Raw genomic sequence first — 57671 nt, forward strand, 5'->3', positions numbered from 1 at the left:
TGGAGAATGCGGCACTCCAGTTGCGCAGAAAGCCAAAGGTCAGAACGCCTGCGACCCCCATCGAGATGCCAATCGGAACATGCAAGACGATCATCAGCAACAATGAGCCTACACCCAGGAGGCCAATTACTTCGGGGGTCATAGCTGGTCTTCCTTGGGTTCAATACGGCGTTTGCCCGTCAGAATTTGGAATGTGACGACGAATTGCAGCGGGACGGACACCCAGACAATGATCGACGCGAGCCACCAGACGGGTCCGGTCGGGATGCGCGTGACGACCGTTGTCGAGTTATACGCGGTCTCTTGATCCGCGATGACCGACATTTGCCACGCAAGCACCGTCAGCGCGAACGCGGTGACCAGCGCCCCGAAGAAATCGAGCACTCGGGCCCCTTTCGGGCCCAAGGCACTGCCCAGAAATTCGATCGCCACATGTTTTCGAAGCATGACGCCTGTCGGGAAACATGTGGCGACGACGACGATAATGATCAGGCTGGCTACATCATGTCCCCAGACAATCGGGTGGTTGAACACTGCACGCGCGGTTACCGTCAGGATGGTAATAATCGCGATCATCAACAGCCCCAGCACCCCGATGATGGCGGTCGGTTTGCTGATCTGAATGCCCAGCCTTTGAAGCCGGTCAAGTAGTCGAGACATGATCTGCCACTCCTCGTGTCGTTGATCAGTTCTGCTGTGCGCGATGCTCGTTCAGACGCGCGATATAGGCATCCATCACGGCGTCGCCGACCGAGGCACGCGCCGCGCCTGCCAGTTCGCCGGTTGCCTCCAGCAAGGTCTCGATGGCTTCATCGCTCGCTTCGGTGATCACCTGCCCGTTCGCCGTGTATTCGGCGATGATACGGCCGCGCTCGCCGGCATAGAAATCGATCACCATCGCCTGCCAGACTTCGCCAGCCTCGGCCAAAACGGCCTGGCCTTCGGGCGACAGTTCATCATAGCTGTTGCTGTTCATCGCGACCGACATGGCCAGAACGCCCATCGGCAAGGTGTAGCTGTTGGTTGCAACCTCGCCAATGTGGAAGATGTCGAACACCGCCCAGTCGGCCAGCGATCCGTCCAAGGTACCGCGGCTGATTGCCTCGGGCGTTTCCGTGATGCTGACGGCCTGCGGAACGCCGCCGAGCGCCAGGACCGATTCCGTTTGCGTCTGACCCAGAACACGCAGGCGAAGGCCCTCGATTCCGGCGATATCATGCAGCGGGCTGGCGGTGTGGACGATGTAGGGGTCGGTGGTCCAGACTGCCAGAACCTTCAGATCGTCACCGGTTTCCAGCGTGCCATCGAGGTGCATCTGCCACGCCGCATAGCTACCCTCGTCGGCACTGCGGGCAAAGCCGGGAAGCTCGAAAATCGCGTAATGTGGGTACGCGCCGAGGTTGCGCCCCGGCACGATCACCGCCATGTCGGCAATACCCGACGAGACGATGCGGTCTTGCTGGTTGGGGTCACGGCCAAGCGTCCCACCGGCAAACACCTGGACGCTGAATTCGCCGTTGGCATGCTCGTTGATCCAGGCGGCCCAAGGCTCGACCAGACCGGTCACGAATGACGAGCTTGCGGGCAGATAGGTTGCCAGGCTCATTTCGCGCGCATCAACGAGGCTCGCCGAAAGGGCAAAGGTGCTGGCCACGAGGCCGCCGACAAAGATATTCCGGGTGTTCATATGGGATCCTCCCTCAGTTTTCCCGCCTGATTGGCGGCAGGCGAACCAGTGATTCGCCTTGTCTCCCGTCTTTTAGAATACAGTTAACGAACCAATGGTCAAAGATTTTTCTTTGCCGGAAAGCGCAGAAAATTCCGCGTAATACTTGATTAATAGCAAGTGATTGCCAGAAAGAACGTGACGCCTGCGCGCCGTGACCCGCTTTTCCACGCCCATCTTCAGTGCATCTATTGAATTAGTTAAGATGTGAACCAATCACTCAGTTGCTGACGCTGATCCTCTGACAGAGGCGTCGGCTTCCGGGTCGCGCGAACCATCAGAACCTGCGTCGAGCGCGCCCGTGAAACCCGTGTCTCACCCAGCCAGATTTCTTGTGCAAAGTCGAAACTGCTGCGCCCGATGCGAGTCACGCCCAGCCTGATCTCGACTGTGGCAGGCCAATGAAGCTCGCGGAGAAAATCAATCGCAATCGCGGCGACAACGACGTTCTGAGTCGGCTCGAGAACCAGACATTTCCCCGTGGTTTGGAACGCAACGCGGTTGCACTCCAAAAGCGTGGAATACACCGCGTTGTTGATATGGCCCTGGACGTCCTGATCCCCAAAGCGCAAGGTTTCCTGCGTGCGAAACCGGAGTTGCCCATCCGTGGCGGCGCAAACCTCAGGCATCAACGGGTACATCGCGCATGACCTTGGCGACCGCCGGGATCCGGCCCTTGAGGAACGCAAGGACGCGCGTGTTATAGTCTTCCGGGTCTTCAGCCCAGCCAAAGTGGCCGACGTGGTCCATGCACTGAAACTCGCCCTTGGCGATCTTGGTGGCCATCTTTTCCATGACCTTGGGCGGTGCCGCTGACAGGTCATGGCCACCCGCAATGCAAAGCACCGGAACCGTCATCCTTGGCAAGACATCACGGGCATCAAAGCGGGTGACGGCCTCGATCGCGGCGCGGAATGTTTCCGGCTTCATCTGCGACACGACGCGGATGACCAGATCCGTTGCCGTGTTGGTGATGCCCGGCGCGAACATCGCGCGCAGCATCTCCGGGGCAAAGTCTTCCAGGCTGCGCCCCTCGTCCAGGGGCGCGACCCGCGCCTGAACGAAGGCCTTTTGCCACTCCCCCTCGGAGCGACCAAAGGCCGCGGAGGTTGCCGACAGCACCAAGCCGTCAATCGCGTCCGGTATCATGCCATAAGTCCGGATCGCAACCATGCCGCCCATCGAATGGCCGAGGATAATGTTGGTTTGCGTGCCTTCACGCTCGATCAGCCTGACCAAGGCCTCGGACGCGGTTTCGACGGAAAAATCGTCAGGCAACGGGCTGCACCCATAACCCGGTGCATCCCACGCCACGATGCGCAGCCCGGCCGCGCTGAAAGCACGCAATTGGTTGCGCCAGTATTCCTTCGCCCCGAACGCGCCGTGCAGCAAGAAGACTGTGACGGGCCCGTCTCCGGTGACGCTGTAATCGGGTAAGGTTCTTGTCATTTTTGATCTTCCATTCTCACGATTGCTGCTGCGCAAAGAGCGCGCGCACAGCAGTTTGGTCTGTCTTGCCACTTGGCAGTACAGGCAGCGCATCAATCACGCGCAAATGCTCGGGCAGTTTGAACACGGCGATCTTCGCCACGTTTTTCAGGTGTTCGCAAAGTTCGGGCAAGGTCAGCGACGCGCCGGGGCGCAGGGTGACGGCAATGCCAACTTTCTCGCCCAGCTTCTCGTCGGGCACGGGAACCGCGAGCGCCTCTGACACTGCGGGGTGAGTCAGTGCGAGGATCTGAACCTCCTCGGCGGAGATATTCAGGCCACCGCGCACAATGATATGCTTCAGGCGGCCGACGAATTTCAGAAACTCGCAGTCCTTGCCCGCATAAGTGAAAAGGTCGCCGGTGCGGAACCAGCCCTCGGCGTCAAAGGCTTCGGAGGTGCCGTGCGGGTCATCCCAATAGGCGCGCAGAATTGTCGGCCCTTTGAAACGCAACTCGCCGATCACATCGGCCTCGGTAATGGGAGCATCGGTCGCCGGGTCGACAAGTCGCGTCCGGTATTGCGACAGGACCGGCAGTTTCGTGGCCCGTGGCCCGTCCCCCAGCCGCAAGAAATAATGCGCGCGGTCTTCGGCGTCGGGAATATCCTGCACGGACGCCAACAGCATGGCCCCCTCGCTCGACCCATAGGCGTTCACCAGAGCGATGCCGAACCGATCCCGAAACGCGATCATCAAGCGGGGGTCGAGCTGTGCTGATCCAGAGGTGATGTGGTGCAAACTGGAAAGGTCAACGGGTTCACCCGCCTCGATACGCTGCAACATGGAGGTCAGAATGGCCGGCGGGCACGAAGTAACCTCGGGGCGTTCGGTCGCGATTTGCTCCAGAAACACATCAATATCAAAGGGATGGTGCAAGACCATTCGGGCCGAGGAATACAGCCACGACGCCAGACCATTGGCCACCGAGCCGATGGTATTGAGCATACGCGGCGACAGGAACGTGCCGCCGACCGACAGATTGCCGCAATCATTCAAGAAACGCCGCATCTCGAACAGATCTTGCTGCGTGCGCGGAATTGCTTTGGGTGCCGCAGAGGTGCCCGACGTGAAAACGATAAAGGCATGATCATCGGGCTGCACACCGGCCGCGGCATAGGCCTCCGCGATCCTGTCCGCCTCGTCGGGGCTCAAGGCGCGCGCGGCCTCGGCATCCAACGCGACAACCCCGGCTGGCAACGCCCCATCGCCAAACGCGAGAACCGGCAGTGGCGTGCTTTGGGCGCGCGCAATCTGATCCAGCATTGCGGCATTGGCGTGCCGCCCCAGACGCTCATGCCCGATAAGCGCGCGCGGCTTGAGGCGCGATACAAAGCTGCTCACCTCGGCCTCGCGATATTGCGCCGGGAACGAGGCGACGATGATCCCCAAACGCAAACACGCCAGCTGAACCACAAGCGTTTCGTGCAAGGTCGGAGCCGTCAAAAGCACAACGTCTCCTTTGGTTATGCCCTGATCCACAAGCCGCAGCGCCATGCGGTCCACGCGCTGCCCAAGCTCCGCCCAAGTCAAGCGCAGCGCATCCCCCTGCGCAACCCGTGCGCGGTTGGATGGGTCAATCAGGCATTCGTCCGTCGGACGCTCTCGGCAATTTCGCACCAGAAAATCAGGCAAAACCCGCGCACCGGCAAACAAGTCCGCGTCCTCATGTCTTTGCGTGTTCATGTGCAATTCGCCTCTTGGAAACTCTGCGAGCATAATACACTAAAGAAACCATTTGCTAAAAGCTCTTTTTTGCCAGAGTCGCAGATTTTTCATCTGAATCACGCCTCAGTTCCGACAATAGCGCAATTTTTCCAGCGCCTTTCCGAACTTTCGCCGGAATTGTCCCGCATAAAACGAATTCATTAGGTTCAGACTATGTATCCTGACCGGGCAATCAAACGCCTAGGCGCATTGCGATTCGCGCGCCGCGTCTGGCGACTTCAGAACGACAGCCGCAGGCCGCCCGTCACTTCGAGAACTTCGCCCGTGACCCACGCAGCCTCGGTTGACGCCAGAAACACAACCGGCCCGGCCAGGTCGTCAGGTTCGCCGATCCGGCCAAGGGGTGTGAAATCTGCGACCGAGGCGTAATGCTCGCGTGCCGAAAAGGGGTGAAAATCGGACTCGACCAAGCCCGGGGCAACGGCGTTGACGCGGATCCCCTCGGGCGCAAGTTCGCGGGCCAGAGCGCGGGTGAAACTGTCCACGGCCCCCTTGGCCGCGGTATAGGCGATGCCGCCAGGTACGCCACCGACCCGCGTTACCGAGGAACTGATATTCACAATGGCCTTGCCCTGCCCCTTGCGCAGCAAAGGCAGCGACGCCTGGCTCATCAACATCTGCGTGCCGACATTGATCGCAAGGATCCGGTTCCAGCTTTCAAACGGCATGTCTTCCAGTTTGCTTTTCAAAGGCGATGCCCCGGCGCAATTGACCAGAACATCCAATTGGCCAAAACGCTCGTCGATCTGCGCGGCGATCGCGGCAGGAACCGCAGGGTCGGTCAGGTCACCGTCGGTTTCCAACGTGGTGCGGCCCATTGCCTGCAATTCGGCGGCCAGCGCGGCGGTTTTGGTTTGTTCGTTCAGACCATGCAGCACAAGATTGGCCCCGGCTTTCGCAAACCGCTGCGCAATCGCCCGCCCAATGCCCGAGGCGCTGCCGGTGACCAAAACCGTTTGACCCGAAAAATCCATGCTCAATCCTCTGTGCGAAGGGTTTCAAACCACCAGGGCGAGGCGCCGGTGTTGCGGTTCACGATGATGGCTTGTTTGCGCATGAACCGCTTGAGGGCATCGCGCCCCAGCCGCGAGCCGCCAAGGCCCGACCCCCGGAACGCCGTTTTCTCGGCAACCAGTCGGTCCCCCATCAACATCGGCGCGATCCCCGCGTCATTGACGGAAATACCGCCGGCGCAAAGCTGTTGCGCGGTGGAGATGGCCGCCTCCTCGGGGCCGAAGACCGCCGCACTGAGGCCATAGGTGCTGTCGTTGGCCAGCGCGATGGCGTCATCGACCGTGTCATAGGCCATGATCGGCAAGATCGGGCCAAAGGTTTCCTCGGTCATGATCTGCATGTCATGGGTGACGCCTGTCAGCACCGTCACCGGGCACCACAGCCCGCCGCCGTGATGCTCGATGGCCCCGCCACAATGGACCGTCGCGCCTTTTGCCACCGCATCGGCCAGATGGCGGGTGATGACCTCGGCTTGCGGGGCGAAGGTCAGCGGGCCGATGTCGCCGATTTTCGGATCGGGATAGCTGAGTTTCAACTTGCCGACTTCCGCCAGAAGCAGCTTGAGGAACGCGGCCTCATCGCCACGCGGGACATAGATCCGCTCGATGGAGTAACATTGCTGCCCCGACCCCAATGTCGCGCCGTTGGCCAGGGCCTTGGCGGCGCGCGTCAGATCGGCACCCGGCAAGAGGATCGCAGGATCCTTGCCGCCCAACTCGGTAAAACAGGGGATAAACCGCGCACCGGCTTGCGCGGCAACCTTGCGCCCGGTGGCGGTGGAGCCGGTAAAACAGATCAGATCGCTGGTCTCGACAACGGCGGCGCCAATGTCACCAGCACCGCGCAAATACCGCAGGACGCGGCGCAAGTCGGGCACCTCATCCAGCACCCGGTCCATCACGTCGATGAAGCGCGGCGTGACCTCGGAGGGTTTGATCATCACCGCGCAACCGGCCAGCAGCGCGGGGATCGCATCCATCAACGACAGTGCGAGCGGAAAATTCCACGGGCTGATCACCCCCACCAGCGGATAGGGCGAAAACCCGGCTTTCGACACAAGGCCCGGAGTCTCGGTCGCCGTGATCTCGGGTTCCAGGGTTTCAAGGGCGACATGCGCCCAGCGATCAACCCAGACGGCGGCGACACCCTGTTCGATCGCCGTCTCGAACACCCGGCCGGTGTCGGTTTCGACCGCGTGGCGCAGAGCGCTGGCGTGCCGCGCCAGGGCGTCGCGAAACGCGTTGAGGGTTGCGATGCGGTGTTGCAGACCCGCCGCCTGCCACGCCGGTTGCGCGCGGCGCAGCTCATCGGCCAGGGCGACGACATCTTCCGGCAGGTTGGGTGTAAAGCTGTAGTCCTGTTCCCCGGTACGCGGGTTGCGCACGCCGATACGACCTTGAATTGTCATGGTCTTCGTCCTTCAATGCCAGGGAAAGCAGTGGCCCTGCCCGCACAGCCTCGACCGCGCGGACAGGGCAATATCAGGCTTAGCCCGCCAGGCTGACGCCGTTTTCATAGAGCAGATGCGAACCCGCCCAGAAGGCATGTGCCCCCGTCGGGATGTGGTAGGGCATGATGATCCGGCAGATCGGCCCCTTGTCGATGTTCTGCGCATCGAACAACACGCATTCGCCCTTGCCGGTGTTCTGGTTGGTCACGAAGGTGACGATATAGCCGTCATCCTCGGACTTTGCGTTGATACGCGGCGCGAACGGTGCCTCAGAGACAAACTCGCCCTTTGGCATCATGAAGGTCTGGGTGTTGCCGGTCTTGAGGTCGTATTTCTTCAACCCGTCCAACAGCCACTCGCCCTTGATCGGAATGGCATTGTAGCTGTAGCGCGTCTTGCGCCCGTTATACAGGCCGTTGACCATCGGGAATTCGGTGATCTGGTCGTCCAAGGTTTCTTCCTTGACCTCACCGGTTTTCATGTTGAAGCGCCAGCGGTGCATGTGCGTGCCCTGCGTGTGCATGTCCAGCATCCGGCACAGACGCTCATAGCCTTCTTTTGGCAGATCGCTGAGGTCCGGCACAGGGTTCGGCATGATGCAGCCTTCCTGAATGACCTCGTCGCCCTCTTCGTAGCTGTTTGAGAGGTGCAGGATGTAACACGGCTTGGCGTCGAACCATTTGACGTCGTCACTGGTGCCAAAGCGCGGGATCACACCAAAGCGCGCGGGGATATCCTTCCAGAAGCGCAGACGGTGGCCGCCTTTTTTCAGCGATTCAGGGTCAAAGAACATCGGCAGATCGTGCAGGATCGAATAATTCTCGGTCATGCCCAGATCATGCGGCCAACGCGGCCCGGGCAGGTCGATCGGCACATAATGCACCAGGTTGTTGTCGCCATCGACAACGCCATAGTTCATGTAAGGCGCTTTTTCCGAAAAGTTGAAGAACATCATGTGGCCGGAATGCTCATCAACCTTGAAGTGCGAGCAGATGCCACGATCCCCCAGCGCCACTTCCCAGTTCTGATCCGGGCCAAGTGTTTCGAGGGTCTGGCTGTCGATGCGGTAGGGTTCCGAGCACTGCGACATCGCCACGATGATCTTGCCGGCGTGTACAACCACGTCGGTGCCCGCGTTGTCCTTCATCGCGTTGATGCTGCCCCAGCCGCGACGCTGGCGCTTGCGCGGCTCGATGATGCCCGGCCACAGCGAACGACCTGCGCCCTTCTCGGCCAAGTACCCGGTGGTTTGGGTATACCGGTTGCGATATTCGACCTTGCCTTCGTTGAACCAGACCGCGTGCAGCATGCTGTCACCGTCGAACGGGTGATATTTGCCAATCGGCTCATGCACCTGATTGTGCCCGTTGCGCACATACATCCCTTGCAGATCCTTGGGGATCTCGCCGATCACCTGTAGATCCGGGCCTCTGGCGGTGTATTCCAGATCAATCGGCTTGTGCGGGCCGTTCAGATAGGGGTTGTCGTTGGGGAATTTCAGGGTCGAATGACCGTGATTGAAAATGTCTACCATGGGTCTCTCCTCCGGGGTTTTCGGTTCAGGCTGTCTGCGGCAGGCGCTCGATGACGCTGGCCGAGGCAACCCCGGCAGCACCCGCAATGGCAACAACGCCGTAGCGCAAGTCGCGTGCATCCATTTCATCCAGCAGCGTTCCCACCAGCATGGCACCCGTCGCGCCCAAGGGGTGACCCAATGCAATCGAACTGCCGTTGACGTTGAAGGCGTCGATATTCAGGCCCAGCGTGCGGATATAGTGCAAGGTGACCGCCGCAAAACTGTCGCGCACCTCCCACAAGTCGATGTCTTTGACCTCCAGCTTTGCCCGTGCCAGCGCCTTGAGGGTCGCATCAACCGCGCCGGTCTGGGTGATCGCCACATTGGCCTCGGCGGTTGCCAGAATGCGCGCGCGAGGGCGCAGGCCGTGCTTTCGCGCGGTGTCAGGGTTCGCCAGGAGCACCAGCGCCGCACCGTCCGCCATCGCCGGGGCATTGCCCGCGTGGTGGACATGCCGGATCTGCGCAATATCGGGATAGGCCGCCAGAAGTCGTGCGCTTTCTTCCGGTTTGCCGATGATTGGAAAGCTCGCGTCAATCGCGCTCAGTTTTTCGGCGGTCACCCCCGTGCGGATGGTTTCATCCTGCTCGAGAACGACGGTTCCATCCGCAGTGCGCACCGGCACGATGGACGCATAGGCACCCCGGCTCCGCGCAGCCTCGGCGCGCTGTTGTGACAAGGCCGCGTAGGCGTCGCAATCTTCGCGGCTGATGTCATGCAATGTCGCCACCAGATCCGCCGCGAGGATCGGGTGGACCGCGCTGGCCGAGGCCGCGACCTCCGGGTCGACAAAAAGCGCGCCCTTGTCGGCGAACATCGGGGTTCTGGACATCAATTCGACGCCACCGGCCGCATAGCAGGCATCGTTCACATGGGCTTGCGCCGCGCCGACATTCACCGCCGAGAGGCCCGACGCGCAAAACCGGTTGACCGAGAGGCCCGAAACCGTTTCGGGCCAATGCGCGCGGATCAACGCCGTCTTGGCGACGTTGCCGCCCTGATCGCCCACCTGCGAGGCACAGCCAATGATCGCATCCTCGACTGCGGATTCGACCCCCGGATAGCGGCGCGACATCTCGGCAAACAGCCCTGCCAGCAGATCGGCGGCCCGAATGCCGGTCAACGATCCGCCCTTGCTGCCACCCCTGCCCCGTGGCGTGCGAATCGCGTCAACTATCAATGCCTGCATGTGCCCATCCCAAATGATTCTCGCCGTCCTAGTACACTTGATGTATCAATGCACTTTATCCGTCAAGCAATTTTACAACCTCAAATCGCTTGGTTGCTTATAGAAGGGTAGGATGTTTGGCGAAAATCCTGCGGATTAAAAGGTCTTTTAAGTATAGCGACTTGAAGTCATCGTGCGTGCAACCGCTGCGCAAAACCCATCCGCGACCGGCGTCGCCGCCTGACGGTTTGGCGGTCCATGCCGCGCAAGTTCGTGGATTTGCAGCGCGTTGAGCGGCCATCGCCCTGCGCGTTGTCACCGATGACAGTCAGGCCAATTCGGCAACCCGAGGATTCCGCTTGACGCACCTGCGCGACAAGTCACGCGATGCTCTGGGCGCGCGACCCGCGTTCGGCGATCCTAACCGTCAAGACGCGTGTTTGCGGCGGTCGCATCCAGGATCGCTTTGGCAATAAAGAGATCCTGCAAGGAAATACCGGAGCTGTCGAAGATCGTGATATCGTCGTCGCTTTGGCGACCATCATCGGCCCCCGTCAGTACAGCGCCAATGGCGGTCAAGGTGCGCCCGGGGTCAGCATGTTGGAATTCGCCGATCCGCGCGGATTGCTCCGGCAAATCGCAAAAAAGCCGCGCGCGGGTGAAAAGTTCTGGCGGCAACTCCTGTTTGCCCAGAGAATCCGACCCCATCGAGGATATATGCGTGCCGGGGCGGACCCAGTCCGCCTTGAACAATGGCTCTGTGGCGGTGGTTGCGGTGACGATGACGTCCGCCGCCCGAACTGCGGGTTCGGCGGCGGCCGTTTCGGCGGGGAATCCTTGCGCCTGTAGCGCTTTGACAAATGCCGCCGCGCGGGAGGGGTCACGACCCACCACCAGCACACGCGACAGAGGACGGATCCGGGCGATCGCCGCGACCTCATACGCCGCTTGATGACCGGTGCCAAACACCGTCAAAACCGCCGCATTTGTGCGTGCAAGCGCGTCGGTGGCAACGGCGTCGGCGGCGGCGGTCCGAAAGCAATTGAGCGCCGACCCCTCGACCACGGCGCCGATTTTGCCCGACGCCTGGTCAATCAACAGGATCGTTGACGCATGGCGCGGCAGGCCCCGCGCATCGTTGGTGGGGAAATAGGCCCCAACCTTGAGCCCGGCAAGATCCGGCCCCGCCGCGGATTTGATCGTGAAACGGTTCTGCGGGTCGCTGGCGTGACCAAGGACCACGGGAAAGATCGCGGCGTCCGGTCCCGTGGCGGCGATGAAGGCGCAGCGCATGGCTTCGAAGGCCAGTTCGGCGGTAACCAATGCAGAGGATTGGGCTTCGGTGACAAAGATCATGGAACGCTCCTTACCAGCCGCCAAACCGGTGCCAGGTTTTCAGTGGGCCACCCGCCGCCGAAAGCACATGGTATCGGTCATATTGCGCGGCGGTCGCACAGGCATGGTTGGGCAGAATGCGCAGCTGTGTGCCGACCGGCAGATCGGGCAGCGGCCCCTTTGCCCCGGAACGCAGCGCAATGATCCCGTGCTCCTGATTTGCGCTGCGCACGATCAGATCACGCAATACGCGCCCTTCGACATCGCAAACCACGCCGTAGCCCTGATCCACATCCATCGTCTGCGTGCCGCGATCACGCGACATTGCCATCCACCCGGCGTCGATCATCACCCATCCCTTTGCCGGTTGGTGCCCGATGACGGTGGTCAAGACACTGAGCGCCAAATCGTCGAGGGTGCAGACCTCAAGCCCCGCCATCACCAGATCAAAGACCATATAGACCCCGGCGCGCAACTCGGTGACACCGGTCAAATCGCGGGCCGCGTGGGCGGTTGGGGTCGAACCGACGCTGACAATCGGACAGGGCAATCCTGCCGCCCGCAACGCGTCGGCCGCCTTGACCGCAGAGCTGCGTTCCAACTCGGCAAATTCGGCATGAGCAGCCGCACCCCGCACCGTGTAACTCTCGCCCGCATGAGTCATCACGCCGCGCAACACGCCCTTGGCCCCAAGGATCTTGCCGATTTCGATCAACGCAGGATCATCCGCCAGACGCCCGCCGCGATGACCGTCGCTGTCGATCTCGATCAGAGCGGGCACCCCGGCCTTTGCAACCGCGCTGGCTTGCTCCGGGCTATCCAGAATCACAACCAGATCGCAACCTTTGGCGCGCAACGCCTGCACGCGCGCCAGCTTTTGCGGCGCGATCCCCACGGCATAAAGGATGTCCGTGAAACCGGCGTCATGGAACACCTCGGCCTCGGCCAGGGTCGAGACCGTGATCGGCGCGCTCACCCCACCACCGAGACGCAGGGCTATCTCGACCGATTTCGCGGTTTTCAGATGCGGCCGCAGCGCAACCCCCAAGCTGCGCGCATGTGCCTCCAATCGCTCGATGTTGCGCATCATCTTGGCCTCATCCAGCAGTAAGGCGGGTGTGGTCAGATCCTCGATACCGGGGTTATTGGCGGGCATGCGGCGGTCCTTTTGGTCATATCGCTTGAGCATAACATCTGTCGTCACGTCACAAAACCAGCTTGCAACAATGACGGTGCCTTGCGGCGCGCGTCAAAGCCACCTGCCGAACGGTCGGGCCTTGGTCCCGTTCTGGTCGCGAGGACGCAGCCACGGCGGGCCCGCAATCAGCGTAGGCTGCGCAGCAGCTCCAGCGACGGCGTTCCGGTAACAGGCAAGCCCCGGCTGGCCTGATAGGCACTGATCGCGGCTTCGGTGTTGCTGCCGATCACGCCATCCGCCCCTTGCGTATCAAAGCCGCGTGCCGTGAGACGTTCCTGCAAGGCGATCCGGTCAGCCTTGGTCATGCCGTTGGCATCGGGCGGAAAACTGGTGCGCAACGGCCCGCCACCACCGATCCGGTCAGCCAGATGCCCGACCCCCAGCGCATAGGCATCCGACGGGTTGTAGCGTTTGATCACGCGGAAATTGTCGGTGACGTTAAAGCGCGGCCCGCCCGCTTGTGGCTGGATCACCCGGCCCGCTGGCCCGGCACCACGAGAGCCGACCTCGCCGCCCCAGGGCAGTCCACGGGTCCAGCCGTGGCGCCTCAGATAATTCGCGGTCGTCGCCAGCGCGTCCGAGGGATCCTCGGACCAGATATCGCGCCGCCCGTCGCCGGTGAAATCCACGGCGTATTCCTGGAATACCGTCGGCATGCATTGCGTGTGGCCCATCGCCCCCGCCCAACTGCCGGTCATGCGTGATGCGCCGATATCGCCATTTTGCACGATGCGCAGCGCCGCCATCAACTCGCGCTCGAAATACCGACCGCGACGCCCCTCAAAGGCCAGCGTCGAGGTTGCCGAGATCACCGGGATCAGCCCCTGCCGCTCGCCAAAATAGCTTTCCAGCCCCCAGATTGCGGTGAGGATTTTCGCATCAACGCCGGTGTCGGCCTCGATGGCGTCCAGCGTGCGGCGATGGCGGGCATAGGCTTGGCGGCCCTTCTCGACGCGTTCGTCCGAGGCCGCGATCGAAAGGTAATCCTCGAGCGTGCGGCGAAACTCGGTCTGGTTGCGGTCACGCGTCACGACGCCGGGCAGGAACCCCGCGCCGCGAAATGCCGTCGAAAGCGTGGATCGCGAAATTCCTTGTGCCTCGGCGCGCGACCGAAAAGACTCAACCCAAGCGTCATACGCTGCGTTTGACACCGGATAGAGGTCAGCAGGCAACTCGTCGGGAGTCGTCGAGCGCGCGGTGCCGGAGGCAATCCGCGAACAGGCCGAAAGGCCGAGGCTGACAAGCCCCAGCCCAAACACGCGTCGATTGACATTCATTGGTCTGCTCACCTCTGCAACTGTTTTTCTTTATGGTGCCGCCTATTTGCGCTGCGCACAATGGGGCAATTCGGATCTTGCCATCGCGTCGGTGCCTGCCCTGCGCAATATCCATGGCGCGACGGCCACGCCAAGGCGCGAATCTTCGAGTTTTGTGCGAGCAGTCCCGAAGTATCGGCCAGAGCCCACATTCAATCGCCAAAACACCGTACGACTGACAATCAGGGTTATGGCGCGTGCCTCATTCGGGTCATGACCCATTGGGTTTCTGTTTGCGGCGTGCTTCAGGCTCGTCATGCAGATTGATCAATGCGACGCCGTTTCCGGCAGGCAGACACTCAGATGGTCCGCCTGCCGGCCTTCTGTCGCAAGCGCCATGGCTCGCCGCGCGTCGATGATTGGCATGTTCTCTTCTGGGTGATCTTCATCAATCGCAAGGGCCTGCCGTGGCGTGATGCGCCCGGGGATCATGGCCGATCAAAGACCCGCGGCAATCGTTGCAGGCAATGGAGTCTTGACCCGCAGGATGAAGGATTGGCCTTTGTGGCGAGCGTTCCAAAGACCGGGATGACACCTTCTCCGTGAACTCGACCCATCCGACGGCGCACCGAGCGGCCCGCAGCCCGTCTGTGAAATAAAGGGGCGACGACCCGCGGAGCGCCCAATGCGACCACATGTTGAAGTCATGCGCTTCTAACGGCACAATGACGCCGGTGATCCAAAGGCGCGAACGCATGCCCAACCCCGACCTCCCGACCCATTCTATCGCGCCGCATTGGCCCGCCGCCTCTGTCGATGCGGTGCTGGACATGGATTTGCGGTTCATTGCGCTGGACGTGGAAACCGCCAATGGCGAGATGTCCAGCATCTGCCAGATTGGCCTTGCCTGTGTGCGCGCAGATGGGCAGATCGCCACGCTTGGGTTTCTGGTCAATCCGCGCGGGGTTTTTGAACAGTTCAACACCCGATTGCATGGCATTGACGCGGCCACCGTGACGAATGCGCCCGATTTTGCCGGGGTGTTTGCCCCCTTGCGCCGGTTGCTGGATGTCACGCCCCTGGTGCAGCACAGTGGGTTCGACAAACGCGCCATGAACGCCGCCTGTCAGCGTTTCGGACTGGAGCCGCTTGGCACGCCTTGGCATGACAGCGTGACCATCGCGCGCCGCGCCTGGCCGCAATTGACGGGCAATGGAGGGCACGGGTTGGCCAGTCTGAAATCCTTCCTGTCACTGGAGTTCGAGCACCACGACGCGGTCGAGGATGCGCGCGCAGCGGCGCAGGTTGTCCTGTGCGCCGAGGCCGAGACGGGGCATCGGTTTGATCTGTTGTCCGGCAGGCCCGCACGGGCCTATGGCAAACAGGTAACACGGGCGGGCAACAAGGACGGGCCGTTTTATGGCCAAGTTGCGTGCATCACCGGCAAGCTCAGCCGCTCTCGCGATGCGGTCGCGACCCTTGCGGCCACGGCCGGGATTCGGGTGGCGGCCAAGGTCAATGCCGATGTCACCCTGCTGGTGATCGCCGACCGGGATCTGGATACACGCGCTGATGAGATCCGCAGCACCAAGCTGCGCGATGCACAGGCCCTGATCGCGCAAGGCCATCGGTTGCGCATCCTGCGCGAGTCCGAGTTTCTGGACCTGATCGGGATCTAGCCGTCGCTGGCCGGTGCCGCGCCGTCGGCGGGGGCTGGCGTGGCATCTGGTTCAACCAAAACGCCATTCTCCCAGCGCCCGGACACCACCTGGCCGGCCGCGTAGCGCAGCGTGCCTTGCCCCACGCGCACGCCGTCAACAAATTCGCCCTCGTACACGTCACCATTCGCATAGGTCGCCGTGCCCGAGCCGTGGATCTGCCCGGCGCGCCATTGCCCGGCATAGGTAAAGCCATCCGCCAGCGTGATCGTGCCCATCCCGTCTCGCTCTCCGGCAACAAACTGGCCCTCGTAGCGCGTCGCATTCGGGTAGATCATGGTCCCGTGCCCTTCGCGGATACCATTGTTGAACGTGCCCGAATAAATGCGCCCGTCGGCATATTCCATCCGGCCTTCGCCATGAGGGCGCCCGGCGCGGAAGCTGCCTTCATAGACCAGATTCTGCGAGATCCGTGCACGCCCCTGACCCTCCATCCGGCCCTCAACCCAAGTGCCGGTGTATCCGGTGCCGTCGGCATAGGTGATCACCCCTTGTCCATCGGGCACACCATCACGGAACTGGCCGTCATAGCGCGTGCCATCGGGGGCGGTCATCACGCCGGTGCCGTCGATACGGTCCGCGACCCAGTCGCCCGTGTAGACATGCCCATCCGCCGAAGTCAGTCGCCCGCGCCCTTGGCGCAAGTCATCGACAAATGCGCCCTCGTAAATGCTGCCATCGGCCAACATCAACCGCCCGACACCCTGCAGCATCCCTTGCTGGAACGTGCCTTCGCGTCGATCCCCCTCGGCCAGCGTCAGGACACCAGCGCCGTGCAACATGCCTTCGGACCATTCGCCGTCATAAATCGTGCCGTCGGGCCGTGTCAGCCGCCCTTCTCCGTGGCGCTGGTCGGCCAGCATGCCGCCGGTATAAACCGAGCCGTCCGGGTAGGTGATCGTGCCCTGCCCCTCGCGCATGCCATGCGCCCACTCACCGTCATAACGCAGCCCACCGGGACGCTCCATCACGCCGGTACCATGCGGCTGGCTGTCGTCGAACGTGCCGGTATAGACCACGCCCGTCACATAGCGCCGGGTGCCTTGGCCCATGATGCGGCCCGCGTCCCAGCTGCCCTCGTAAGACGAGCCATCGGCAAAGACCATGCGCCCCTGCCCGTGCGGGCGACCATCCTCGAACTGACCCTCGTACGCCGAGCCATTCGGGTAGCGCGCCGTGCCAGTGCCGGTGATCTGCCCTTGCACCCACTCGCCGGTGTATTCAAATCCGTTCGGCAAACGATAGGTGCCCTGCCCGTCTTGCAGGCCATCGACAAAAGCGCCCTCGTAGATGCCGCCGTCAGCATATTGCCGCGTGATCACCTCGCCGGTGTCCTGCGCCAAGGCGGGCATCGCGAGGCAGGCCAGGATACTGGCGACAAACACACGGTTGCGAAAGTTGGTCATGCGGAACGGTCCCTATTCGGCTTTGGTCAGCGCGGCCTAAACCTAGTGGAGTGCGGTATGGGCTGGCAAGAGCGGAAGGGGGTGGAATGGCTCACGTTTCCCGGCGCTGGACTATGCCGCGGGACGATCGCATGCCCGAATCCCCCCCTCACCCAGCGTGGATCGTCGGGGCCGCCAGCGGCGAGAAGCCGAAATGCCGAAGCCAGCGCAGATCGCTTTCAAAGAAAGCGCGCAGGTCGGGGATGCCGTATTTCAGCATCGCCATGCGGTCGATGCCCATGCCAAAGGCAAAACCCTGCCATTCATCGGGGTCGATTCCGCCCGCGCGCAGCACATTGGGGTGCATCATGCCAGAGCCCAGCACCTCCATCCAGCCGTCGCCTTCGCCGACGCGCAACTGCCCGCCGACCCACGAACACTGAATATCAACCTCGGCCGAGGGTTCGGTGAAGGGGAAATGCGAGGCGCGGAACCGGGTTTTCACCTTGGTGCCGAAATAAGCACTGAAAAACTCCTCGAGCACCCATTTCAGGTTGGCCATTGAGATATCGCGGCCAATCGCCATGCCCTCGATCTGGTGGAACATCGGCGCATGGGTCATGTCCATGTCCATGCGATACACCCGCCCCGGCGCGATCACCCGGATCGGCGCGCCCTGCTCTTGCATCGCGCGAATTTGCACGGGGCTGGTATGGGTGCGCAGCACATGGGGCGGGCGCGTGTCACCCTCGGCGCGGTGCATGAAGAACGTGTCATGCTCTTGCCGGGCGGGATGTTCGGGCATGATGTTGAGCGCGTCGAAATTATACCAATCGGTCTCGATCTGCGGCCCCTCGGCCACCCGGAACCCCATGTCGGCGAAAATTGCCGTGCATTCCTCGGTCACCTGGCTGACCGGGTGGATCGTGCCGCGCGGGCGGGGGCGGCCCGGCAGGGTCACATCCAGCCACTCGGATTTCAGCCGTTCATCGAGTGCCGCATCGTCCATCGCGATCTTGCGCGCGCGCAGGGCCGTGTCGATCTCATCCCTGAGGCCATTCAACGCCGGACCTGCCACAAGACGCTCCTCGGGCGACATCTTGCCCAACTCGCGCATTTTCAGGCTGATCTCGCCCTTTTTGCCCAAAGCCGCAAGTCGCACCGTCTCCAGCGCCTCAGCGCCCGAAGCCGCCGAAATCTCGCTCAGATATTTCGCCCGAAGATCCTGAATGCCGTCCATGAGCCGCCCGTCCCGTCGTCTGGTCCCGTTTGCGCCGTGGCCTAGACCGAGGCGCGCGCAAATGCAAGCACGAGGGGTGCTTACGGCTTGCCCAGACTGCAATCGCACGGCATCAAGGGCCGACCTGAAACCGGAGCCACCATGACCGCAGCCACCCGCCCCAATCCGTGGCTGATCCTGTTGGGCCTGTCGCTGGGCGTGCTCGTCACCAACGGGTTCGGGCGCTTCGCCTATGGGTTGATCCTGCCGGCGATGCGCGCCGATCTGGGCTGGACCTATGCACAAGCCGGATGGCTGAACACCGCCAACGCGCTGGGCTATATTCTGGGCGCGATCGGCACGATGATCGCCCTGCGCCGGGTCAGCCCAAACCTGCTGTTTGCCATCGGGCTGGTCGGCACGGCGCTGGCGATTCTGGCAACCGGGCTGATCCCGGCGCTGTGGTGGCAAAGCCTGTGGCGGTTCGTGACGGGGTTGACCGGTGCGCTATCCTTCGCCACCGCCGGGGCCTTGGCGGCGCGCCTGTTCGCTGACAACCCCAAGCGCAACGCCCTGGGCATCGCAATCCTGTTCGGCTCTGGCGGCGGGACGGCGATCATGCTGGTCGGGGCCACGCTTCCGCCGCTGCTGGCGACCCAAGGCAATGCCGCCTGGCCCTGGACCTGGGTTCTGGTCGGCAGCCTCAGCCTGCTCTGCGTGCCCCTGGGCCTCTGGGCAGCGCGGGCCTCGCGCGGTCCGTCACACTCGGGCACCGTGATGATGCCCCTGCCGATCCGCCGCATGTTACCCGAGTTGATGGGCTACGCCGGCTTCGGGCTGGGCTATATTGTCTATCTCACGTTTCTCTCCGCCTTTATGGCCGAGCAATCCGCCAGCACCGTGCAAGTCGTGCTGGTCTGGGTGCTGCTGGGGGCTTGCATCACCGTCTCGCCCTTCTTGTGGCGTGGCATCTTCGCCCGCCACCACGGCGGCATCCCGCTGGCGATGGTTCTGACCGGCATTGCGCTGGGCTCGGCTTTGCCGGTGCTGTGGCCGGGGTCTCTGGGGCTGGTGATCTCGGCTTTTGTCTTTGGCGGATCGGTGTTCATGGCCCCACCCGCCATCACCAATTTCTCCCGCAAGAACCTGCCGCCCGACAGCTGGGCCGCCGGGATGAGCCTGTTCACCGTGGTCTTTGCCGTGGCGCAAACTGTCGGGCCCTATGCAGCGGGGTTGCTGGGAGACCTCGCAGGCAGCATTGGCATCAGCCTTCTGGCCGCTGCCGGCGTGCTGCTGTTCGGGGCTGCGGCGGCCCTGTTCCAGCGGCCGCTGTAGGGTGAATCGCCAAAGCGTCTTCCTGATACATCGCCTCTGAGGAAACGGATGCGCGGCGTGCCGCGTCGGGACCGTTGGTCGTTGCAAAACAACATCATCATGGAGATCATATTCGGGTTCCTGGCCGGGGCCCTGCCCCCGTTGCCCCCTGAGTGCCGCCGATCAAGTAGGCCTCCGCGGCCCGCACAGATCGCCATGGCCCACCGCAACCGGGCGGCTAGGCATGTCGCTCAGTTTCAATGCCACTAGACGTTTGAACGTCGCAACCGCATTCGCGCGGATCATGGTGGCTTGGGTTTCATGTTGCTGGCGCCGTCCCTTGGCGCAGGCTTCGCAACGACCACACGCATAGTCGCCTCGCGCGCGCCGATGGCGGGGACTTGCCGGGCGCGGCCTCATTACCCCGCATCGGCCACAACCCGGATCGGGGGCTCTGCAAAAAACGTCAAGCCTTGATGCGCGCCATCCGACCTGTGCCAACCCCATCCTTGGCCCCGCTTTCATCCGCGTCGGACCCAGCCCGTGGCGCGGCAGGTTCCGCCGCATCGAGGTCCGGTCCATCGAAACCCCGCCTTACAGTTCCAGGACCCGCCCAATCTCATCTCCCCCCCCCCCAACCGACGGAACGCCCCAGAACAGACGCGATTTCATCACACCCAGCGCGAATGCCAGCCTGCCCCCCCCCGCGCCACAAAAGCGGATGGGCGCCGCGACACCCTTGGCCGCTTGCAACCCGCGATGAACAACCGCGAACGCATCATTCTGGAGTTCTCCACGACGCGCTGCAGCACCTGTGACCGCAAGCAACGCATGATGGACCAATTGCGCGCCGAGCCCCCCGCTACAACCAGAAGCTGACACAGATCCACATCGATTGAGACCCCTGCGACAACAGCCGACTTGTCACACATTTCAACGTGCCACGCGGCTCAACATTCATCGCCCTCAAGGGCAATCAGGAACGCGGACGCACCGTCGGCGTGACCCCGGTCCCCGATGACGCGGCCGTGAACACCTGATCCGGCTTCATCTTGCCAACAATACTCTGGGGGAGGCCGCGTGCAACGCGGCCGGGGGCAAAGCCCCCATCCCGCCGGGCGGCAAAGCCCGGCTGAAAACGACAAAGGCCGCGCGGAAACCGCGCGGCCTTTTCAATATCACAGGTCGATGCGATCAGGCGATGGCCGCGCGGGCGCGCTCGACGATCTGACCGAAGGCCTCGGGCTCGTGCACCGCCAGATCGGCCAGAACCTTGCGATCCACTTCAATGCCAGCCACGGTCAGCATGTTGATGAAGCGCGAATACGTCAGTTCAGGGTCAATGGCCCGAACCGCCGCGTTGATGCGCTGGATCCACAGAGCGCGGAAGTTGCGCTTGCGCGCCTTGCGGTCGCGGGTCGCATATTGGTTTGCCTTGTCGACGGCCTGGGTCGCCGTGCGGAAATTCCGCGAGCGGGCGCTGTAGTAACCAGCGGCGGCCTTGACGACTTTACGGTGACGGGCGTGGGTGACTTTACCGGATTTAACGCGTGCCATGGGTCAATCTCCTCAGCGATCGTAGGGCATGTAGGACTTGACGATTTTCGCGTCGGCAGCGCAAAGCACCGTGGTGCCGCGTGCGTCGCGAATGAATTTCGTCGTCCGTTTGATCATGCCGTGCCGCTTACCAGCTTGCCCGGCTTTCACGAGGCCAGAGGCCGTCATCTTGAAGCGCTTCTTGGCGCTCGATTTCGTCTTCATCTTGGGCATTTCCGTCTCCTGACTATTTGAGCGGTGAATTCGCACGACTCGGCATGCCACATTGGCCGGTCCCACGGGTTATAGAGGCTGCCGATTACCGCGCTCGCGCCGCAAGCGCAAGACCCAAGCTGCCAATTTGGTGATTATCGCCGCCAGTATCGGCCAATCGTTTGCGCGGCAAGGTCGGGCAACGTGCGCCAGTCATAGCCGCCGCCCGGATGCGTCGTCTGTGCCCAGCCAACCAAGGCCCCGCCGATCACCAGCAGGATCAGCGCCGCCCAGGGACGCCGCCGATCCGCCCAGGCCGAAACCAAGGCCACAAACGCCAGAGGCAGGAACACAAGCCCCACCAGCAACAACAGATCGCGGTCCATGGAGTATCCTAACAGGCTTGGCAGCGTCTGGGCATTTATTTCTGATTATTCACCCTCGGCGCGGTAAATCAAGCGTTCGTCACAGGGTGCCACGCGCAAGATGTTGGTCGTTCCCGGCACGTTGAAGGGCACGCCTGCGGTCACCACGATCTGATCCGTTTCGGTGGCGTATCCGTTTTCACGCGCGGCACGCGCGGCGCTTACCACGGCAGACTTGAAGCGGTCGATCTTGCCCGTCGCAAAGCACCGCACACCCCACACCAGGCACAAACGGCGCAACGTGGTCACCGAGGGGCAAAGCGCCAGAATCGGCACCTGTGGGCGCTCACGCGCCACCTTGATCGCGGTCGTCCCGGATTCGGTAAAGCAGCAGATCGCCTTGATGTCGGCGCTTTCCGCAATCTCGCGCGCCGCCGCCACAATGCCATCCGAAACCTCAGAGCGGTCAACCGTCCGGAACGAGGCGATCAACTGCGTATATGTGCTGTCGCCTTCGACAGAAATGGCCACGCTGTTCATCATGCGCACCGCTTCGACCGGGTAATTGCCAGCCGCGGATTCCGCGGACAACATCACCGCATCCGCCCCTTCATAAATCGCGGTCGCGACGTCTGACACCTCGGCCCGCGTCGGAACCGGGCTTTCGATCATCGATTCCATCATCTGCGTCGCCACGATCACCGGCTTGGCCATTTCCCGCGCACGCCGCACCAGTCGTTTCTGGATCGGCGGCACCGAATGCACCGGCAATTCGACGCCCAGGTCGCCACGCGCGATCATCACGCCATCCGACACCTCGGCAATCGCATCAAAGGCTTTGACAGCTGCCGGCTTTTCGATCTTGGCTAGAATTGCCGCGCGACCGCACGCCAACTCGCGCGCCTCGATGACGTCCTCCGGGCGCTGCACGAAGGACAGGCCCAACCAGTCGACGCCCAACTCGCAGACAAATTCCAGATCTTGGCGGTCCTTGTCCGACAGCGCACGCACCGGAAGCACGACGTCCGGCACGTTCACGCCCTTGCGGTTCGAGATCACGCCACCGACAATCACCGTGCATTCCGCGTGTGTTTCGTCGCACCTGTCGACCTTGAGGCTGATTTTGCCATCATTGACCAACAGGCGTGCACCCGGCTCCAGCGCCGCGAAAATCTCAGGGTGCGGCAGGCAGACGCGTTGGGTATTGCCTTCGGCCGGGTCGAGGTCGAAGCGAAACGCCTGACCTTCCTCCAACTCGACCGCATCATTGGCGAATGTGCCCACCCGCAGTTTTGGCCCCTGCAAATCGGCCAGGATCGCGATCGGGCCGGCCGGTTTCGGCCTCGACGGCGCGAACAATGGCATGGCGCGCCGCGATTTCTGCGTGCGAGCCATGGCTCATGTTCAGACGGAAAACGTCTGCACCCGCCTCGAACAGCGCGCGGATCGTCGCATGGTCCGAGGACGCCGGCCCCAGTGTGGCGACAATCTTGACGTTACGGTTGCGTAGCATTTGCGCGCCTTTCCCTGAGGTTCCCGCACGTCCTATCGCCCAAATCCGGCAAAACAGCAACCTGTGTTTGCAAGAAATGTTACCGCTACCGCCTGAATATGAAGCGCGTTATCGTCAGGCAGCCCCGCGTCACCCCCTTGACCTGTGCCGCGATAAATCCAACCCTGCCCCACCCAATTCAGGAGAGTGACATGGATGCCGAAACCCGCACCCAAATCGAAGCTGCCGCGTTTCGTCGGCTGGTGAAGCATCTGATGGAGGATCGTCCTGACGCGCAAAACATCGACATGATGAACCTCGCCGGGTTTTGCCGGAACTGTCTGAGCCGATGGTATCAAGAGGCCGCCGCCGAGCACGGGACGGAACTTGGCAAAGCCGCCGCCCGCGAAATCGTTTACGGTATGCCCTACGATGACTGGTGCGCCCGCCATCAAACCGAGGCCACGCCGGAGCAGAAAAAGGCCTTCGAGACGGCATTCGCGCAGAACGTTGGCCCCAAGACATAAAACCTGCAATTTCCATCGCCAGCCAGTTCCGTGCCCCGACTGGCCCCGGGGCACGAATCATCTCGCGATTGGCTTGCGGCACCAGACCTCTGTCGCGATGGTTGTTTTTCACCCTGCAACAATACTGGGGCAATTCTCTGCATATTGCAAAGCTCTGCCCCGAATACCACCCCCACTCACACGCTAAAATTGTAATTCCTCACGCGCCGTTGACGCAGCAGTCCGGCTCTGCACTATGAAGTGGGGTGTTGCTTTTCTGTTTGAAATGGTGGGGTAAAATGGCTTTTGTGGGATTGTTGCTGGCGTTGATGCTGGCGTTCGCTTTTGGCAGTGGTGGCAATGATGCCGCCGATGAAACGGATACGATCAACGGAACAGACGGGGACGACACCCTTGACGGGAGTGACGCGGATGATCTGATCAATGGCGGAACCGGAAACGATTTGATTTCAGGATTCGGTGGCGAAGACACGCTGAATGGCGACGACGGCGATGACGTTCTGGACGGCGGCTTTGGCTATGACGTGCTGAATGGCGGCGCAGGGAACGACAGCCTGACGGGTGGCGAAGGCTTTGACACGTTGAACGGCGACGACGGCGATGACCTGCTGACGGGCGGCGCGGGTCGTGACCTATTGGACGGCGGCGCGGGCAATGACAGCCTCTCTGGTGGGGCTTGGGCGGATACGCTGTCGGGCGGGATCGGCGACGACGCGCTCTCGGGCGACGACGGAAATGACCTGATCGACGGCGGCTTTGGCTATGACCTGCTGGCCGGAGGCATGGGCAACGACACCATGACCGGCGGCATCGGCTTTGATACGATGGACGGCGGTGACGGCAATGACGTCATGAACGGCGGTGCGGGTCGCGATTTAATGGATGGCGGCGACGGCGATGACCTGATGCATGGCGGCGACTGGGCCGACACGATGAACGGCGGTGGCGGCGACGACAGTCTGTACGGTGATGCCGGGAATGACATCCTCGACGGAGGCGCGGGCGACGACCGGGTTGATGGTGGCGACGGCAACGACCTGGTGTCCGGTGGCGAGGGCAACGATTCATTGATCGGCCACAGCGGGGACGACACGCTGAACGGTGGTGCCGGCAATGACAGCCTGTTCGGGGATGGCGATTACAACGCAAGCGACGGCCTGGTTGGCGACGATCTGCTGAATGGCGGGGACGGTGAAGACATACTGTTCGGGCGCTACGGGGACGACACGTTGAACGGCGATGTGGGCAATGACACCCTGACCGGCGTCTTCGGGAACAATGTCCTGAATGGCGGCGATGGGGATGATGTGCTCAATGCGGCCCTCGGTGATACACTCACCGGCGGCAGCGGGGCTGACATCTTCAACATCAGAGCCGCAGGCGAGGACGGCGACGGACCGGCGTTGATCACCGATTTTGACCTTGGCGAGGATTCGCTGAATGTGACTGCGATCGTTGATCCTGATGCTTTGGATGAGGCACCGGAGTTGATCTTGCGCGACACGGACGCGGGCCTCGAAGTGGTGGTCAATGGCACCGTGGTCGTGGTCCTTTCCGGTATCACGGTTGCCGATGATCCCAGCATCGACCTGGAAGCCGCAGCAGCGTAGGCGTTTGGCGGACCCTCGCGAAACCGACCGACGCGGCGTCCGAACGGGCGCCGCGTTGCCCTGTACGGCCAGTCTTTCGTACCACCGAATCAGAACAATGACAGCGTTGTTTCGCAATCCGAAACAATGGGGCTATTTCGTGAAGGGAAACGATAGTTGGGAAACTGCCACCGCCACAAAATCCGCCAAGTTTAAGGAATCATTGACTATATTTTCCGCCCCCCCACACACTCGCCATGGTAGAGTAAGGAGTCCCCCAATGGCGTTTCTGTTCCTGTTTCTCGCTGTGGCTTTGGCCATGGCACTCGGTGGTTCCGATGGCAGTGACGACGCCTCGGAGTTGGAGGGCACCGAGGGTGACGACACCCTGTCAGGCACCGACGGCGACGACGTGATGAACGGCTACGGCGGCAACGACCATATGAGCGGCATCGGCGGCAACGACACCGTCGATGGCGGCGCTGGGAATGACACGCTGTTTGGCAATGACGGCGACGACTGGCTTCTGGGCGGCGACGGCAACGATAATCTGTATGGCGGTGCCGGAGACGACACGCTTGAGGGTGGCGGTGGCAATAATGATCTGTACGGCGGTCCCGGAAACGACTTGGTTCAAGGCGGCAATCAGCATGACAACATCTATATTGACAGCGGCAATGACACCGCGCTCGCCGGCGGCGGCGATGACTGGGTGCATCTTGAGGACGGTTTCGAATCGGCCGTGATCGACGGGGGTGCCGGAACGGACGTCTTGTCCGCCTCCATGACGACCAGAGTCGTGGTGGCCAGCGACGGCACCATATCCTTGGAAACCGATTCCGGAGCGCACGCCGAGGCGCAGAATATCGAACGCCTGATCCTCAACGGCGGGTCGGTCGACCTGTCCGAGGCTCCGACGGGGCTGTATGTCACGGTTACGCCCTTTAGTGACGCAGCGATTGATATCCGTGGCAGCGCCCATGCCGACACGCTTGACGGCGGCTGGGGCAACGACAGCATCGACGGTGGCGCTGGCAATGACCTCATCTTTGGCCTTGTTGGCGAGAATACCCTCAGAGGGGGCGATGGCGACGATACGATCAACGGGCAAGGCCAAATCTTTGGCGACGCAGGCGATGACACCATCAACGCGACGTCTGGCCCGTCAACCGTCGACGGCGGCACTGGGAATGATACAATCCAAGGCTATGGTTCGATAGACGGCGGCGACGGGGATGATCTGCTGATCGACTTCGGCGGCGAGACGACACTCTCGGGCGGTGAGGGCAATGATACCCTGATCGGAAATGATGTGTTGGATGGCGGCGATGGCGATGACGCACTGTTGGCGTGGTCAGGTGCCACAATGACGGGCGGCGGCGGGGCGGATTTGTTTGAGGTGACAAACCCCTCACAGGCAGGCGATCCCCCGGTGGAGATCACCGATTTCACGCCGGGTGAAGACCACATTCAAGTGACCTGGCACTATCCCTACCAAGCCCCAGAGCCAGTCTTCACCATGGAAGCCGATATCGAAAACAATGCCGTCAATCTGATCGTTGATGGAGAGATTGTCGCCGTGGTGCAGGGCACCACCACGATTGACCCCGACGATATTGACTTCGTGCCCGAGGAAGCGCTCGGGCCGTATTGACCTTGTGCCCCGGCAAGCTCTCGGGCCGTGCCCCCCTCAGATCGCCGCCTTGCGCACCTCGTCCAGGTAAATCTCACGCAGGCGGGCCGTCACCAGGCCGGGTTTGCCGCCGCCCAGCGCCACACCGTCGATTTCCACGACCGGCATCACAAAGGCACTGGCCGAGGTGATGAACGCCTCATCCGCCAACTGCGCCTCGGCGATGGTAAAGGCGCGCTCCTCGACCTCCATCTGCGCCTCACGCGCAAACCGCAGCACGGCGGCGCGGGTGATCCCGTGCAGGATATCATGCGACAGGTCGCGCGTGATGATCTTGTTGCCCTTGACGATATAGGCGTTGTTCGACGTCCCCTCAGTCACGGCACCATCTTCAACCAGCCACGCGTCATCGCAGCCAGCCTTCTTGGCCATCATCTTGGCCAGCGACGGGTACAGCAGTTGCACCGTCTTGATATCACGCCGCGCCCAGCGCAGATCTTCAACCGAGATCACCTTGATCCCGACCTTAGCCGCCGGAGTATCGGCCAGCCCCGGTTTATTTTGCGTAAACAAAACCACCGTCGGCGGCGTATCGGCGGGCGGAAAGGCGAAATCGCGGTCGCCGGGCGCACCGCGCGTCACCTGCAAATACACAAGCCCGTCCTCGATGCCGTTCTGCGTCACCAGAGCGCGATGGATCTCCAACCACTCCGCGCGGATCAACGGGTTACGAATGTCCAGCGCATCCAGCGAGCGCTGCAACCGCACCGCGTGACCGTCAAAGTCGATCAGCTTGCCGCCCAACACGCTGGTCACCTCGTACACACCATCCGCCATCAAAAAGGCACGGTCAAAAATCGAAACCTTGGCCTGATCTTCGGGCAAATACTCGCCATTGACATAAACGGTGCGGGTCATGAGCTGTTTCTCCTTGGTTTGGGCCGTTCTTCATCGAACCCCGCAAAACGTCAAGAGCCCCGCGATCACCCCCAAAGCGCGGCCTCGGACGGATGCACCCCCGCCTCATCGAAACGCAACGGCGTTTCACGATCCTCGGCCAGCAGCAACGGCCCATCCAGATCGGTGACGGCAACGCCCTGCGCCACCAGAACCGCCGGTGCCATGGCCAAAGACGTGCCAACCATGCAGCCCACCATGACCTCGAACCCGGCATCCCGCGCCGCCTCGCGCAGCGCCAGCGCCTCGGTCAAGCCGCCGGTCTTGTCCAGCTTGATGTTGACCATGTCATATTTGCCCACCAACCCTGCCAAGCTGGCGCGATCATGGCAGCTCTCATCGGCACAAACCGGCAGAGGCCGCGCAATCTCGGCCAGCATCTCATCCTGACCCGCTGGCAGAGGCTGTTCGACCATCGCCACCCCAAGCCGCAGCAAATGCGGGGCCAAATCGCTATAAACCTCGGCGCTCCAGCCCTCGTTCGCATCCACCACGATCCGCGACCTCGGCGCCCCGGCCCGCACCGCTTCCAGCCGCGCCATATCATCCGCCGTGCCCAATTTGATCTTGAGCACCGGCCGATGCGCATGCCGCGCCGCCGCCGCACGCATGTTCTCGGGCGTATCCAGTGACAGGGTGAAACAGGTGATCTCTGGCCCCGGCGCCGCCAATCTCGCAAGCTGCCAGACCCGCTGGCCGGTCGCCTTGGCCTGCAAATCCCACAGTGCACAATCCACCGCATTACGCGCCGCCCCGGCGGGCAAGACCTCTTGCAACGCGCCCCGAGAGATATCGGATGGCAGGGTCGAAATCTGCGCGGCCACCAACTCCAGCGTCTCGTCATAGCGGGCATAAGGCACGCATTCGCCCCACCCTGTCACGCCGTCGCGGGTGATCCGCACGGTCAAGACCTTGGCTTCGGTCCGCGATCCGCGCGAAATGGTAAACACTTCCGCCAATCGAAAGCTCTCGGCCTGAACCGTAATCATCGCGCCTCTTTCATCTTGCCTGAAATACTCATCTGTTTTTTCTGGTGCCGGATATCAGCGCAGAGCACCCGCTCAGACGGCATCCAGCGCGTCAACCAGTTTCCCCGCGCCATAGCGGAACGGATCGGTCGCGGGCAGCCCCATGCGCGCCTCGACCTCGGCCAGATAGATGCGCGCATCTTTATCGCTCATGGCCTGCGTGTTGACCGATACCCCAATCACAACACAGGCCGGGTTCACCACCCGCGCCAAGGTCAGCGACAGGTCGCGCAGCGCCTCGAGGCTGGGCAACGCATAGCCCGGCAAGCCGCGCATGTGGGTCCGCGTCGGCTCGTGACACAGGATCAGCGCGTCGGGCTGCCCGCCGTGGATCAGCGCCATCGTGACCCCGGAATAGCTGATATGGAACAAGCTCCCCTGCCCCTCGATCAGGTCCCAATGGTCCTCTTCATTGTCGGGCGTCAGATATTCGATCGAGCCAGCCATGAAATCGGCAATCACCGCATCCAGAGGCACACCATCGCCGGTAATCAGGATGCCGGTTTGCCCCGTGGCGCGAAAACTGGCCTTCATGCCCCGGGTTTGCATCTCTTTTTCCATGCACAGCGCCGTGTACATCTTGCCAACCGAGCAATCCGTACCCACCGGCAGCACACGCTTGCCGCGCCGCTTCTCGCCATTGGCAATCGGATAGTTGACCGACGGGATACGCACATCGTGCAAGGTCCGGCCTGTCGTGCGGGCAACCGCAGCCAGATCCTCTTCGTCGCGCAGCAGATTGTGCAGGCCGGATGCAAGATCGAAGCCATCCTCCAGCGCCTCGACCAGAAATTTTTTCCACGCATGGCTGATCATGCCGCCCCGGTTCGCAACGCCGATCACAACTGTCTTTGCCCCCAGAGCCTTGGCCTCGATCAAGGTCAGATCAGGCAGGCCCATGTCGGCTTTGCAGCCCTCAAGCCGCAATTGCCCCACGGCAAAGTCCGGGCGCCAATCCTTGATGCCCTGCGCGACCTTGGCCGCCAGTTGATCCGGCGCATCGCCGAGAAACAAGAGATAGGGGGTCTCGATCATCGCTGCATCCTTCGCGCCAGTACAAGGCGCAGATTGCACCAAGCGTCTGCGAATGTCGTGTGGTTTTTGCCCGACATCCCGCCATTCTGTCGCAGGATCTTCGCAGAATTTCGGAATCTCTGAATGCTTCTTGCGCGGCAGATCATGGGGCCACCCACGCTGCATCGCAACACCGCCACCGCGCAGGTGCAGAAAATACCTTGCATCCCTGCGCGCAAGATAATATCCAAGCCGCCAATCGCCACGCAATTTCCTTACCATAGGTCCGCATGTCCTTTCGCATTCAACCCCCCGCCCCCGCCCGTCCCAATCGCTGCCAGTTGTTCGGGCCCGGATCGCGAACCGCTTTGTTCGAAAAAATGGCGGTGTCGGCGGCGGATGTGATCAATCTCGACCTCGAGGATTCCGTGGCACCGTCGGACAAGGACAGTGCGCGCCAGAACATCATTCAGGCGACCCATGATATCGACTGGAACACCAAATATCTGTCGGTGCGTATCAATGGGCTGGACACGCCCTATTGGTATCGCGACGTGGTGGATCTGTTGGAAAACGCCAGTGACCGGCTGGATCAGATCATGATCCCCAAGGTTGGTTGCGCCGCTGACGTCTACGCCGTCGACGCCCTGGTCACCGCAATTGAGCGCGCCAAGGGCCGCACCAAGCCGATCAGCCTTGAGGTGATCATTGAATCCGCCGCCGGCCTCGCGCATGTCGAAGAGATCGCCGCGTCCAGTCCGCGCCTGCAAGCCATGAGCCTTGGCGCCGCGGACTTTGCCGCCTCGATGGGGATGCAAACCACTGGTATCGGCGGCACGCAGGAAAACTACTACATGCTGCGCGACGGGGTGCAGCATTGGTCGGACCCCTGGCATTGGGCGCAAGCCGCAATCGTTGCCGCCTGCCGCACGCATGGTGTGTTGCCCGTCGATGGCCCGTTTGGCGATTTCAGCGACGACGAGGGGTTCCGCGCGCAGGCGCGTCGCTCGGCCACCTTGGGTATGGTCGGAAAATGGGCGATCCACCCCAAGCAGATCGCCTTGTCCAATGAGGTTTTCACCCCATCCGAGGCCGCCGTTGCCGAAGCCCGCGAGATCCTCGCAGCGATGGACGAGGCCAAAGCGCGCGGCGAAGGGGCCACCGTGTACAAAGGTCGGCTGGTCGATATTGCCTCGATCAAACAGGCCGAAGTGATCGTCAAACAATCCGAGATGATCGCCGGACACTGACCCAGAGATACGAGACCGGGCGGAGGAGGAGCCCCCGGATTTCGGAGGAGCGCGCGCGTCAGAGATCTCTGGCGCGCGCATTATTTTGTCAGACATTCCTCCCGAGTGACCGGCTTGCAGGACATGCCGGTAACCCTCGAGTATGATCCGAATCTTGGAAAACTTGTAGATCGGGCAAGGAAAAACGTAGAATTCAGGTTGTGAAAGTTGAGATTCTTCAAGTCTTACATCGGCCGAACTGGCTGGCGCAGCAGGGTCTTGAGTTTCTCGGGCGGGACCCTCCTTGGGTCGGACAGATAAATCTCGTGATGCAGACCGTGCAGCCTTAGCCCTTGTTTGGGTGCTTCGTCATGTATCCGCGCGATCAGCGGCGCCTCGTCGGCATAGGGGCCGATGTGCAGCGCCTGCAAACACGCGCCCTCTTCCAAGGTCAGCAACCGCAAGGCACCCAAAGAGTGCCGTGTCGCAGGCTTGTCCTTGCGCTTCGTCACGGCGGCGGCGCGCAGCGGTTCCAAGACCTCTTGGCCCAGCCACGAGGGCGCACGGATCATCATCGTCCAGCGCCATTCTTCGCGCCGCGCTTCGGAAAACGCAGCGTAATCGTCGGCCCACCATAGCCCTTCCAACGGGCCCACTTTCTCGTCATGGCCCAGTGTCTTGCCGTGAAACCGCGCGCCATATGCAACGGCGTAGAGCGCCTCAACCGCACCCGCATAACCATCCGAGCCCGGCGCGCCCTGCCCGTCCACCGCGAAATAGGTCATGGTCGGCACGTCGATCTTGTCGATCTGCCCGGCCTTTCCGCTCAACAAAGCGTCTTTTACCATGCGTCTCTCCTTGTCTGACCCTCACATGCCCGCCGCCGATAACGGCAAGTAAATGTCGGTGATCAGGTCTTCGGGAGCAGCCTGCGTCGGCGAGTTCACATAAAGCTCATAATGCGGCTCATCACGCGGCGTTTCCCCGCTTTGCACCAACCAAGTGCCAAAAAGCCACGTGTAAGCTTTGGATAAACCACTATACGGCCCAGTCACGCGCATCACAGCATACCGCCCGGCGGCTAGCTCTTGTGACAAAAGGCCCTCGGGCGCGGTTACGCCATCCGCAAACGTCACCGCCGCCATGCCGCGTAGCTTTGCCGGCGGCACAATTGCCGGGTCATCAAGATAAATCGCCACCATCCCGCGCACCTGCGGCCATAGCCCCGCCTTGCCGATGACGGCAGAAACCCGTTCAAATGCCTGACCTATCTGCGGATAGGGGCCTTGATGGCGCAGGCCATGAACGGATCGGGATGGCTGCTCGGAAATCGTGACGGGGTACATTTTGGGGTCTCCTGGTTTGAAGGCGAGGTAGAGTGGCAGCGCCAGATCAACGGGGTCGCGGCGAAATTGTGACGGGGTTTGCCCGAAGGCCGCCCGAAACGCGCGGCTGAAGCTGCCGGGATTGGGGTAACCATGCGCGCGCCCAACCTCGGCCACCGACGCGTTGCCGCGCCGCAGCGCCATCGCTGCGCGCTTCAGGCGGATGCGCCGCACAGCTTCAGCCACAGTCTCGCCGCTCATCGCGGTGAACACCCGATGAAAATGGAAACGCGACAGCGCCGCCGTGTCTGCCAGATCGTCCAACGAGTGATCCGCCGCCGGGTTTGTATGGATCGCCGCGTGCACACGCTGAATTCTGTTGTGGTAGTTTTCGTCCATATAGACCCCCATCTACCCGGTTCTTGCATAGCAGCACTTCGCAAGTCTTGCCATTCTGCCCCTATACACAGACGGTTTGCGGGGGTATGGGGGCTGCTTGACACATTTTTCCCCGGATTCCACCATGACCTCCCCTTTTTCGTCCCTGCCCGCACCTTTGTCGCAGGCTCTTGCCGACAAGGGGTATGAATCTTTAACGCCCGTTCAGGCCGCTGTTCTCGATCCTGAGCTGCGGGGCAAGGACCTGTTGGTCTCGGCGCAAACCGGGTCTGGCAAGACTGTCGCCTTTGGCGTCGCGATGGCCACGGATTTGTTGCTGTCAGGCGACATGCTGCCGCCGCCTGACTCGCCACGCGCGCTGGTGATCGCCCCAACCCGAGAATTGGCGTTGCAGGTCCGGCGCGAGTTCGAGTGGCTCTGGGGCAAAGCCGGGGCCGTTCTGGCCAGTTGCGTCGGCGGCATGGATGTGCGCACCGAAGCACGGGCGCTGGATCGTGGCGCGCATATCGTCGTCGGCACGCCCGGTCGTTTGCGCGATCATATCGAGCGTGGCCGGATCGACCTGTCGCAGGTGCAAGCCGTCACGCTGGACGAAGCCGACGAGATGCTCGACCTTGGCTTTCGCGAAGATCTTGAGTTCATCCTCAAAGCCCTGCCCGAGGAACGCCGCACGCTGCTGTTCTCAGCCACCGTCCCGAAAGAAATCGAGAAACTGGCCCGCACTTTCCAGCGCGACGCCCAGCGCATTGCCACGGGATCGACCAAAGAGGCCCACGCCGATATCTCGTATCGCGCCCTGACGGTCACGCCGCAGGACACCGAAAATGCCATCGTCAACCTGCTGCGCTTTTATGAAGCGCGCAATGCGCTGGTGTTCCGCAAAACCCGCGTCGCGGTGAACCACCTGACTGCGCGGCTGTTGAACCGTGGGTTCTCGGTTGTGCCGCTGTCGGGCGAATTGGCACAAGAAGAACGCGCACGCGCGCTTCAGGCAATGCGCGACGGTCGCGCCCGTGTTTGCGTGGCGACCGACGTGGCGGCGCGCGGTATCGACTTGCCCGGTCTGGAACTGGTGATCCATGCCGATGTGCCATCAAACCCGGACACGTTGCTGCACCGCTCTGGCCGCACCGGCCGCGCGGGCAACAAGGGCGTCAGCGCTCTGATCGTGCCGATGTCCGCACGCCGCAAGACCGAGCGTCTGTTGGCCACCGCCAAACTGACCGCCGAATGGGGCCCGGCGCCCTCTGCTGCCGACGTCAGCGCGCGCGACACCGAGCGTCTGTTGAGTGACGAGGCGCTGACCAAAGTCGAAGACCAAGATGAATTGGCGATGCTGGACCAGTTGACCGAGAAATTCTCGCAGCGTGAATTGGCGGCGGGTGTGTTGCGGCTCTATTTCGCTGCGCGGTCGGCCCCAGAGGATGTGACGCAAATCACCGCCGATTCGCCAAAGCCCCGGGTTCACGCCGAATTCGGCGACAGCTTCTGGCTGCGTCTGTCCACCGGCCGTGACAATCAGGCCGAGCCGCGCTGGCTGTTGCCGATGATGTGCCGGGTTGGAAACCTGACCAAGGATGACATCGGTGCCATTCGGATCTTTGACGATCACACCTTCATTCAGTTGAAGGAGACCAGCCGTGCACGATTCACCGCCGCGATGGGCACGCCGATGCAGCTGGAGCAAGACATTGCCGTCAGCTATTCCGACGCTCCGGCAGGCGGCGGCGATCGTCCGGCCCCCCGCGGACCGCGCCCCGATGGCGACCGTAAAAGCCCGCCGCGCAAATTCGACGGGGACAAGCCACGTCACAAGGCCGACGACCGCGAAAAGCCAGCCTATACGCCGCGGCCGCCGCGCGGTGACGAAACGCCTGCGCCCAGCGCACGGCCACCGCGCCCGGCAAAGCCCGCCTATGCCAAGGCATCCGAGGGCGCAGCCCCGGCGCGCAAGCCCTACGCCCCGCGCGACGGCGCCCCGGCACGCAAGGATTACGGAAGCGACGACCGCAAAGGTCCGGCAAAACCTCGCGGCGACAAACCATTTGGCAAGCCACGCGCCGACCGCCCGACCGATGCAAAACCAGCGCGCCCCCGGGCTGCTCCGGTAGATGCCAGCAATCCCTCGGCGCGGATGGACGGCGCAAAGAGCCGCAAACCCGCCGGAAAATTCGCCGGAAAACCGGGCGGTAAGCCGGGTGCAAAACCGGGCAAACCTCGGACCTTTGGTGCCGACAGCCGGCCACCGCGGCCAAAACGCTGACCCCGCGGCACAGCGATAAAAAAAAAAGGGGGACAATCGCCCCCCTTTTCGCGTTACATCATGCCCGGCAAAACCTGATCGGGCGGCCGATGCCCGTCCGCGAACGTTTTGATGTTCAGGATGACTTTCTCGCCCATCTCGACACGGCCCTCCAGAGTTGCCGACCCCATATGCGGCAGCAACACCACGTTCTTCAGTTCGCGCAACCGTGGGTTCACCTCGTGACCGCGCTCGAACACATCCAGTCCGGCCCCGCCGATTTCACCCGCGCGCAGGCCACGCGTCAGGGCATTCTCGTCGATGACTTCGCCGCGCGAGGTGTTGATGATCACCGCACCCGGCTTCAACAGTTTGAGGCGGCGCGCGTTCATCAGATGGAAGGTCGAGGGCGTATGCGGGCAGTTGATGGAAATCACGTCCATCCGCGCGACCATCTGATCCAGGCTTTCCCAGAAGGTTGCCTCAAGCGGCTCTTCGACATCCGGGCGTAGGCGTTTGCGGTTGTGATAGTGGATCTGCATACCAAACGCCCGCGCACGCCGTGCAACGGCCTGGCCGATGCGCCCCATGCCCAGAATGCCCAACCGCTTGCCGCCAATCCGACCACCCAGATGCGCCATCGGCGACCAGCCACCCCAGTTGCCCGCCTGCATCTCGCTCAGGCCTTCGGGGATTTTACGCGTCACCGACAACATCAGTGCCATGGCCATATCGGCCGTATCTTCCGTGACCACGCCGGGCGTGTTCGACACCAGCACCCCGCGCTGGCGGGCCGAGGTCACGTCTATATGGTCAATGCCCGCACCATAATTGGCGATCAATTTCAACCGGTCACCGGCTTGCGCCAACATCTGCGCATCAATCTGATCGGTCACACAGGGTACGAGCACATCCGCACGTTTCATCAGGTCGACCAGCTCATCACGGGTCAATTTCGTATCGACATCACGAAGTTCGACGTCGAACAATTCCTTCAACCGGGTCTCGACCGGGTCGGGCAGGCGTCGTGTCACGACAACACTCAGGCGTTTGGGGGCCATGGAAACCTCCTTGGGTCTTTCAAAACGGGCCGCATGGTGGCAAAGTGAAGCATACGCAAACGAGGCACAAGCACCCGCGGCACTTCGGCACGAAAGAAAATTACCGAAACGCCGCGAAACACGAAAAGACCCGTTTGGCGGGCAGGGCAAATCAAGATGCGAAACACGGTTCTCGCGATGGCGATATCGCTTGCGATCGCAAGCCTCCAGCCCGTCAGCGCGCAAACATCGACACCGGAGGTTGGGTCAGGCTCCGGCCTGCCCTTGCCGCGCTTTGTCTCCCTGAAAACCTCCGAGGCGCGTGCCCGGCGCGGCCCCAGCCTGACGCATCGCGTGGATTGGTTGTACACAAGGCGCGATCTGCCGCTGCAAGTCACGGGCGAATTCGAGCATTGGCGCCGTGTCGAGGATTCCGAAGGGCAAGGCGGCTGGATCCACGAAACCCTTTTGTCAGGCGTCCGCACGGTGGTGGTGATCCGCGACATGACGCCGATGCGATCAAGCCCGCAGCCCACGGCGCATGAGGTCGCGCTGCTGGAAAACGGCGTCATCGCACATATCATGGAATGCGCGCCCGAGTGGTGCAAACTCAGCATCGGCGGCGAACGCGGCTGGGTGAACCGCGAATCACTTTGGGGACTGTTTCCTGACGAGGTGCTGGACTAGTCTGTCGGACCAGCGGTAAGTTCGCACCACCATGAACGCTGACTCCATCGGAAAACTCACCCGCGCTGGCCTCAACCTGATCCAGCAAGCTTTGTCGATTTTCGACAGCGACCTCAATTTGGCGGTCTGCAACCAGCGGTATCAGGAGATGTTCGACCTGCCAGACGCGTTGGTCACGCCCGGTGCGTCCTTTGCCCAGACCATCCGCTTTTTGGTTGAACGCGGCGAATACGGCACACAGGCGGATCAAGACGAAGCGGTTCGTATACGGGTCGAGACCGCGCGCGACTTCAAACCGCATTACATGGAACGCCAACGTGCCAATGGCCGCTGGATCTCGGTCGAGGGCGCACCCCTCACCGAAGGCGGCTGGGTCAGCGTGTACACCGACATCACCGAGATCAAACTCCAGGAACAACTGCTGCGCGCACGATCCGAGGAGCTTTCAGATCAGGTCTTGACCCATGCCGAAAGGCTGGCAAAAGCCAACCGGGAATTGGCGGCAACGAATGCGGCGCTATTGGAAACCAAGCGCGAATTGATCGAGATCGAAGCGCGCACGCGGCTGGTCACGGAAATGATGCCCGCGCATATCGCCCATATCGACCGCGACCTGATTTATACCTATTCCAACCGCCGTCTTTCGACCTTGATGCCCGGCCTGTCCAGCAATGTGTTGGGCCAGCATGCCTCCTTGGCGTTGGGGCCCGCCACGTTTTCCCGCATTCTTCCATCAATGCAAAAGGCCTTGGCTGGTGAACCTGCCATCTGCGAAATCACCCACGAAGACAGCGGGCGCCGCATCCGGGTCGCGCTGACCCCGGATCCCGGTGTGCCGGCCCCGGACGGAACGACGATCGGCGGTGGCATGTATGTGCTGTCAACCGATATCACCGAGGAAACGCAGGCCCGAGCCGCACTGATGCAAACCCGAAAGCGCGAGTTGGCGGCACAGCTTACGTCGGGCCTCGCGCATGATTTCGCCAACCTCCTGACGATCATCCTGGGGCTTCAAGGCAAATTGGCCAGCATTCCCGACCTCGGCGACAAGCCTGCCGAACTGGTCCGGGCCACGCTGGGTGCCGCACGGCGTGGTGGGACGTTGCTGCAGCGCATCGGCGAGATTTCCGGCACGCGCGCCTTACGCCCCGAACCCACCGACCTCGAACAATTGTTGGATGACTTGCAGATGATGGCGACCCCGTCACTGCCCAAGGGAACCCGTCTCAGCATTACGCTCGAGCCCGGATTGGGCCGCATTCTGCTGGATCAGGGTGCCGTCCAAGACAGCCTTTTGAATCTCATCCTGAACGCGCGCGATTCCCTTGGGACAGGCGGCGGCACGATTGCTTTGACCGCGCGCCGCGTGCGCGACACATGGCTTGAGCTCGCTGTTGAAGATGATGGCCCCGGCTTTTCCGAGGAAGCCCTGAAACGCGCCATGGACCCGTTCTTCACCACCAAGGGCAATCAAGGCTCTGGATTGGGGTTGGCGATGGTCTTTGATCAGGCATCGTTGTCGGGAGGGACGGTGCGCGCGACCAACCGTCCCGAAGGCGGCGCAAGAGTTACCGTGCGCCTTCCCTTGCGGCCCGTGCCGCCCAAGACGCCCGACGAGAGCAAGCTGGTTCTGCTGGTCGAGGACAACCCCGAAATCCGCACCTATGTCCGCGAAACCCTTGTCGCGCTTGGCCATCAGGTCATCGAAGCCGAAACCGCCGATGATGCCGAATCCTTGGCTCATATTCCCGAAATCAAGGTCGTTCTGTCAGATTTCCAGCTTTTGGGCGCACGCACGGGATTGGACCTCTTGCACAGCGTGCGCGCACAGCGTCCGCAGCTTTCGGTCGGGTTGATGACGTCGCTGCCCGCCGCAGACCCGTTGCTTCAAACGGGCGGGCCCCAGTTTCCCATTCTGGCCAAACCTTTCAGTCCGTCAGAATTGCAGGCCTTCATCCACACATGCACTCTTGCGTTGCCTCGTGCGGCGCACTAGGCAAACGCTATGTCGCAACCCCACGTCGCCATCCTTGATGACGAAGCTGAAATCCGGCGCATCCTCGCCGATGCCCTGACCGAAGCTGGGTTTCGGACGTCGACATATTCGCGTGCAACCGAATTTGAAGCAGCGCTCAAGCGCACGGCTCCTGATGTCTGTCTGGTCGATCTGGGCTTGCCTGACCGCGACGGCTTGGCGTTGGTGCATCGGCTGGCCTTGGAGTCCGGGGCGACAATCATCATCATTTCGGGTCGCGCGAACATCAACGATCGGGTGACGGGGCTGGAACTGGGCGCCGACGATTATATCATCAAACCCTTTGAGCCCGCCGAAGTGGTCGCCCGAATTCGCGCGCGCCTGCGAAAGACACGCCGCGCCCCGGAAAGTGCAGGGTCGCTGGCGCAATTCAACGGGTGGCAGGCGCATTTTGATCGGTATCTGTTGATCGGTGATGACGGCAACGAAGTGCCCTTCAGCCATGCCGAAGGCGAAGTGCTTCGCATGTTTCTCGAGGCCCCCAAGCGTTTGATTTCGCGGACACAAATGCAAGAGAGCCTGGGCGGTGCAGCGGGTGAAAGTTTCGATCGCGCGATGGATGTCCGCATCTCGCGCCTTCGCGCAAAACTTGGAGAAGATCCGAAGAACCCGCGCCTGATCAAGACAATCTATGGCGCAGGCTATATTTTCTTGGGCGAAGTCACCTGGGCTTGACCGGAGCTCGCTACAAATATCCGCGTACCAGCGCGTTCGCGATCAAGGTCCACCCATCCGCCACCACAAAAAACGCCAATTTGAACGGTAGCGACACAATCGCTGGCGGGACCATCATCATGCCCATCGACATCAGGACCGCGGCGACCACCAGGTCAATGATCAAGAAGGGCAAAAACACGACAAACCCCACCTCGAACGCGCGCGAGAGTTCCGACAACAGAAATGACGGCACCATTACCGAGAGCGGGCCGTCAGCCGCGAAGACTGGCGGCTCCGGGCGAAGATCTGCCAGCCCAGCCCAGGTATCCGGATCGATACGCACCATCATGAACGCACGAAAAGGTTCCACGGCCCGTATCAACGCCTCTTCGATGCCGATTTCGCCGGCCTCCAACGGTGAGATGCCGGCGTTCCACGCGGCGGTGAAAACCGGCTCCATGACAAAATACGTCAGGAACATCGCAAGGGTCGTCAGCAACATGCCGGGTGGTGATTGTTGAAGGCCGATTGCCTGACGCAAGATTGCCAACACAGTCACAACAAACGGAAAGCAGGTGACCATCATCAGCAGTCCGGGCACAAGGCTGAGCACCGTGATCAGCACAAGCAATTGCACCGATCGGACGGCCAGGCCGTCTCCATCCCCCAGCGACACGGTCAATTCCTGGGCGGACAGGCTCATCGGCAACATCACGGCGACAAGCCCGAGAAGAACGGCGAGCGGAATGGCGCGGTTTGTCATAATCCGTTCGACAAATCAGCCACTTCTGTCAGACGAACCGCCATCTGCCCGGCTTGATCGCCCTCCAGTTCCTCAAGTATTCCCCGCGCTATGAGCCGGTCGCCGACATAGAGTTCGACAGGGTCTTCGATGCGCCTGTCCAGCGGGAGAACGCTGTCACGTTGCAAGCGCAACAGATCGCGAACGAGCTGGCCGCGCGCGGCCAACGGCAACGATGATTTCGATGGGGACCTGCGTGAAGGCGCCTTTGGACATCGTGGATTCTGGGGTCGGGGCAAGAGTATCAGGCACGGAGGTTCTCCTCGAATTGAATTTGATAGAAGCGGTTGACAGCCCGTTGGATGGTGTCGGCAGCATGCGTCAGATCGATCCGCGCCTCGCTGGAATCGAAGGAGAATTCCGCCTGCCCCTCCGCAAGCGTGTCGGTTTCGACCATTTCAAGGGGCGGCAAGACCAAGCCCTCGAATGCCGCTTGATAGGCGGCAAGGCTGCCATTGGCGACGCGCAACGTAATGGGTACGTCAGCTGCGGCATGTACCATCGGCAAGAGCTGCTCGATGGTCAGCGGAACAATCGACGCACGCGCCGCAACAGGGATGACAGTCTCGAAAATCGCGGCGAACAGTGGCTCGATCGCGCGCAGAACATGCGCTCTCGCTTCGTGATAGGAGAAACTCAGTTGCTCGACTTGTCGCGCGATGGCGGCCTTTTGCGTCGAGTCGTCGGCGTCGGATTGCTTGCCACCATCATCCCAGCCCGCGACATAACCCCGTTCATAGGCATTCAGCCAAATCTCTTCGATCTGCTCTGGCAAGAGGAACACAGGGCTGTCCGGCGTCTCTTGCGTTTCAAACACTTCCAAACGTAAAGGCTGCGCCATTATCGTGGCTCCTCGGGTTCTTCCATCCAATTTCGCAAAATCTCCAGCGTCTCATCCTGCCGCTCGGCGATGAGTTGCCGCATTCTTTCCACAGGATTGGTATCGGATGAGTCGTCGGACACCGAGCGCGGCGAGTTGGAACCGGTATCGTCGTCGATTTCACCTGTCAAAACCGGCCCCGAAACGCCGGGAAAACCCTCGCGAGCCGGTCCCGGCAGAAACTCCGGGCCCGAATCTTGAGTGTTTTTACTTAGAATCGGGCCGCAGGACGAACAGCGCCAGGATCAGAATGACCGCGGCCAAAGCCGCCAAACGAATCAACCCCATCACGTCCAGGCCAAGCCGCTCGATCAACCCCAGACCCGCAGCGGATCCCTCCGACAAGGCCAACTGCTCGAACGGTAGGGATCGCAGGGTTATGACGTCGCCGCGTGCTTCATCATAACCGACAGTCGACGCCACAAGCTCGCGCAGCGCCTCCAACTCCTCGGCAGGTCGAGGCGCCCACTGGGAGACCCCATTCGCATCAATTGTGCTTACGCCATCTATAAGGACGGCGACCGACAAACGGCGAATCGCACCGGGACCACGTTCGATTTCGCGGCTCGTTTGGCTGACCTGCCACGACGTATTTTCGCGCGACGTCACTTCTCGGGTTTCCGAGCGACCAGTTCCGTCCGCAGCGTCGCCATCCGGCAAATTGGACGCAACAGATACGCCGCCACCACGCGAATCGGTTGACGTGGCGTTTCGCTCTTCGGTTTCCAAACTGACAGCCGTGCGCGATGACGGATCCACGAGCCGCTCGATTATGGTTTCGCGGTCTGTCACCGTCTCAACATTCACTTCGACAACAGCACCTCCCACTCCGACGCGGGCCTCGAGCATGCGCTCAACATTGCGGCGCAACGTGTCCGCACGGTCTCCGCTTTGGTTGTTCGCGTTCGTATCATCCCGGATCACAAGGCCGCCGTTCGCATCGATGACCGCGACATTCTCAGCACTGAGATCCGCCACCGCCGACGCAACCAGAAACCGCAGGGCTTGGGCCTGCACAGGACTCAGCGCAGCGCCGGCCGGCGTCACGGTAACCGATGCAGAGGCCTGCTGGTCGCGGCGAAATGGCTGGCTTCCGCTCTGCGCAATATGGACCCGCGCAAACCGAATATGGGGGCTTGCCGTGATGGTCCGCGCGAGCTCCCCCTCTTTCGCGCGCCAATACGCGGCGTCGAACATTTGCGCCGTCGTTCCGAAACCAGTGAGACCGTCCAGCAATTCATACCCGCTGGAGGTGCTCGCAGGCAGTCCTTGCGCCGCCAGCGCCATCCGCGTTTCATCCCGCAGTGTGGATTCAACGTAAATTGCATCACCGCGCACCTCGTACCGCTGTCCACGCTGATCCAGAGTCGCAACGACGTCGCCTGCGGAAGAGCCGTCCAACCCGGCGTAAAGAAGTGACATTCCGGGCGTTGTCGCGATTCGCGTCAGTACTATGACTGCCAGAAACACACCGACCGTCGCAGCCACGACTATGATTTTACGGCGCAATTCCAGCGCGTTCCAGACTGAGAGCATCTGTTCCAAAGCTAATCCCCTTCGTGGACTTTCTGTCCCGATGACGCAGTATTTGCCGATCAAAATTAATAATCGGTTAGTCACCCTGTGCGAAAACGATGGCGACACGGAAGAAACGGAACGAAGTGGATCACGTCATGAGCGCAGCAGCAGAAACGGAACAACCCGCCGAGAAATCGTCGAAAAAGGGTCTGATTGTAGGGGTGATTCTCGCTGTTGCTGGTGGGGGTGGCGGGTTTTTCGTCACTTATTCCGGGCTTGCGTCGTCACTCCTGGGCGGCGGAGATCAGCACAGCACGGCCGCGACCGAATCAACCGCAGGAACATCCGCAGATACCGGACACGGATCGACAACCGCGCCACCGTCGACGTCGGGCAATACCGCTTTTGTTCCGCTCGAACCAATTACCATCAGCCTGGGACCACGCGGACAATCACGCCACTTGCGGTTCTCCGCACAGCTCGAGGTGGCGAACAATCACAGCGCCGAAGTTCAACGATTGATGCCGAGGATTACCGATGTGCTGAACATCTATCTGCGCGCACTCGATCCACACGAGCTGGAAGAGCCTGCCGCACTCCTGCGTCTACGAGCACAAATGCTGCGGCGGGTGCAGATTGTCACGGGGCCCGGGTTCGTGAACGACCTTTTGGTCATGGAATTTGTCTTAAACTGAGGTGAATCATGGATTTTCTGTCCGACTTGGTCTTAGCGGCAGCAGCCATTGGCGCAGCGGCATATTGTTTCATCCTCTCGCGACGCCTTTCGGCGCTGTCATCCCTTGAGGGCGGCATGGGAAGCGCCATTGCGGTTCTATCGGGTCAGGTCGACGATCTGAAACGTCTGATAAAGGCGGCGCAAAATTCGACCGGGCAGGCGGGATCACAGCTGTCGGAACAAACCAAACGCGCTGAAAACGTGGCGAAACGTCTGGAATTGATGATGGCGTCGATGCATGATTTGCCGCCGGCTTCAGCCCAACCTGCATCGCGACCGCCCAGCCGTTGGCCGTCAGAGACCAGTAGCCACCCATCCTTTGACGACGACAACAGTCCGCAATCACAACCGACGCGCGCAAGAGTCCTGCGCCGTCGCCGTGAGCCAGGAGAGATCTGATGCCAGCCGCCAATCCAGCAAAACGCAAACCGCGCGCGCGCGTGCTTCCGGTTTTGGCAATACTCTTTGCGTTCGGCGCATCCTTGCGGGTGGTCTCTGGGCTCGATGCGGCGTTTGCTCAGGATCCGGAACCGGTCATGCGCAATTCAACTCCCGACGCAATACAATCAACAGAACCGGCGACTGTACCATTGTCGGCACACGCCAATTCGCCGCAATCGGGCGCTGATCTTGATACTTCGGCAGAAATCCTGGTTGATCTTCATCGACGCGAAGTTGCACTCCGTGATCGAGAAAGCGATTTGAATGAGCGTGAAGTTCTGATCGCCGCGGCGCAAGACCGGTTGCAGGCGCAAATCGACGCGTTGCAAAATGCCGAACAAGAGCTCGCAGCGACAATGGCGCTGGCGGACAGCGCTGCAGAAGAAGACATCAATAGATTGGTTAGCGTCTACCAAGCGATGGGCTCTGAACAGGCCGCAGCAGTTTTTTCTGAAATGGCTCCTGAGTTCGCCGCGGGATTCCTTGGCCGACTGACACCCGAAGCAGCGGCCGCCATTCTTGCCGGCCTGGAGCCGCGCCAAGCCTATGGCCTCAGTGCGATCCTTGCAGGACGAAATGCACTTGTTCCGCGCAACTAAGACCGATCATCAGACCTCAAGCCTCGCAATTCCACATTCCAACCGGAGAATAATATGATTGGCATTATCGGCATAGTCGTGGTCTTCGTCATGGTTTTTGGCGGATATGTCGCTGCTGGCGGGAAATTCGGCATCATTCTCCACTCGCTCCCGTTCGAGCTTACCATGATTGGCGGGGCCGCCGTTGGGGCATTTCTGATCGCCAACGATGGTGCCGCTGTAAAGCAAACCTTGCGAGACATCGGCAAGGTCTTCAAGGGACCGACGTGGAAGCCGACCGACTATCGCGATCTTTTATGCTTGCTTTTTGAATTGATTCGTTTGGCACGTCAAAATCCTGTTGCTCTTGAGGAACATATCGAAGCGCCCGAGAGCTCTGAAATCTTTAGTCGGTACCCCAGGATTCAGCATGACCATGAGGCCGTAGAACTCATCTGCGACACTCTGAGATCAATGACCTTGAGCTACGATGACCCAAACCAGGTTGAGGAAGTGCTCGACAAGCGCATGGAAGCAAGCCTTAGCCATGCATTGCACTCCAGTCACGCCATGCAGACCGTGGCAGACGGATTGCCCGCGCTTGGAATTGTTGCGGCTGTTTTGGGCGTGATCAAGACCATGGCGGCGATCGATCAACCGCCCGAGGTCCTTGGCGCCCTCATTGGCGGTGCCTTGGTCGGTACGTTCTTGGGGGTGTTCTTGGCATATGGTTTTGTCGGCCCGTTCGCGTCGAAGATGCAATCCGTTGTCGAAGACGATGCGCATTTTTATCAACTTATCCGCGAAGTTCTGATCGCCAATCTCCACAACCATCCTGCCAATATGTGCATCGAGGTTGGCCGCCAGAACGCGCCACATCATGTCCGGCCAGGATACACCGACCTCGAAGAAGCGATGCGTGCCTTAAAAAGAGAGGCGGCATGATGCCGCGCTACCTGACATTTTTAACCGTCGCGCTCCTGGCAGGCGGCTTTGGCTTCGGTGCTTTTTCGCAGACCTATCCTGTCACTGCAGGAGAGCACGCAGACTTTACGCGGGTCGTTATCCAGGCACCGCCCGGGACGCGTTGGTCGCTTGACTCCGAAACACCACAACATCAACTCACAATCTCACCGGAAACCGCACGGTTCGATCTGTCGCGCCTTTTCGAGCGCATACCTAGAACTCGGCTTGTCGCGGCACAAACCCAACCTGGGCTATTGAATCTGACGATTGGTTGCGACTGTGAAACGCTCGCATGGGAGGAACGCCCCGGGTTGATCGTGATAGATCTGCGTGACAAGGATGCTGACGATCCGGCCATGTTGCCAGTGCCTGCAGCAGGACCGTCAATCGCCTCAACGCCGCAGCAGACCGCGCACGCCGCCGGCTTGGCATTGGCGGACGCGCATACTCGCGCGCAGAACAATACGACCACAGCACAGACAATCGCACCCCAGGCATCTCAAACAGACTTAACCCGCAGTCTTGGCATGCCCATCGCACAAGCGCTAAGCCAAGGACTTCTTGAGCCGGCAGTGACGACATCTGCCGCTTCGCTTCCATCACTTCTGATGAATGATTCTGGCCTTCCTATCAATTTGCCGGAAAACATGCAGGTGGCGACTGTGATTGATCGACAAAATCCAGAGGCGCCGCCAACAGAAGCCACCCCAGAGGTCTGCCAAGCCACGCGCGCTTTGGGCTTTCTATTGTCCACGTCCATGGAACCTTTCGATGTCGAATTTGGACGCCTCACGCGCGCGCTTTATGGTGAATTTGATCAGCCCAATCCAGAGGCGCGCCGTGACCTGATTGAACTCTATCTTCAGTCAGGCTTCGGTGCCGAAGCAAGGGCGCTGATTGAGAATGAATCCGGGACGTTTCCCGGTCGTGATCTCCTTCTTGGAATAAGTGACGTCTTGGAACACCGAAGCTCAAATTCAAGAATGCGTTTGGGACAATTCATAACCTGTGACGGGCCGGCATCGCTCTTGGCGGCCCTAGCCGGCGCTCAATTGCCGGACATAGCGCGACAATCCGCTGAAATCGCACTTGTTTTTACGGAGTTCCCAGCAACCCTGCGCACCATTCTAGGGGCTGACTTGGCGACAATTCTCATTGACGCCGATGCCGTTGACGCCGCTCGGGTTGTCGCCGGCAGCACACTTCGGTCGCCGTGGACAGACGCGCGCGCGCTCGATCTGGTGGATGCCTTGCTTGACCGCGCCCGTGGAAACACGCCCGATGCAGTTGCCAGGCTCCAACATGCACAAGGGGTAGATCCCGCCTCTGTGCAGGCGCGTCTGTCGCTGGCATTGGAAGAGGGCGACTTGGTGGACGGGGATGCATTGGCTGACGCAGAGGCATTGGCCAGTACTGAGCGAAGCAATGCAATCGGCACCGACCTCATGGCATCGGTGATACGTCTGTATACCCGGGCGCAGGCCTATTCCAATGCATTTTCGACGCTGGATCGCTTGCAGGCTTGGGGGCCAGAGCATGGCGAAACTGCACGCGAACGCAGCGTATTACGCAATGAGCTTTGGCTGTCTGTCGCAGAAAACGCCGATGAACTCACCATGATGCGCAGTATTCTCGGCCGTGACGATTGGGAAGGCGCGTCGCTGGACCTTGAAACGCGGCAAGTTCTGGCGCGAAGACTTCTGGACCTCGGTTTGGGGGGACCTGTTCTCGAGCTTCTGCACGGTACAAGCGACGACGTGTCGGCTGATTTGCTGGGTCGCGCATTTGTAACGCAAGACCAGCCAGAGCGCGCAATCGAGGCAATCGACGGTCTGTCAACACCAGAGGCGCAACGGACCCGGGCAGAAGCGCTCTCGGCGATGGGCCTGAACGCGTCGGCCGCCCAGCAATTCGAGGCGATTGATGCAAACCGAGAGGCGCGCCGTGCTGCGATCCTGGCGCAAGATTGGAACCAGTTTCAGCGTCTCTCCGATCCCGAGAGAGACGCGGCGGCGGATGACATTGATCTCGTAGGTCACGTCATGGGGCAAACGCCCGGCTTTCAGGAACTGGCAATACAAACACAAGCTGCGTTTGGCTCGACCACGGCACCAATCCCTGTAACTACCCAAGTGACCGCAACACCTAGGCCAGACCCATCCGGCACCACGCCCGCCAATGCATCACAACTCACGCCTCGCGAAACCCCTGCCATGGAAACCGCGATACCTGCGACGCCGGCCATCGATGAAGTACGTCAGAATGAACCCGCACCAGCACAAGTGATCGCCGACTTCGATCGACTGGGGCTGATAACACGCAGCGCAACCCTGTTGGATGAAAGCGCGCGGCTTCGCGATGTTTTGACGCCCTTGCTTGGCACAATTTCCGACGCTGCACCGTGACCATACGCAAGTCGGTGGTATGCCGGGGTCGTCAGTTTTCCCCCCCTCATTCTGAATCACGCTCGAGGCGCAACAGCTGCCCTATGGGCAATCGCGCAGCGCGTGCACCCTCTTGCAAATTGGTTCGGCGCTATGTTCATGGCCACAAAGAATGCGGCGCTTCACACCGCTCCGCGAGGGCTCACACAAATCCCGACGGTCCGCACATACCGTTCTGGTCACATTGATGGATAAAGCCGTGGATGGGGTGCGTTGATATGGCATTGGCAATCTGCTTGCGATCTTCGACAAATCGGCTGAATATACAATTCTGTCATTAAAACCGCACCGCAATCAACTCCTGGATCGTGAAGGAACACCCTGTGAGCATGGAATGTGACCCGGAGTCCGGGGCTTGCCTTTTGCCAGGCGCGCAGAGTTCACGCACCGAAGCGGCTACTGACAATTTGACGCAAGTCTATTACGTCGGGGATCCAATGTGCTCGTGGTGCTGGGGCATGTCGCCAGCCATAGAGGCTTTGGCCGTACATTGTGCCGAACAGGGGATGGGCTTTGGCCTTGTGATGGGCGGGTTGCGGGCCGGTGGTGGCGATCCCTGGAACGCGGCATTTCGTGGATTTCTCAGGCAGGAATGGACGCATATCGCAGCGCAAACCGGCCAGCCCTTTGGCTTTCACCTTTTGGAACGTTCGACATTCTCGTATGACACTGAGCCTGCATGCCGTGCCGTGGTGACGGCGCGCGCGCTTTTCGGCGAGGGACAGGAGGCCAGCCTTCGTGAACTGGCGTTTTTCTCGGCGGTGCAACACAAATTCTATGTCGAGGGTAAAGATCCCAAGGACGTGGCCTTTTATCACGACATCTGCACGCTCACCGGCATAGATCCGGGGCTGTTTCCAACACATTTTTCCAGCCCGGAGTCAGTCGCCGCGACACAGCAAGACTTCCGGCTTGCCCGGCAATTGGGTGTACGGGGTTTCCCGTCGATCTTGCTGCAAACCGCGACCGACTTGCACGAGATTTCCGTAGGCTATGCATCTTTTGTAACTTTGCGGGAACGCCTGTCCAAATACGGGGCCATCTGACCGTCCCGTCCTGTCAAACCCGCCGGAGAACCACTGTGTTCGCGTAATTCGGCGGGCCTGCCATCGCCAGACCTGGGCTCAGGACACATTGCCAATAGATGACGATTGCGGCGAGTGCGATTACGGAAAGGAACATTTTTTAGGCAACGGTCGTTGGCTACGTACGCTTTGCGCCCTCAACCTGGCTGGTCGACTATTAACCCAACATCGCCAATAGCGGACGTTAGGTCCGAATCATCGAACGAGCCAATCGGCTCGCAAACTTGACCCCTGTAGATTTCCACGCGGAAGTGAGCCGGGTTTTCCATCGAGAAGTGAGCCACCTCTAGGTTATGTTTCGGGTTTCAGGCTTTGGTCAATACGCGATTGTCCTCCCTCTTTTTCTGCGCCGCGGTGGCTGCACTGGTTTTGAAGCGGAAGCTGTCGTTGCCGGTCTCGAGGATGTGGCAACGATGGGTCAGGCGGTCGAGGAGTGCGGTCGTCATCTTGGGATCGCCGAAGACGGTGGCCCATTCGCTGAAGCTCAGGTTTGTGGTGATGACGACGCTGGTGCGTTCGTAAAGTTTGCTGAGCAGATGGAAGAGCAGCGCACCGCCTGATGCACTGAACGGCAGGTAAACCCGCAAGCTCACAGGCCGGTTCGCAAACGACGCTGGAACACTGTAGCGGTTGCGCTCGAAGCTGATTAGGCAGGTCGGGGACACCCGTTTGCTATGCTCGACAAAGCCATCGAAGGCGGGCGGCAATGGCATCAGCACGGGGTGTTCTGCGGCCCAGACGTCAGCAACATTCCCCGGCAGTGCTGCATGAGGAATCTCATTCCACAACGCCACACAGCGCTGTTCCAGCCAATCATTCAGGGCCGCGAGATCGGGGAAGTCCGGCATGGGTTGCCACAGACGGTGCCTGGCATCCTGCACATTCTTCTCGATCTGCCCCTTCGCCCAGCCGGCGGCAGGATTGCAGAACGCTGGCTCGAACACGTAATGGTTGGCCATTGCGAGGAAGCGCATGTTGACCTGCCGCTCCTTCCCACGACCGACGCGGTCAACAGCGGTGCGCATATTGTCGTAAATTCCACGCCCTGGAACGCCGCCGAAGACCCGGAACCCGTGGCAGTGAGCGTCGAACAGCATCTCGTGCGTTTGCAGCAGATACGCCCGAACCAGAAAGGCCCGGCTATACGACAGCTTGATATGGGCGACTTGTAGCTTGACGCGCTCGCCGCCCAAAACGGCAAAATCCTCGCTCCAGTCAAACTGGAATGCCTCGCCCGGACGAAACGACAGCGGCACGAAGATGCCGCGCCCTGTTGCCTGCTGCTCTCGCTGCCGATCTGCCCGCCAGTCACGCGCAAAAGCCGCGACCCGACCGTAAGACCCATCAAAGCCAAGCACCACCAGATCGGCATGCAGCTGCTTCAGCGTTCGCCGCTGCTTGCGCGACTTGGCCGCCTCCGTCTTCAGCCAACCGGCAAGCTTCTCGGCGAACGGATCGAGCTTGCTTTGCCGCTCCGGTGTCGCGAACTGCGGCTCGATCGTGCCCGCATTCAGATATTTTGTAATCGTATTGCGCGACAATCCAGTGCGACGCGCAATCTCACGGATCGATAGCTTCTCCCGCAAAGACATCCGTCGAATAATGTTCAAAAGTCCCATGTGTATCACTCCGCTGCTCCCCGTTGCGCATCGCGCTGGGGGAAGGGTCACATGGCTCAAATCTCAGTGGAAATTATCCGTCTATCCGGCTCACTTCTGCGTGGAAATCTACACCTCAGGGGCGTGGTTCGCGGCAAAAAGGTCATCACAACCAACCCTGACGCATCGCTGCCATGCCCCGATGACAAGGTGAACCGTCTCTTCATGGCAGATCGGCCGAACAAGCTGTGGGTTTCAGACTTCACTTACGTGCCCACATGGTCGGGGACGGTCTATGTTGCCTTCGTGATTGATGTATTTGCCCGACGGATCGTGGGGTGGCGCACCTCAACTTCGATGAAGACGCAGTTCGTGCTCGATGCGCTGGATCAAGCAATCTGGCAAAGAAAGACTCCAGATAACAAGAACTTGGTGCATCACTCGGATCGAGGATCCCAATATCTGTCGATCAAATACACCGAACGCCTAGCCGAGGCGGAGATCGATCTCTCTGTCGGGACAGTCGGTGACGCCTATGACAACGCACTGGCCGAGTGCGTCATCGGCCTCTTCAAAACGGAGGTAATCAACCAGATCGGGCCTTGGAAATCAATGCGCGAGGTTGAATGGGAAACCCTGAAATGGGTCGATTGGTATAACAACCGCCGCCTACTCGGCCCTATCGGATACATCCCGCCCGCAGAAGCAGAGGAGGCGTTCTATGCAAACCTGAACACACTCGATATGGTCGCCTAGTCGTTGAACAAATCACCCTCCGGTAAACCCGGGGCGGTTCAGGTCGATTCCATGGCGGTCGATCAAGCCTTGGCGGAAACTCCGAGCGCGATTCTGCGCCAAGATCAGGTTGACTTCGTCCGAGGCCACACTGTCTGTGTGGCCAGTGATCCGGATCCGCAGATCCGGGTTGGCGGCCATGACCTGAGCGGCGACATCCACGCGGCGCATCCCGTCAGCAGCGATGGCGACAGTCCGGTCCTGCCGGAACTACTCAACCAGATCCCCGAGGACGAAAACATCGGGACCGTGACCGCCGATGGTGCCTATGACACTCGCCGCTGTCACACCGCCATCGTCGACCGCCAAGCCACCGCGATCATTGCGATTCGCAAGAACGGTCGACCCTGGAAAGCGGACTGCCCGGCCGCAATCGCCAGAAACGAAACCCTGCGTGCCACCCGGCACTATGGCCGGGCATTCTGGAAGCGCTGGACGGGATACCATGTCCGCAGCCGCATCGAGGCGAAAATGCGGTGCCTGAAGGCCTTCGGTGAACGCATCGCGGCAAGAGACCCTGACCGCCAGACCGCTGAAATCCAGATCCGCAGGGCACTGATGAACCGCTTCTCAGCCCTTGGAACGGCCGAGATCGTTCGCGTGGCCTGATGCTGACGGGGAAAGGGGCCATCATGCCACAGGCCTAAGTTACGCAACAACGCCGGGGTCGACTCTCAAAACGTTGACCAGGCGTTGACAAGAACTGCAACGCCGAAAGCCCGACGGTTTACGTCGGGTTCTAAGCATTTGATCTTACGAAGGATTTTTGGTTGCGGGGGTAGGATTTGAACCTACGACCTTCAGGTTATGAGCCTATAATCCAAAAATTGCAATAGGTTAACGAAATCAACGCATTACCCAACAAGCCTTTGATTTCACAAATGTTCCAACCCCGCATTCGCCGTCATTCACCCGCAGTCGGCTGCAAACCCGGCGCGAAACGTGCATTCGCGGGTTGATGTGGCGTTGATGTAGACAATATCACGGCAACGCCGGATTATGATCGGGAACGGCCTCCAGCTGCCGCTCGAGACCCGAAGGTACTGCACGGCAGCATTTCCCGAAGCTGTCGTTCGACGATGAACACAGCATTCTGATACGAAATATCTGCGTCTGCGATCGGGCGATGGCGCCGATGATAGGGTTGGGTCGGTTGATCTAAGCAATTTGCGGGCGTTTGTTAATTGGCTTTGCGCCTCATTTTCGCCGCTACCGCATCTGGCACCGACTGGTTGAAGTAAGCTTGATCTGCTGTTGTACCGCCAAGCGTCTAATGCGGGCGGCGGCTGTTGTAGAACTTCAGATACGATCAGTGCTGGGTGCCCTTGGCCGGAGTGATTTCGGAAGCGCTAAAGAGGTCGTGGCTCGGCAAAGTCGAAACCTTACAAACTCGCTGGGCGACCGAGCGATGGGTCGCCGCCTTTCTACTTGCCTTTGACTGAATTTTCCGATTTTTATTCTCCTTTTTAAGGGAGAGATAGCCTTGACGGGCGAGGAATTGATTGAGCAGGTGCGTCGTTCAATCGCGACGGAAGATGATCTCACTCCAACAGACAGGGCGGTCGCAATTCACCTCGGTGTCAGCGGAACCACATTGGCCAATTGGCGGGCTCGCGAGACGGTCACGTCGAGGCAGATGGCGGGACTGCTCGCCTCCGCTGCGAAGGCATCGCGGCAGCGCACTCTCGAAGAGGCGATCCGTCCGGTGGTCGAGTTCTTTCAAATCCGTCGGACTAATATTGGAAGCGGCGACACCTACCGGATATTCGATGCGGGACGCGGTGACGACGAGCACCCCTATCTCGCGGGCCTCAAGCGGGAGCTCGAGACCCAGAAGGGCATCTATGTTTTCTACGACAGCCGGGGCCGCGGATTATATGTCGGAAAGACGAAGGCTCAGACCCTCTGGAAGGAGATCAATCTTGCGTACAATCGTGACCGCGATCCGCACCTGCAGAGCATCCTGCGTGTGCAGCATCCAGAGCGCAGGCAGGACTTCCGAAACTCCGACGAGATGCGACGACAGATCCGACCGATCAACGTGCGGCTGCATGAGCTCGCACACTACGTAAGCGCCTATGAAGTGGTCGAGGAGATGATCAGTGACGTCGAATCTCTGCTCATTCGTGCCTTTCCCAACGACCTGCTCAATAAAAAGATCGAAAAGCTGACCTGGACTTGACCTTGTCCACGAGACCGACTGGAGACTGCTAGATGGCTATTCTGGATCCGCGCCTGCTACCACTGCTCGAGACGCTGGCCGGCGCCGGAGCTGACTGGCTTGCTTTCGAGATTGTAGATGGTGTCCGCCGTGGTCGCGAGCCGTGGGAGTCCGAGGAGCAGCTGCGGGCGGCGCGAGAGAAGGTCCGGTCACAGCAACCTTCCGACCGCCTGCCAGCGGACATTCCGGTCTTGGCGAGGCCGATTCTCGGCGATGACCAGATCGTTTGGGCTGCGAACTATGTAACGGACCGCTTGGACGGCGCTTTGGCGGATCTCGACGAAGGGCTTACGATGATCGAGGCGGTCGCCGAAAGTTCAGGCAACACATTCAGGCAGGACGACCCGGCTTTCTCCAAAGCTCGGCCTGGAACCCCTATTGAGATCGTTCTGATCGGTGAGGAAGGCCGCCCTGTCGATCGCAGCTCGATAGCCGTCGCTAAGGAAGGGGTAGCGTCCCTCAGGAATGCGCTAGCTGGTTGGTCGCGCGAGGCGCAGGGCGGCGCTATCCTATGATACCGCAGGTCCAGGCTGCATTGAATTCCATACTAACAAGCGTCGCGACGCTCCGGATGGCCGGCGGCGCCGGAAGGGCATTCGAGCTTTTCGTGATGGGAGGTGTCGCCCGCGCCCTGCAGCTTCGCAGCTACGATGTATGGCTGCAGCGCTCCGACGGCACGCGGATCCTGCCGGGGGACGCTGATCGCCGTTTCATCCAGCGCGGAGGCGCCCCCACGGGAATCGCTGGCGCCGCGCAGGGACCCGGCAACGCTGCCACCATCGGCTTCCGCTTCCAGCAGCGGCCCACATGGGAGCTTTGGAACGGGATCCAGTTCGAGGGGCGCAGCGGCGCCACCCACGAGATTGATCTAGCGATTGTGCCGTCCAGTGTCGGCCAGGCGCTCAGGGCACAACCGGCCGGGGGGCGTCCGCTCGGACGTCCAAGGGTTGCGATCGAGTGTAAGGATGTTGCGGCGCCAGGTAGTGTCGATGAGATGAGGGCATTCGTCGCCCGCTTATACGACATCACGCTGCTTACTTCTCATCACCCGCACCTCGCCATCGGCGGAGCGGCCCAGTCAATCCATCCCGGCTTGCCCCAGAATTCTATTCATGTCCCAGCTCTCAGTTACTGGGAGGAGAATCGTCGCACACTCAATGTGATCGCGCGCAGGAGCGGGTTCGTCACAGGTGCCGCCGCCATGACCGGCTACCACTCCATTGAGCCGCATGCCGGCATCGCCGCGACAACAACTTCGGCACAGGGGCTGTTTGACACGGTCGCAGACTGGATCGTCGCCAACGGCTACTGACCGAGGACCTGGCCGAGTTCCAGATCTCGAAGGTTTCTGAGATCGGCGACCACTATAGGACGGAGCGCGCTGCGCGGATATCCGTCGATGGATAGAGACAGCACGATGCGAAGAGATGGATGCGGGCCGCTTACGTCTGCCAACGGCAATGCCGGATATGCCTGACGACCAACGCGGCAGAAAGAGTCTGCGCGGCGTGGCCCTTGACCGGAAGGCTCGGCGGCCGCAGTTCCTACCATGGGACTTGAAAGCCGCCTGACCATGGCCCAGCCCGGAGGCTTACTGTCTCACCAACCGTTCGTCAGTATTGGCCAAGCTAATGACGCCAATCAGGATCTTCGCGCTGGCCTTCATTCCAAGGCACTACGTCCCGCCCGCCTTTGCAAAACCGAGTGCATCAAGCTTGGGAGCAAACTCTTTTAAGTTGGTGGCAGGAACCCCCAAGACAAATAGATCACGCGCTCTGGTGAGCGCGACATAGCCGATCTTACCGACCTCTGTGGCTGTCCCACCAAGCATTTCATCGAGATGCGAACGGTTACAAATGTAGAGGACGCCCCCTATGCTCTCCCCTTTCACCTTATGAACGGTGGAGACGCGGAACCTTGGCACATCCTCAATCCCCAAATCTGCCGGTCCAATAAGCGGCGGTTGAGGATATTCCGTCTCGCCAGTTTTGCTTTCCAATTGGCGCCACACTTCAATCCATGTTCCGCCGAAAGCGTGGCAAGCAGGGCTCCCGCCCGCGCCAGAAGAGCAGGTTGCCAAGCTGTGTCGGCCACAAGAGACGCAGAAGGCAATCCGCTGGCCGGGTCTTTCACGAACCTCCACAACGCCCTTCGCAACGCCAGGGAACTCCGCTCACATCCGCCGCGACGGATAAGCTCAGAGAGCAAAGACCTATGACCTTCATCCAGTAGGCCGACGACGCCAGTGCAGCAATACTTGAAGGCCTCATCGAAGCGACCGAACTTGTCTCGCTGGATCGCAGCGTCCACAAAGTGTCGCAAGACACCCTGTCCTTGCTCCTCTTCGCCGCCGGCCCAGGCTCCAGCCCATTCAGCTGATCGGCAGAGCACGGCTGCATCTTTGACCGCTATGCCTGCCTGACTTAGCAGCGCCGCAAAAGCGTTGAGAGCATTATTTTTCTCCTCCTTGTTGTACGCAAAATAGTAGGCACCTGACAAAGTTATCGGTGTCGTCCTCGCGGCCGTGTCGCTGCGCCCTGAAAGTTTGTTTGCGATGGCGACGATACTTGGGATCGATCGAAAGTTGGTCTCGAGCATCCGTCCATCAACATCATCACGAGCCGCATACTGTCTGAGAAACGCACCAGTCGCGCCAGAGAACTCGTAGATGCCTTGGTTGACGTCCCCGTTCAGCGAGACCTGCGCACCGGCACCTTGCAAAGCCATAAGGATCAACTGGTGCAACTTGCCGATGTCTTGTGCCTCATCAACAAGGATGTGCGGATACCGGCGCGCCAGCGCGCGCCGAATTAGCGGCTGGGCCCGTAGGACTTTAAGCGCCCAGAAGCTTCCCAGAGCGTGCGAGTAGGCACCGACCCCCGCCAGCTTCCTGATCGCCTCGGTGGCTGCTTTCGGATCAATGGCGGTCTTCGCCCGTCCGACTTCAAACTGAAGGCCCACTCCCGTCACAGTAACGAGCTGAAGCGCGGTTGTTGGTTGTGACCTCTTTCCGTCCCAAACCGTGAAGTTCGCGAGGAAAGGCTCACTTCCATGCACAAGGAACGGCGTTCTGGCGCATCCCATTACAAGATGCCCGTGGGGGCGAATAATATTTGAAGCGATGAATGAATCGACCGTTGCTATCTCGACGCCGCCTAAGCGGCTGCCGCCGGGCTCAGTCTGCAGCAAGGTACTATAGTCCTTGTAAAACGTGTCGACGGCCACGTTGGAAAAGGACAAAAGCACGATGTGGCCGTGGCGATCGTCTAGGCGCCTGCGCATAGCGGCGAGCCGCCGGACCGCAGTCGCGGTCTTGCCGCTACCTGCACAGGCGCTGACCGCCATTGGTCTGAGAGGCGCCTCAACAATCTCCCGCTGCTGCGGTGACAGTTCGATCATGGCTTACACGTATGCTGCACTGCATCTCTGATGTAAGCCGGGATTTCTATATCCAGATCGTTATCTTCAATCTGCGCTGCGAGCGACTGCGCAAAAGCACCCTTTTGAACATTAGCTTTACCTTTGGGACGCTCAAACATACCCGTGAAAAGCGCTATTGCTTTGGCTCGATCATCCGCCTTCGATGCGACCTCGGCTTCAAGATCGGCGCCGATCAGAGGATGCATATCCTTGAGGGCTGCCAGCATGGCCGTTCTGTTTTTTTCGTGGAGCGCAAAATCGTACTCAAAGGTCTTCTGGCCGTGAAACACTTTAAGGAACTTATCTTCTTTTTTCTTCATCAACGCCGTGTTGCTTGAAATCGCAATGTTCTCCGTTGCGGATGGATAATGAGGTTGCATATCCCCTTTGGCATCGACGATGACTGGATCTGCATCTGTGATCACGGCGACAGGTATCTTGATCGTCGTCTCACCGAACAACGGCATGAAGGAGTCGAAGTTCAATCCTTCCACACTTATAAGGCTAACAGCGTGATTGCGCAAATCGGAGCCCATCTTTTTTGCCAACAGATTGACCATCAACAGCTCAGCCGCACCTTCGACGAAGATGACGCGGCGCGCGAAAAAGATTTCGGCACGGGTCACGTCAAGGTAGCGCTTCAGCT

Annotated in this window: 52 protein-coding genes and 5 pseudogenes (2 of these 57 only partly in view); 22 read left to right on the forward strand and 35 right to left on the reverse strand. The window is 60.8% G+C overall.

Annotated features, from left to right (window positions below; genetic code table 11):
* The 13 genes from VDQ28_RS20085 to VDQ28_RS20145 form a co-directional block, all read right to left on the reverse strand.
* Positions 1–142, reverse strand: partial view of a TRAP transporter large permease gene (locus VDQ28_RS20085; RefSeq protein ID WP_323037626.1) — the 5' portion only. Its footprint begins 1169 nt before the window's first position; the window shows 142 of its 1311 coding nt (coding positions 1–142); the start codon lies at positions 140–142; the stop codon falls past the left edge of the window.
* On the reverse strand, positions 139–660 hold the full coding sequence (locus tag VDQ28_RS20090; RefSeq protein ID WP_323037627.1) for a TRAP transporter small permease: 522 nt from the start codon (positions 658–660) through the stop codon (positions 139–141). Before VDQ28_RS20090 ends, VDQ28_RS20085 begins: the two co-directional genes overlap by 4 nt.
* Before the next feature lie 25 nt (positions 661–685).
* The gene (dctP, locus tag VDQ28_RS20095) at positions 686–1687 is read right to left on the reverse strand and encodes a TRAP transporter substrate-binding protein DctP (RefSeq protein WP_323037628.1); all 1002 of its coding nucleotides are present in this window, start codon (positions 1685–1687) and stop codon (positions 686–688) included.
* 239 nt (positions 1688–1926) lie between these two features.
* Complete coding sequence (locus VDQ28_RS20100; protein WP_323037629.1) at positions 1927–2355, reverse strand: thioesterase family protein; 429 nt, start codon at positions 2353–2355, stop codon at positions 1927–1929.
* The gene (locus tag VDQ28_RS20105; RefSeq protein WP_323037630.1) at positions 2348–3175 is read right to left on the reverse strand and encodes an alpha/beta hydrolase; all 828 of its coding nucleotides are present in this window, start codon (positions 3173–3175) and stop codon (positions 2348–2350) included. Before VDQ28_RS20105 ends, VDQ28_RS20100 begins: the two co-directional genes overlap by 8 nt.
* A 16-nt stretch (positions 3176–3191) precedes the next feature.
* Positions 3192–4898 (reverse strand): class I adenylate-forming enzyme family protein, encoded by a 1707-nt coding sequence (locus VDQ28_RS20110; RefSeq protein ID WP_323037631.1) that lies wholly within the window; start codon positions 4896–4898, stop codon positions 3192–3194.
* A gap of 260 nt (positions 4899–5158) precedes the next feature.
* Complete coding sequence (locus tag VDQ28_RS20115; RefSeq protein ID WP_323037632.1) at positions 5159–5914, reverse strand: glucose 1-dehydrogenase; 756 nt, start codon at positions 5912–5914, stop codon at positions 5159–5161.
* 2 nt (positions 5915–5916) lie between these two features.
* The gene (locus tag VDQ28_RS20120; protein WP_323037633.1) at positions 5917–7362 is read right to left on the reverse strand and encodes an aldehyde dehydrogenase family protein; all 1446 of its coding nucleotides are present in this window, start codon (positions 7360–7362) and stop codon (positions 5917–5919) included.
* 79 nt (positions 7363–7441) lie between these two features.
* Positions 7442–8938, reverse strand: coding sequence for a carotenoid oxygenase family protein (locus VDQ28_RS20125; RefSeq protein WP_323037634.1), 1497 nt, complete (start codon positions 8936–8938; stop codon positions 7442–7444).
* Between the two features lie 25 nt (positions 8939–8963).
* Complete coding sequence (locus tag VDQ28_RS20130; RefSeq protein ID WP_323037635.1) at positions 8964–10169, reverse strand: acetyl-CoA C-acyltransferase; 1206 nt, start codon at positions 10167–10169, stop codon at positions 8964–8966.
* Positions 10170–10568: 399 nt separating this feature from the next.
* On the reverse strand, positions 10569–11504 hold the full coding sequence (locus tag VDQ28_RS20135; protein ID WP_323037636.1) for an ornithine cyclodeaminase family protein: 936 nt from the start codon (positions 11502–11504) through the stop codon (positions 10569–10571).
* 10 nt (positions 11505–11514) lie between these two features.
* Positions 11515–12639, reverse strand: coding sequence for an alanine racemase (locus VDQ28_RS20140; protein ID WP_323037637.1), 1125 nt, complete (start codon positions 12637–12639; stop codon positions 11515–11517).
* A gap of 167 nt (positions 12640–12806) precedes the next feature.
* On the reverse strand, positions 12807–13958 hold the full coding sequence (locus VDQ28_RS20145) for a lytic murein transglycosylase (protein ID WP_323037638.1): 1152 nt from the start codon (positions 13956–13958) through the stop codon (positions 12807–12809).
* Positions 13959–14300: 342 nt separating this feature from the next.
* Here VDQ28_RS20145 and VDQ28_RS20150 point away from each other — a divergent pair, with 342 nt between their 5' ends.
* Both VDQ28_RS20150 and VDQ28_RS20155 read left to right on the forward strand, forming a co-directional pair.
* Positions 14301–14543 (forward strand): hypothetical protein, encoded by a 243-nt coding sequence (locus tag VDQ28_RS20150; protein ID WP_323037639.1) that lies wholly within the window; start codon positions 14301–14303, stop codon positions 14541–14543.
* Positions 14544–14692: 149 nt separating this feature from the next.
* The gene (locus tag VDQ28_RS20155; RefSeq protein WP_323037640.1) at positions 14693–15616 is read left to right on the forward strand and encodes an exonuclease domain-containing protein; all 924 of its coding nucleotides are present in this window, start codon (positions 14693–14695) and stop codon (positions 15614–15616) included.
* On the opposite strand, the gene VDQ28_RS20160 is transcribed toward VDQ28_RS20155, so the two are convergent.
* Positions 15613–17061: a 2-isopropylmalate synthase gene (locus tag VDQ28_RS20160; RefSeq protein ID WP_323037641.1), complete on the reverse strand. Its 1449-nt coding sequence runs from the start codon at positions 17059–17061 to the stop codon at positions 15613–15615. The two genes, VDQ28_RS20155 and VDQ28_RS20160, sit on opposite strands and share 4 nt — an antisense overlap.
* Positions 17062–17209: 148 nt before the next feature.
* Entirely contained in the window at positions 17210–18280 is a 1071-nt protein-coding gene (gene pheS, locus VDQ28_RS20165) for a phenylalanine--tRNA ligase subunit alpha (RefSeq protein WP_323037642.1), read from the reverse strand.
* 141 nt (positions 18281–18421) lie between these two features.
* On the opposite strand from pheS, the gene VDQ28_RS20170 reads away from it, so the two are divergent.
* The gene (locus VDQ28_RS20170) at positions 18422–19594 is read left to right on the forward strand and encodes a YbfB/YjiJ family MFS transporter (protein ID WP_323037643.1); all 1173 of its coding nucleotides are present in this window, start codon (positions 18422–18424) and stop codon (positions 19592–19594) included.
* Positions 19595–20767: 1173 nt separating this feature from the next.
* Here the strand turns inward: VDQ28_RS20170 and rplT are convergent.
* From rplT to pyk, 4 genes and pseudogenes are all read right to left on the reverse strand, one after another.
* Positions 20768–21130 (reverse strand): 50S ribosomal protein L20, encoded by a 363-nt coding sequence (rplT, locus tag VDQ28_RS20175; RefSeq protein WP_323037644.1) that lies wholly within the window; start codon positions 21128–21130, stop codon positions 20768–20770.
* A gap of 12 nt (positions 21131–21142) precedes the next feature.
* Positions 21143–21343: a 50S ribosomal protein L35 gene (gene rpmI, locus VDQ28_RS20180; protein ID WP_323037645.1), complete on the reverse strand. Its 201-nt coding sequence runs from the start codon at positions 21341–21343 to the stop codon at positions 21143–21145.
* A gap of 134 nt (positions 21344–21477) precedes the next feature.
* Entirely contained in the window at positions 21478–21708 is a 231-nt protein-coding gene (locus tag VDQ28_RS20185; protein WP_323037646.1) for a hypothetical protein, read from the reverse strand.
* Positions 21709–21753: 45 nt separating this feature from the next.
* Positions 21754–23200: pseudogene (gene pyk / locus VDQ28_RS20190) on the reverse strand (pyruvate kinase).
* Positions 23201–23391: 191 nt separating this feature from the next.
* Here pyk and VDQ28_RS20195 point away from each other — a divergent pair.
* The 3 genes from VDQ28_RS20195 (at position 23392) to VDQ28_RS20205 (ending at position 26949) form a co-directional block, all read left to right on the forward strand.
* The gene (locus tag VDQ28_RS20195) at positions 23392–23706 is read left to right on the forward strand and encodes a DUF1244 domain-containing protein (RefSeq protein WP_323037647.1); all 315 of its coding nucleotides are present in this window, start codon (positions 23392–23394) and stop codon (positions 23704–23706) included.
* A 278-nt stretch (positions 23707–23984) separates the two neighbouring features.
* Positions 23985–25316 carry a calcium-binding protein gene (locus tag VDQ28_RS20200; protein WP_323037648.1) on the forward strand — a complete coding sequence of 444 codons (1332 nt, stop codon included), beginning with the start codon at positions 23985–23987 and terminating at the stop codon, positions 25314–25316.
* A gap of 259 nt (positions 25317–25575) precedes the next feature.
* Positions 25576–26949 carry a calcium-binding protein gene (locus VDQ28_RS20205; protein ID WP_323037649.1) on the forward strand — a complete coding sequence of 458 codons (1374 nt, stop codon included), beginning with the start codon at positions 25576–25578 and terminating at the stop codon, positions 26947–26949.
* 36 nt (positions 26950–26985) lie between these two features.
* Here the strand turns inward: VDQ28_RS20205 and VDQ28_RS20210 are convergent, their stop codons facing one another.
* The 3 genes from VDQ28_RS20210 to dgcN all read right to left on the reverse strand — a co-directional run bounded on the left by VDQ28_RS20210 (position 26986) and on the right by dgcN (position 29948).
* On the reverse strand, positions 26986–27846 hold the full coding sequence (locus VDQ28_RS20210) for a D-amino-acid transaminase (RefSeq protein ID WP_323037650.1): 861 nt from the start codon (positions 27844–27846) through the stop codon (positions 26986–26988).
* A 65-nt stretch (positions 27847–27911) separates the two neighbouring features.
* Complete coding sequence (gene dgcA, locus VDQ28_RS20215) at positions 27912–28874, reverse strand: N-acetyl-D-Glu racemase DgcA (protein WP_323037651.1); 963 nt, start codon at positions 28872–28874, stop codon at positions 27912–27914.
* Positions 28875–28946: 72 nt separating this feature from the next.
* On the reverse strand, positions 28947–29948 hold the full coding sequence (gene dgcN, locus VDQ28_RS20220) for an N-acetyltransferase DgcN (protein ID WP_323037652.1): 1002 nt from the start codon (positions 29946–29948) through the stop codon (positions 28947–28949).
* 269 nt (positions 29949–30217) lie between these two features.
* Between dgcN and VDQ28_RS20225 the strand changes: the two genes are divergently transcribed.
* On the forward strand, positions 30218–31177 hold the full coding sequence (locus tag VDQ28_RS20225) for an L-malyl-CoA/beta-methylmalyl-CoA lyase (RefSeq protein WP_323037653.1): 960 nt from the start codon (positions 30218–30220) through the stop codon (positions 31175–31177).
* A gap of 224 nt (positions 31178–31401) precedes the next feature.
* Here VDQ28_RS20225 and VDQ28_RS20230 read toward each other — a convergent pair whose 3' ends face one another.
* Together VDQ28_RS20230 and VDQ28_RS20235 are read right to left on the reverse strand one after the other, a co-directional pair.
* Entirely contained in the window at positions 31402–32004 is a 603-nt protein-coding gene (locus VDQ28_RS20230; RefSeq protein ID WP_323037654.1) for a GyrI-like domain-containing protein, read from the reverse strand.
* A gap of 21 nt (positions 32005–32025) precedes the next feature.
* A complete protein-coding gene (locus VDQ28_RS20235) occupies positions 32026–32880 on the reverse strand; it encodes an AraC family transcriptional regulator (RefSeq protein ID WP_323037655.1) in 855 nt (284 codons plus the stop codon).
* A gap of 124 nt (positions 32881–33004) precedes the next feature.
* On the opposite strand from VDQ28_RS20235, the gene VDQ28_RS20240 reads away from it, so the two are divergent.
* On the forward strand, positions 33005–35143 hold the full coding sequence (locus tag VDQ28_RS20240; protein WP_323037656.1) for a DEAD/DEAH box helicase: 2139 nt from the start codon (positions 33005–33007) through the stop codon (positions 35141–35143).
* A 53-nt stretch (positions 35144–35196) separates the two neighbouring features.
* Here the strand turns inward: VDQ28_RS20240 and VDQ28_RS20245 are convergent, their stop codons facing one another.
* Positions 35197–36183, reverse strand: coding sequence for a D-glycerate dehydrogenase (locus tag VDQ28_RS20245; protein ID WP_323037657.1), 987 nt, complete (start codon positions 36181–36183; stop codon positions 35197–35199).
* 177 nt (positions 36184–36360) lie between these two features.
* Between VDQ28_RS20245 and VDQ28_RS20250 the strand changes: the two genes are divergently transcribed.
* The 3 genes from VDQ28_RS20250 to VDQ28_RS20260 are packed head-to-tail and all read left to right on the forward strand — an operon-like array spanning position 36361 to position 39559.
* A complete protein-coding gene (locus VDQ28_RS20250) occupies positions 36361–36849 on the forward strand; it encodes an SH3 domain-containing protein (protein WP_323037658.1) in 489 nt (162 codons plus the stop codon).
* 31 nt (positions 36850–36880) lie between these two features.
* A complete protein-coding gene (locus VDQ28_RS20255; protein WP_323037659.1) occupies positions 36881–38845 on the forward strand; it encodes a PAS-domain containing protein in 1965 nt (654 codons plus the stop codon).
* A gap of 9 nt (positions 38846–38854) precedes the next feature.
* Complete coding sequence (locus tag VDQ28_RS20260; RefSeq protein ID WP_323037660.1) at positions 38855–39559, forward strand: response regulator transcription factor; 705 nt, start codon at positions 38855–38857, stop codon at positions 39557–39559.
* Positions 39560–39569: 10 nt separating this feature from the next.
* On the opposite strand, the gene fliP is transcribed toward VDQ28_RS20260, so the two are convergent.
* The 5 genes and pseudogenes from fliP to fliF all read right to left on the reverse strand — a co-directional run bounded on the left by fliP (position 39570) and on the right by fliF (position 42759).
* Positions 39570–40304: a flagellar type III secretion system pore protein FliP gene (fliP, locus tag VDQ28_RS20265; RefSeq protein WP_323037661.1), complete on the reverse strand. Its 735-nt coding sequence runs from the start codon at positions 40302–40304 to the stop codon at positions 39570–39572.
* Positions 40301–40559: pseudogene (locus VDQ28_RS20270) on the reverse strand (FliM/FliN family flagellar motor switch protein). The gene fliP and the pseudogene VDQ28_RS20270 overlap by 4 nt, the downstream one beginning before the upstream one ends.
* A gap of 28 nt (positions 40560–40587) precedes the next feature.
* Positions 40588–41184 carry a flagellar biosynthesis protein gene (locus VDQ28_RS20275; protein WP_323037662.1) on the reverse strand — a complete coding sequence of 199 codons (597 nt, stop codon included), beginning with the start codon at positions 41182–41184 and terminating at the stop codon, positions 40588–40590.
* Positions 41184–41354 (reverse strand): hypothetical protein, encoded by a 171-nt coding sequence (locus VDQ28_RS20280; protein ID WP_323037663.1) that lies wholly within the window; start codon positions 41352–41354, stop codon positions 41184–41186. Before VDQ28_RS20280 ends, VDQ28_RS20275 begins: the two co-directional genes overlap by 1 nt.
* A gap of 76 nt (positions 41355–41430) precedes the next feature.
* Positions 41431–42759, reverse strand: coding sequence for a flagellar basal-body MS-ring/collar protein FliF (gene fliF / locus VDQ28_RS20285; RefSeq protein ID WP_323038167.1), 1329 nt, complete (start codon positions 42757–42759; stop codon positions 41431–41433).
* A gap of 137 nt (positions 42760–42896) precedes the next feature.
* On the opposite strand from fliF, the gene VDQ28_RS20290 reads away from it, so the two are divergent.
* From VDQ28_RS20290 to VDQ28_RS20315, 6 genes are all read left to right on the forward strand, one after another.
* Positions 42897–43436, forward strand: coding sequence for a flagellar basal body-associated FliL family protein (locus tag VDQ28_RS20290; RefSeq protein WP_323037664.1), 540 nt, complete (start codon positions 42897–42899; stop codon positions 43434–43436).
* 8 nt (positions 43437–43444) lie between these two features.
* A complete protein-coding gene (locus tag VDQ28_RS20295; protein ID WP_323037665.1) occupies positions 43445–43876 on the forward strand; it encodes a DUF6468 domain-containing protein in 432 nt (143 codons plus the stop codon).
* Positions 43876–44517, forward strand: coding sequence for a MotE family protein (locus tag VDQ28_RS20300; protein WP_323037666.1), 642 nt, complete (start codon positions 43876–43878; stop codon positions 44515–44517). The genes VDQ28_RS20295 and VDQ28_RS20300 overlap by 1 nt, the downstream gene beginning before the upstream one ends.
* Positions 44518–44571: 54 nt before the next feature.
* Positions 44572–45441: a flagellar motor stator protein MotA gene (gene motA / locus VDQ28_RS20305; RefSeq protein ID WP_323037667.1), complete on the forward strand. Its 870-nt coding sequence runs from the start codon at positions 44572–44574 to the stop codon at positions 45439–45441.
* On the forward strand, positions 45438–47867 hold the full coding sequence (locus tag VDQ28_RS20310; RefSeq protein ID WP_323037668.1) for a hypothetical protein: 2430 nt from the start codon (positions 45438–45440) through the stop codon (positions 47865–47867). Before motA ends, VDQ28_RS20310 begins: the two co-directional genes overlap by 4 nt.
* Positions 47868–48364: 497 nt before the next feature.
* On the forward strand, positions 48365–48952 hold the full coding sequence (locus VDQ28_RS20315; RefSeq protein WP_323037669.1) for a hypothetical protein: 588 nt from the start codon (positions 48365–48367) through the stop codon (positions 48950–48952).
* A 344-nt stretch (positions 48953–49296) separates the two neighbouring features.
* Here the strand turns inward: VDQ28_RS20315 and VDQ28_RS22690 are convergent, their stop codons facing one another.
* Both VDQ28_RS22690 and istA read right to left on the reverse strand, forming a co-directional pair.
* Complete coding sequence (locus VDQ28_RS22690) at positions 49297–49539, reverse strand: ATP-binding protein (protein ID WP_416349436.1); 243 nt, start codon at positions 49537–49539, stop codon at positions 49297–49299.
* Positions 49528–50610: pseudogene (istA, locus tag VDQ28_RS20320) on the reverse strand (IS21 family transposase); the annotation flags it as partial. The gene VDQ28_RS22690 and the pseudogene istA, both read right to left, overlap by 12 nt.
* Positions 50611–50679: 69 nt before the next feature.
* Between istA and VDQ28_RS20325 the strand changes: the two are divergent.
* Positions 50680–51345 (forward strand): annotated as a pseudogene (locus VDQ28_RS20325) (IS3 family transposase); the annotation flags it as partial.
* A 12-nt stretch (positions 51346–51357) separates the two neighbouring features.
* On the opposite strand, the gene VDQ28_RS22695 reads toward VDQ28_RS20325, so the two are convergent.
* Positions 51358–51555 carry an OmpA family protein gene (locus VDQ28_RS22695; RefSeq protein ID WP_416349409.1) on the reverse strand — a complete coding sequence of 66 codons (198 nt, stop codon included), beginning with the start codon at positions 51553–51555 and terminating at the stop codon, positions 51358–51360.
* On the opposite strand from VDQ28_RS22695, the pseudogene VDQ28_RS20330 reads away from it, so the two are divergent.
* The 4 genes and pseudogenes from VDQ28_RS20330 to VDQ28_RS20345 form a co-directional block, all read left to right on the forward strand.
* Positions 51532–51993: pseudogene (locus VDQ28_RS20330) on the forward strand (IS5 family transposase); the annotation flags it as partial. The gene VDQ28_RS22695 and the pseudogene VDQ28_RS20330 overlap by 24 nt on opposite strands.
* A gap of 874 nt (positions 51994–52867) precedes the next feature.
* Positions 52868–53566: a hypothetical protein gene (locus tag VDQ28_RS20335; protein ID WP_323037670.1), complete on the forward strand. Its 699-nt coding sequence runs from the start codon at positions 52868–52870 to the stop codon at positions 53564–53566.
* Positions 53567–53598: 32 nt separating this feature from the next.
* Positions 53599–54120, forward strand: coding sequence for a hypothetical protein (locus VDQ28_RS20340; RefSeq protein ID WP_323037671.1), 522 nt, complete (start codon positions 53599–53601; stop codon positions 54118–54120).
* Complete coding sequence (locus tag VDQ28_RS20345; RefSeq protein ID WP_323037672.1) at positions 54117–54917, forward strand: hypothetical protein; 801 nt, start codon at positions 54117–54119, stop codon at positions 54915–54917. The genes VDQ28_RS20340 and VDQ28_RS20345 overlap by 4 nt, the downstream gene beginning before the upstream one ends.
* A 575-nt stretch (positions 54918–55492) precedes the next feature.
* Here VDQ28_RS20345 and VDQ28_RS20350 read toward each other — a convergent pair.
* Positions 55493–57004, reverse strand: a complete 1512-nt coding sequence (locus VDQ28_RS20350) for an ATP-dependent helicase (RefSeq protein ID WP_323037673.1) — start codon at positions 57002–57004, stop codon at positions 55493–55495.
* On the reverse strand, positions 57001–57671 hold the final stretch of the coding sequence (locus VDQ28_RS20355) for an ATP-dependent endonuclease (RefSeq protein WP_323037674.1). It continues 1069 nt past the right edge of the window; 671 of the gene's 1740 nt are visible here — the last part of the coding sequence; its start codon lies off the right edge, out of view; its stop codon occupies positions 57001–57003. Before VDQ28_RS20355 ends, VDQ28_RS20350 begins: the two co-directional genes overlap by 4 nt.

The organism is Pararhodobacter sp., assembly GCF_034676545.1.
Classification (GTDB): domain Bacteria; phylum Pseudomonadota; class Alphaproteobacteria; order Rhodobacterales; family Rhodobacteraceae; genus Pararhodobacter.

Coding starts and splice junctions, on each gene's coding strand:
- VDQ28_RS20090 (WP_323037627.1), bottom strand. CDS start 660: ATGTCTCGACTACTTGACCGGCTTCAAAGGCTGGGCATTCAGATCAGC.
- dctP (WP_323037628.1), bottom strand. CDS start 1,687: ATGAACACCCGGAATATCTTTGTCGGCGGCCTCGTGGCCAGCACCTTT.
- VDQ28_RS20100 (WP_323037629.1), bottom strand. CDS start 2,355: ATGCCTGAGGTTTGCGCCGCCACGGATGGGCAACTCCGGTTTCGCACG.
- VDQ28_RS20105 (WP_323037630.1), bottom strand. CDS start 3,175: ATGACAAGAACCTTACCCGATTACAGCGTCACCGGAGACGGGCCCGTC.
- VDQ28_RS20110 (WP_323037631.1), bottom strand. CDS start 4,898: ATGAACACGCAAAGACATGAGGACGCGGACTTGTTTGCCGGTGCGCGG.
- VDQ28_RS20115 (WP_323037632.1), bottom strand. CDS start 5,914: ATGGATTTTTCGGGTCAAACGGTTTTGGTCACCGGCAGCGCCTCGGGC.
- VDQ28_RS20120 (WP_323037633.1), bottom strand. CDS start 7,362: ATGACAATTCAAGGTCGTATCGGCGTGCGCAACCCGCGTACCGGGGAA.
- VDQ28_RS20125 (WP_323037634.1), bottom strand. CDS start 8,938: ATGGTAGACATTTTCAATCACGGTCATTCGACCCTGAAATTCCCCAAC.
- VDQ28_RS20130 (WP_323037635.1), bottom strand. CDS start 10,169: ATGCAGGCATTGATAGTTGACGCGATTCGCACGCCACGGGGCAGGGGT.
- VDQ28_RS20135 (WP_323037636.1), bottom strand. CDS start 11,504: ATGATCTTTGTCACCGAAGCCCAATCCTCTGCATTGGTTACCGCCGAA.
- VDQ28_RS20140 (WP_323037637.1), bottom strand. CDS start 12,639: ATGCCCGCCAATAACCCCGGTATCGAGGATCTGACCACACCCGCCTTA.
- VDQ28_RS20145 (WP_323037638.1), bottom strand. CDS start 13,958: ATGAATGTCAATCGACGCGTGTTTGGGCTGGGGCTTGTCAGCCTCGGC.
- VDQ28_RS20150 (WP_323037639.1), top strand. CDS start 14,301: ATGGTCCGCCTGCCGGCCTTCTGTCGCAAGCGCCATGGCTCGCCGCGC.
- VDQ28_RS20155 (WP_323037640.1), top strand. CDS start 14,693: ATGCCCAACCCCGACCTCCCGACCCATTCTATCGCGCCGCATTGGCCC.
- VDQ28_RS20160 (WP_323037641.1), bottom strand. CDS start 17,061: ATGACCAACTTTCGCAACCGTGTGTTTGTCGCCAGTATCCTGGCCTGC.
- pheS (WP_323037642.1), bottom strand. CDS start 18,280: ATGGACGGCATTCAGGATCTTCGGGCGAAATATCTGAGCGAGATTTCG.
- VDQ28_RS20170 (WP_323037643.1), top strand. CDS start 18,422: ATGACCGCAGCCACCCGCCCCAATCCGTGGCTGATCCTGTTGGGCCTG.
- rplT (WP_323037644.1), bottom strand. CDS start 21,130: ATGGCACGCGTTAAATCCGGTAAAGTCACCCACGCCCGTCACCGTAAA.
- rpmI (WP_323037645.1), bottom strand. CDS start 21,343: ATGCCCAAGATGAAGACGAAATCGAGCGCCAAGAAGCGCTTCAAGATG.
- VDQ28_RS20185 (WP_323037646.1), bottom strand. CDS start 21,708: ATGGACCGCGATCTGTTGTTGCTGGTGGGGCTTGTGTTCCTGCCTCTG.
- VDQ28_RS20195 (WP_323037647.1), top strand. CDS start 23,392: ATGGATGCCGAAACCCGCACCCAAATCGAAGCTGCCGCGTTTCGTCGG.
- VDQ28_RS20200 (WP_323037648.1), top strand. CDS start 23,985: ATGGCTTTTGTGGGATTGTTGCTGGCGTTGATGCTGGCGTTCGCTTTT.
- VDQ28_RS20205 (WP_323037649.1), top strand. CDS start 25,576: ATGGCGTTTCTGTTCCTGTTTCTCGCTGTGGCTTTGGCCATGGCACTC.
- VDQ28_RS20210 (WP_323037650.1), bottom strand. CDS start 27,846: ATGACCCGCACCGTTTATGTCAATGGCGAGTATTTGCCCGAAGATCAG.
- dgcA (WP_323037651.1), bottom strand. CDS start 28,874: ATGATTACGGTTCAGGCCGAGAGCTTTCGATTGGCGGAAGTGTTTACC.
- dgcN (WP_323037652.1), bottom strand. CDS start 29,948: ATGATCGAGACCCCCTATCTCTTGTTTCTCGGCGATGCGCCGGATCAA.
- VDQ28_RS20225 (WP_323037653.1), top strand. CDS start 30,218: ATGTCCTTTCGCATTCAACCCCCCGCCCCCGCCCGTCCCAATCGCTGC.
- VDQ28_RS20230 (WP_323037654.1), bottom strand. CDS start 32,004: ATGGTAAAAGACGCTTTGTTGAGCGGAAAGGCCGGGCAGATCGACAAG.
- VDQ28_RS20235 (WP_323037655.1), bottom strand. CDS start 32,880: ATGGACGAAAACTACCACAACAGAATTCAGCGTGTGCACGCGGCGATC.
- VDQ28_RS20240 (WP_323037656.1), top strand. CDS start 33,005: ATGACCTCCCCTTTTTCGTCCCTGCCCGCACCTTTGTCGCAGGCTCTT.
- VDQ28_RS20245 (WP_323037657.1), bottom strand. CDS start 36,183: ATGGCCCCCAAACGCCTGAGTGTTGTCGTGACACGACGCCTGCCCGAC.
- VDQ28_RS20250 (WP_323037658.1), top strand. CDS start 36,361: ATGGCGATATCGCTTGCGATCGCAAGCCTCCAGCCCGTCAGCGCGCAA.
- VDQ28_RS20255 (WP_323037659.1), top strand. CDS start 36,881: ATGAACGCTGACTCCATCGGAAAACTCACCCGCGCTGGCCTCAACCTG.
- VDQ28_RS20260 (WP_323037660.1), top strand. CDS start 38,855: ATGTCGCAACCCCACGTCGCCATCCTTGATGACGAAGCTGAAATCCGG.
- fliP (WP_323037661.1), bottom strand. CDS start 40,304: ATGACAAACCGCGCCATTCCGCTCGCCGTTCTTCTCGGGCTTGTCGCC.
- VDQ28_RS20275 (WP_323037662.1), bottom strand. CDS start 41,184: ATGGCGCAGCCTTTACGTTTGGAAGTGTTTGAAACGCAAGAGACGCCG.
- fliF (WP_323038167.1), bottom strand. CDS start 42,759: ATGCTCTCAGTCTGGAACGCGCTGGAATTGCGCCGTAAAATCATAGTC.
- VDQ28_RS20290 (WP_323037664.1), top strand. CDS start 42,897: ATGAGCGCAGCAGCAGAAACGGAACAACCCGCCGAGAAATCGTCGAAA.
- VDQ28_RS20295 (WP_323037665.1), top strand. CDS start 43,445: ATGGATTTTCTGTCCGACTTGGTCTTAGCGGCAGCAGCCATTGGCGCA.
- VDQ28_RS20300 (WP_323037666.1), top strand. CDS start 43,876: ATGCCAGCCGCCAATCCAGCAAAACGCAAACCGCGCGCGCGCGTGCTT.
- motA (WP_323037667.1), top strand. CDS start 44,572: ATGATTGGCATTATCGGCATAGTCGTGGTCTTCGTCATGGTTTTTGGC.
- VDQ28_RS20310 (WP_323037668.1), top strand. CDS start 45,438: ATGATGCCGCGCTACCTGACATTTTTAACCGTCGCGCTCCTGGCAGGC.
- VDQ28_RS20315 (WP_323037669.1), top strand. CDS start 48,365: ATGTCGCCAGCCATAGAGGCTTTGGCCGTACATTGTGCCGAACAGGGG.
- VDQ28_RS22695 (WP_416349409.1), bottom strand. CDS start 51,555: ATGCGCCGCGTGGATGTCGCCGCTCAGGTCATGGCCGCCAACCCGGAT.
- VDQ28_RS20340 (WP_323037671.1), top strand. CDS start 53,599: ATGGCTATTCTGGATCCGCGCCTGCTACCACTGCTCGAGACGCTGGCC.
- VDQ28_RS20345 (WP_323037672.1), top strand. CDS start 54,117: ATGATACCGCAGGTCCAGGCTGCATTGAATTCCATACTAACAAGCGTC.
- VDQ28_RS20350 (WP_323037673.1), bottom strand. CDS start 57,004: ATGATCGAACTGTCACCGCAGCAGCGGGAGATTGTTGAGGCGCCTCTC.